The 50,869-nt window shown below is 58.1% G+C and carries 50 protein-coding genes, 1 pseudogene and 1 other annotated feature (1 of these 52 running past the window's edge); of the genes and pseudogenes, 30 read left to right on the forward strand and 21 right to left on the reverse strand.

Annotated features, from left to right (window positions below):
- From mnmE to rpmH, 5 genes are all read right to left on the reverse strand, one after another.
- Positions 1-860 carry the 5' portion of a tRNA uridine-5-carboxymethylaminomethyl(34) synthesis GTPase MnmE gene (gene mnmE / locus ACOTXI_RS20140; protein WP_058653718.1) on the reverse strand. 505 nt of this gene lie to the left of the window's left edge, so 860 of the gene's 1,365 nt are visible here — the first part of the coding sequence; it begins with the start codon at positions 858-860; its stop codon lies beyond the left edge, outside the window.
- Between the two features lie 72 nt (positions 861-932).
- A complete protein-coding gene (gene yidC, locus ACOTXI_RS20145) occupies positions 933-2,576 on the reverse strand; it encodes a membrane protein insertase YidC (protein ID WP_008500173.1) in 1,644 nt (547 codons plus the stop codon).
- Between the two features lie 2 nt (positions 2,577-2,578).
- Entirely contained in the window at positions 2,579-2,836 is a 258-nt protein-coding gene (yidD, locus tag ACOTXI_RS20150) for a membrane protein insertion efficiency factor YidD (protein ID WP_001307474.1), read from the reverse strand.
- Complete coding sequence (gene rnpA / locus ACOTXI_RS20155) at positions 2,800-3,159, reverse strand: ribonuclease P protein component (protein ID WP_021242673.1); 360 nt, start codon at positions 3,157-3,159, stop codon at positions 2,800-2,802. Before rnpA ends, yidD begins: the two co-directional genes overlap by 37 nt.
- A gap of 16 nt (positions 3,160-3,175) precedes the next feature.
- A complete protein-coding gene (gene rpmH, locus ACOTXI_RS20160; protein WP_000831330.1) occupies positions 3,176-3,316 on the reverse strand; it encodes a 50S ribosomal protein L34 in 141 nt (46 codons plus the stop codon).
- A 599-nt stretch (positions 3,317-3,915) separates the two neighbouring features.
- Between rpmH and dnaA the strand changes: the two genes are divergently transcribed.
- Genes dnaA through gyrB form a run of 4 tightly spaced genes read left to right on the forward strand, consistent with a single transcriptional unit; the run spans position 3,916 to position 9,928 of the window.
- Positions 3,916-5,310, forward strand: coding sequence for a chromosomal replication initiator protein DnaA (gene dnaA / locus ACOTXI_RS20165; RefSeq protein ID WP_010426558.1), 1,395 nt, complete (start codon positions 3,916-3,918; stop codon positions 5,308-5,310).
- A gap of 4 nt (positions 5,311-5,314) precedes the next feature.
- Entirely contained in the window at positions 5,315-6,415 is a 1,101-nt protein-coding gene (gene dnaN / locus ACOTXI_RS20170; RefSeq protein WP_008500170.1) for a DNA polymerase III subunit beta, read from the forward strand.
- The gene (gene recF, locus ACOTXI_RS20175) at positions 6,415-7,488 is read left to right on the forward strand and encodes a DNA replication/repair protein RecF (protein WP_008500169.1); all 1,074 of its coding nucleotides are present in this window, start codon (positions 6,415-6,417) and stop codon (positions 7,486-7,488) included. The genes dnaN and recF overlap by 1 nt, the downstream gene beginning before the upstream one ends.
- Before the next feature lie 28 nt (positions 7,489-7,516).
- Positions 7,517-9,928 (forward strand): DNA topoisomerase (ATP-hydrolyzing) subunit B, encoded by a 2,412-nt coding sequence (gene gyrB, locus ACOTXI_RS20180; protein WP_008500168.1) that lies wholly within the window; start codon positions 7,517-7,519, stop codon positions 9,926-9,928.
- Between the two features lie 34 nt (positions 9,929-9,962).
- Here gyrB and ACOTXI_RS20185 read toward each other — a convergent pair whose 3' ends face one another.
- The gene (locus tag ACOTXI_RS20185) at positions 9,963-10,898 is read right to left on the reverse strand and encodes a LysR family transcriptional regulator (RefSeq protein ID WP_058653716.1); all 936 of its coding nucleotides are present in this window, start codon (positions 10,896-10,898) and stop codon (positions 9,963-9,965) included.
- Positions 10,899-11,007: 109 nt separating this feature from the next.
- Here ACOTXI_RS20185 and ACOTXI_RS20190 point away from each other — a divergent pair, with 109 nt between their 5' ends.
- The 3 genes from ACOTXI_RS20190 (at position 11,008) to ACOTXI_RS20200 (ending at position 14,240) form a co-directional block, all read left to right on the forward strand.
- On the forward strand, positions 11,008-12,033 hold the full coding sequence (locus ACOTXI_RS20190; RefSeq protein WP_008500166.1) for a zinc-dependent alcohol dehydrogenase family protein: 1,026 nt from the start codon (positions 11,008-11,010) through the stop codon (positions 12,031-12,033).
- A 114-nt stretch (positions 12,034-12,147) separates the two neighbouring features.
- A complete protein-coding gene (yidA, locus tag ACOTXI_RS20195) occupies positions 12,148-12,960 on the forward strand; it encodes a sugar-phosphatase (protein ID WP_008500165.1) in 813 nt (270 codons plus the stop codon).
- Positions 12,961-13,010: 50 nt separating this feature from the next.
- Positions 13,011-14,240, forward strand: a complete 1,230-nt coding sequence (locus ACOTXI_RS20200; RefSeq protein ID WP_058653715.1) for a DUF3748 domain-containing protein — start codon at positions 13,011-13,013, stop codon at positions 14,238-14,240.
- On the opposite strand, the gene ACOTXI_RS20205 is transcribed toward ACOTXI_RS20200, so the two are convergent.
- On the reverse strand, positions 14,237-14,569 hold the full coding sequence (locus ACOTXI_RS20205) for a YceK/YidQ family lipoprotein (protein WP_021242679.1): 333 nt from the start codon (positions 14,567-14,569) through the stop codon (positions 14,237-14,239). The two genes, ACOTXI_RS20200 and ACOTXI_RS20205, sit on opposite strands and share 4 nt — an antisense overlap.
- 249 nt (positions 14,570-14,818) lie before the next feature.
- Positions 14,819-14,890, forward strand: a sequence feature (ROSE (Repression Of Heat Shock gene Expression) occurs in the 5'-region of heat shock genes and acts as an RNA thermometer to modulate expression.).
- On the opposite strand from ACOTXI_RS20205, the gene ibpA reads away from it, so the two are divergent.
- From ibpA to ACOTXI_RS20220, 3 genes are all read left to right on the forward strand, one after another.
- A complete protein-coding gene (gene ibpA, locus ACOTXI_RS20210; protein ID WP_008500162.1) occupies positions 14,884-15,294 on the forward strand; it encodes a small heat shock chaperone IbpA in 411 nt (136 codons plus the stop codon). It overlaps the preceding feature by 7 nt.
- Positions 15,295-15,430: 136 nt before the next feature.
- On the forward strand, positions 15,431-15,859 hold the full coding sequence (gene ibpB / locus ACOTXI_RS20215; RefSeq protein ID WP_008500161.1) for a small heat shock chaperone IbpB: 429 nt from the start codon (positions 15,431-15,433) through the stop codon (positions 15,857-15,859).
- A 172-nt stretch (positions 15,860-16,031) separates the two neighbouring features.
- A complete protein-coding gene (locus tag ACOTXI_RS20220) occupies positions 16,032-17,693 on the forward strand; it encodes a putative transporter (RefSeq protein ID WP_103786829.1) in 1,662 nt (553 codons plus the stop codon).
- Here the strand turns inward: ACOTXI_RS20220 and ACOTXI_RS20225 are convergent.
- Complete coding sequence (locus tag ACOTXI_RS20225; protein ID WP_008500159.1) at positions 17,661-18,407, reverse strand: GntR family transcriptional regulator; 747 nt, start codon at positions 18,405-18,407, stop codon at positions 17,661-17,663. The genes ACOTXI_RS20220 and ACOTXI_RS20225 overlap by 33 nt on opposite strands.
- 221 nt (positions 18,408-18,628) lie before the next feature.
- On the opposite strand from ACOTXI_RS20225, the gene ACOTXI_RS20230 reads away from it, so the two are divergent.
- The 4 genes from ACOTXI_RS20230 (at position 18,629) to ACOTXI_RS20245 (ending at position 22,347) form a co-directional block, all read left to right on the forward strand.
- Complete coding sequence (locus tag ACOTXI_RS20230) at positions 18,629-20,251, forward strand: alpha-glucoside-specific PTS transporter subunit IIBC (RefSeq protein ID WP_039267110.1); 1,623 nt, start codon at positions 18,629-18,631, stop codon at positions 20,249-20,251.
- Positions 20,248-21,570 (forward strand): 6-phospho-alpha-glucosidase, encoded by a 1,323-nt coding sequence (locus ACOTXI_RS20235; RefSeq protein ID WP_045336451.1) that lies wholly within the window; start codon positions 20,248-20,250, stop codon positions 21,568-21,570. Before ACOTXI_RS20230 ends, ACOTXI_RS20235 begins: the two co-directional genes overlap by 4 nt.
- Positions 21,571-21,662: 92 nt before the next feature.
- Positions 21,663-22,010: a YidH family protein gene (locus ACOTXI_RS20240; RefSeq protein WP_024907384.1), complete on the forward strand. Its 348-nt coding sequence runs from the start codon at positions 21,663-21,665 to the stop codon at positions 22,008-22,010.
- A complete protein-coding gene (locus ACOTXI_RS20245) occupies positions 22,000-22,347 on the forward strand; it encodes a DUF202 domain-containing protein (protein WP_021242685.1) in 348 nt (115 codons plus the stop codon). Before ACOTXI_RS20240 ends, ACOTXI_RS20245 begins: the two co-directional genes overlap by 11 nt.
- An 83-nt stretch (positions 22,348-22,430) precedes the next feature.
- Here ACOTXI_RS20245 and dsdA read toward each other — a convergent pair whose 3' ends face one another.
- Together dsdA and dsdX are read right to left on the reverse strand one after the other, a co-directional pair.
- Positions 22,431-23,717 carry a D-serine ammonia-lyase gene (gene dsdA / locus ACOTXI_RS20250; protein ID WP_021242686.1) on the reverse strand — a complete coding sequence of 429 codons (1,287 nt, stop codon included), beginning with the start codon at positions 23,715-23,717 and terminating at the stop codon, positions 22,431-22,433.
- 17 nt (positions 23,718-23,734) lie between these two features.
- Entirely contained in the window at positions 23,735-25,072 is a 1,338-nt protein-coding gene (dsdX, locus tag ACOTXI_RS20255) for a D-serine transporter DsdX (RefSeq protein ID WP_058653713.1), read from the reverse strand.
- A 204-nt stretch (positions 25,073-25,276) separates the two neighbouring features.
- On the opposite strand from dsdX, the gene dsdC reads away from it, so the two are divergent.
- Complete coding sequence (gene dsdC, locus ACOTXI_RS20260) at positions 25,277-26,203, forward strand: DNA-binding transcriptional regulator DsdC (RefSeq protein WP_045895415.1); 927 nt, start codon at positions 25,277-25,279, stop codon at positions 26,201-26,203.
- An 84-nt stretch (positions 26,204-26,287) separates the two neighbouring features.
- Entirely contained in the window at positions 26,288-27,376 is a 1,089-nt protein-coding gene (locus tag ACOTXI_RS20265; RefSeq protein ID WP_058653712.1) for a cellulase family glycosylhydrolase, read from the forward strand.
- On the opposite strand, the gene emrD is transcribed toward ACOTXI_RS20265, so the two are convergent.
- From emrD to tisB, 4 genes are all read right to left on the reverse strand, one after another.
- Positions 27,279-28,463, reverse strand: a complete 1,185-nt coding sequence (gene emrD / locus ACOTXI_RS20270) for a multidrug efflux MFS transporter EmrD (protein ID WP_023293703.1) — start codon at positions 28,461-28,463, stop codon at positions 27,279-27,281. The genes ACOTXI_RS20265 and emrD overlap by 98 nt on opposite strands.
- Positions 28,464-28,638: 175 nt before the next feature.
- Positions 28,639-29,472 carry an EamA family transporter gene (locus tag ACOTXI_RS20275; protein WP_045414798.1) on the reverse strand — a complete coding sequence of 278 codons (834 nt, stop codon included), beginning with the start codon at positions 29,470-29,472 and terminating at the stop codon, positions 28,639-28,641.
- 62 nt (positions 29,473-29,534) lie between these two features.
- Positions 29,535-29,981 (reverse strand): GNAT family N-acetyltransferase, encoded by a 447-nt coding sequence (locus ACOTXI_RS20280; RefSeq protein ID WP_058653711.1) that lies wholly within the window; start codon positions 29,979-29,981, stop codon positions 29,535-29,537.
- A 64-nt stretch (positions 29,982-30,045) separates the two neighbouring features.
- Positions 30,046-30,135 (reverse strand): type I toxin-antitoxin system toxin TisB, encoded by a 90-nt coding sequence (gene tisB, locus ACOTXI_RS20285; protein WP_008500146.1) that lies wholly within the window; start codon positions 30,133-30,135, stop codon positions 30,046-30,048.
- A gap of 521 nt (positions 30,136-30,656) precedes the next feature.
- Between tisB and ivbL the strand changes: the two genes are divergently transcribed.
- From ivbL to nepI, 9 genes are all read left to right on the forward strand, one after another.
- A complete protein-coding gene (gene ivbL / locus ACOTXI_RS20290) occupies positions 30,657-30,755 on the forward strand; it encodes an ilvB operon leader peptide IvbL (RefSeq protein WP_057979964.1) in 99 nt (32 codons plus the stop codon).
- Between the two features lie 106 nt (positions 30,756-30,861).
- Positions 30,862-32,550, forward strand: coding sequence for an acetolactate synthase large subunit (ilvB, locus tag ACOTXI_RS20295; protein WP_045353349.1), 1,689 nt, complete (start codon positions 30,862-30,864; stop codon positions 32,548-32,550).
- A 3-nt stretch (positions 32,551-32,553) separates the two neighbouring features.
- On the forward strand, positions 32,554-32,841 hold the full coding sequence (gene ilvN, locus ACOTXI_RS20300; protein ID WP_008500144.1) for an acetolactate synthase small subunit: 288 nt from the start codon (positions 32,554-32,556) through the stop codon (positions 32,839-32,841).
- A gap of 82 nt (positions 32,842-32,923) precedes the next feature.
- Positions 32,924-33,517 (forward strand): transcriptional regulator UhpA, encoded by a 594-nt coding sequence (gene uhpA, locus ACOTXI_RS20305; RefSeq protein ID WP_008500143.1) that lies wholly within the window; start codon positions 32,924-32,926, stop codon positions 33,515-33,517.
- Positions 33,514-35,019: a signal transduction histidine-protein kinase/phosphatase UhpB gene (gene uhpB, locus ACOTXI_RS20310; protein WP_087855322.1), complete on the forward strand. Its 1,506-nt coding sequence runs from the start codon at positions 33,514-33,516 to the stop codon at positions 35,017-35,019. The genes uhpA and uhpB overlap by 4 nt, the downstream gene beginning before the upstream one ends.
- Complete coding sequence (locus ACOTXI_RS20315; protein WP_058653709.1) at positions 35,012-36,331, forward strand: MFS transporter; 1,320 nt, start codon at positions 35,012-35,014, stop codon at positions 36,329-36,331. Before uhpB ends, ACOTXI_RS20315 begins: the two co-directional genes overlap by 8 nt.
- A gap of 132 nt (positions 36,332-36,463) precedes the next feature.
- A complete protein-coding gene (gene uhpT, locus ACOTXI_RS20320; protein ID WP_058653708.1) occupies positions 36,464-37,855 on the forward strand; it encodes a hexose-6-phosphate:phosphate antiporter in 1,392 nt (463 codons plus the stop codon).
- Between the two features lie 173 nt (positions 37,856-38,028).
- A complete protein-coding gene (locus tag ACOTXI_RS20325) occupies positions 38,029-38,481 on the forward strand; it encodes a DUF1198 domain-containing protein (RefSeq protein WP_021242696.1) in 453 nt (150 codons plus the stop codon).
- A gap of 102 nt (positions 38,482-38,583) precedes the next feature.
- Positions 38,584-39,774, forward strand: coding sequence for a purine ribonucleoside efflux pump NepI (nepI, locus tag ACOTXI_RS20330; protein WP_021242697.1), 1,191 nt, complete (start codon positions 38,584-38,586; stop codon positions 39,772-39,774).
- 48 nt (positions 39,775-39,822) lie between these two features.
- Here nepI and ACOTXI_RS20335 read toward each other — a convergent pair whose 3' ends face one another.
- The 6 genes from ACOTXI_RS20335 to ACOTXI_RS20360 form a co-directional block, all read right to left on the reverse strand.
- Positions 39,823-40,728, reverse strand: coding sequence for an EamA family transporter (locus ACOTXI_RS20335; RefSeq protein ID WP_032654354.1), 906 nt, complete (start codon positions 40,726-40,728; stop codon positions 39,823-39,825).
- A 134-nt stretch (positions 40,729-40,862) separates the two neighbouring features.
- Positions 40,863-42,242 (reverse strand): carbohydrate porin, encoded by a 1,380-nt coding sequence (locus ACOTXI_RS20340; RefSeq protein ID WP_058653707.1) that lies wholly within the window; start codon positions 42,240-42,242, stop codon positions 40,863-40,865.
- Between the two features lie 138 nt (positions 42,243-42,380).
- Positions 42,381-42,683 carry a PTS lactose/cellobiose transporter subunit IIA gene (locus ACOTXI_RS20345; protein WP_029741865.1) on the reverse strand — a complete coding sequence of 101 codons (303 nt, stop codon included), beginning with the start codon at positions 42,681-42,683 and terminating at the stop codon, positions 42,381-42,383.
- A gap of 5 nt (positions 42,684-42,688) precedes the next feature.
- Positions 42,689-44,065, reverse strand: coding sequence for a glycoside hydrolase family 1 protein (locus tag ACOTXI_RS20350; RefSeq protein ID WP_058653706.1), 1,377 nt, complete (start codon positions 44,063-44,065; stop codon positions 42,689-42,691).
- A gap of 17 nt (positions 44,066-44,082) precedes the next feature.
- A complete protein-coding gene (locus ACOTXI_RS20355; RefSeq protein WP_023326395.1) occupies positions 44,083-45,411 on the reverse strand; it encodes a PTS sugar transporter subunit IIC in 1,329 nt (442 codons plus the stop codon).
- 11 nt (positions 45,412-45,422) lie between these two features.
- Positions 45,423-45,737, reverse strand: a complete 315-nt coding sequence (locus tag ACOTXI_RS20360) for a PTS sugar transporter subunit IIB (RefSeq protein WP_008500132.1) — start codon at positions 45,735-45,737, stop codon at positions 45,423-45,425.
- Between the two features lie 293 nt (positions 45,738-46,030).
- Here ACOTXI_RS20360 and ACOTXI_RS20365 point away from each other — a divergent pair, with 293 nt between their 5' ends.
- Positions 46,031-46,981: a LacI family DNA-binding transcriptional regulator gene (locus ACOTXI_RS20365; protein WP_058653705.1), complete on the forward strand. Its 951-nt coding sequence runs from the start codon at positions 46,031-46,033 to the stop codon at positions 46,979-46,981.
- A 61-nt stretch (positions 46,982-47,042) separates the two neighbouring features.
- Here ACOTXI_RS20365 and ACOTXI_RS20370 read toward each other — a convergent pair whose 3' ends face one another.
- Positions 47,043-47,339: a YicS family protein gene (locus ACOTXI_RS20370; protein ID WP_021242704.1), complete on the reverse strand. Its 297-nt coding sequence runs from the start codon at positions 47,337-47,339 to the stop codon at positions 47,043-47,045.
- 140 nt (positions 47,340-47,479) lie between these two features.
- Between ACOTXI_RS20370 and ACOTXI_RS20375 the strand changes: the two genes are divergently transcribed.
- The 4 genes and pseudogenes from ACOTXI_RS20375 to ACOTXI_RS20390 all read left to right on the forward strand — a co-directional run bounded on the left by ACOTXI_RS20375 (position 47,480) and on the right by ACOTXI_RS20390 (position 50,729).
- Positions 47,480-47,899 carry a GNAT family N-acetyltransferase gene (locus ACOTXI_RS20375; RefSeq protein ID WP_008500129.1) on the forward strand — a complete coding sequence of 140 codons (420 nt, stop codon included), beginning with the start codon at positions 47,480-47,482 and terminating at the stop codon, positions 47,897-47,899.
- A 147-nt stretch (positions 47,900-48,046) separates the two neighbouring features.
- The gene (gene nlpA, locus ACOTXI_RS20380) at positions 48,047-48,847 is read left to right on the forward strand and encodes a lipoprotein NlpA (protein ID WP_008500128.1); all 801 of its coding nucleotides are present in this window, start codon (positions 48,047-48,049) and stop codon (positions 48,845-48,847) included.
- 122 nt (positions 48,848-48,969) lie between these two features.
- The gene (locus ACOTXI_RS20385; RefSeq protein ID WP_008500127.1) at positions 48,970-49,749 is read left to right on the forward strand and encodes an MBL fold metallo-hydrolase; all 780 of its coding nucleotides are present in this window, start codon (positions 48,970-48,972) and stop codon (positions 49,747-49,749) included.
- 26 nt (positions 49,750-49,775) lie between these two features.
- Positions 49,776-50,729, forward strand: a pseudogene (locus tag ACOTXI_RS20390) (GlxA family transcriptional regulator).
- The last annotated feature ends 140 nt before the right edge of the window (positions 50,730-50,869 follow it).

The raw sequence follows: 50,869 nt of genomic DNA on the forward strand, positions 1-50,869 counted from the left end.
TCGATACCGATGCGCTCAACTTCGTCGCTGGCATCGCGCAGACCGGCGGTATCGATGATGTGCAGCGGCATGCCGTCGATGTGGATGTGCTCGCGCAGCACGTCGCGAGTGGTGCCGGCAATGTCGGTTACGATTGCCGCTTCACGGCCCGCCAGGGCGTTCAGCAGGCTCGATTTCCCGGCGTTCGGGCGTCCGGCAATCACCACCTTCATCCCTTCACGCAGCAGGCTGCCCTGGCGCGCTTCTGCACGTACGGCGTCGAGATCGGCCATAACCTGGTTGAGCTGGGCTTCGATTTTGCCGTCAGAGAGGAAGTCGATCTCCTCGTCCGGGAAGTCGATAGCCGCTTCCACGTAGATCCTAAGGTGAGTAAGTGCTTCCACAAGGTGATTCACACGCGCGGAGAATGCGCCCTGCAGCGAGTTCAGAGCAGAGCGGGCCGCCTGTTCAGAACTGGCGTCGATCAGGTCAGCAATGGCCTCAGCCTGCGCCAGGTCGAGCTTGTCGTTGAGGAAGGCACGCTCGGAGAACTCGCCCGGCTTGGCAATGCGCAGGCCCGGCAGGGTCAGGATACGTTTTAACAGCAGGTCGAGGATAACCGGGCCGCCGTGGCCCTGAAGCTCCAGCACGTCTTCACCGGTAAAGGAGTTCGGGCCGGGGAACCACAGCGCAATGCCCTGGTCCAGCGGCGTGCCGTCGGCATCTTTAAACGGCAGGTAATCAGCGTAGCGCGGCTTTGGCAGTTTACCCAGCACCGCTTCGGCCACCTCGCGTGCCTTCAGGCCGGAGATACGCAGAATGCCTACACCACCGCGTCCCGGTGGGGTTGCCTGGGCGACGATAGTGTCGTTATGGCTCATGGTTGCTCTCGTTCAATACAAATAAAAAAGGCGGTCAATCGACCGCCCTTATTTTAGCGTTAACTTATCGGATCAGGACTTTTTCTTTTCGCGGCTATGCAGGCCACGTTTTTCCAGACCACGGTAAATCAGCTGCTGCTGGATGATGGTCACCAGGTTGCTGACGATATAGTACAGCACCAGACCTGACGGGAACCACAGGAAGAACACGGTGAAGATGACCGGCATAAAGGTCATGATCTTCTGCTGCATCGGGTCGGTCACGGTGGTCGGCGACATCTTCTGGATGAAGAACATCGTCACGCCCATCAGGATCGGCAGGATGTAGTATGGGTCCTGTGCGGACAGGTCATGGATCCACAGCGCGAACGGCGCGTGGCGCAGCTCAACGGAACCCATCAGCATGTAGTACAGCGCAAGGAAGATTGGCATCTGAATCAGCAGCGGGAAGCAGCCACCCAGTGGGTTCACTTTCTCTGCTTTGTACAGGGCCATCATTTCCTGGCTCTGACGCTGTTTGTCATCGCCCAGACGCTCACGCATTGCCTGAATCTTCGGCTGCAGCATGCGCATCTTCGCCATGGAGGTGTACTGCGCTTTAGTCAGCGGGTACATGATGCCACGAACGATGAAGGTGATAACGATGATGGAGAAGCCCCAGTTACCCAGGAAGCTGTGGATGAACTTCAGCAGCTTAAACAGCGGCTGAGAGATGAACCACAACCAACCGTAATCCACGGTCAGATCCAGGTGCGGCGCAACAGCGGCCATTTTGTCCTGAATTTCCGGGCCAACCCACAGGGTGCTGGCCAGCTTACCGGTTTGACCCGGCTGTACCAGAACCGGCTGAGATTTGTAGCCGATGGCTGCAAGGCCGTTGCCCAGGTTCGCGGTATAGAAGTTGTTGGTACCGTCGTTATTTGGCACCCACGCCGTCGCGAAATACTGCTGCAGCATCGCCACCCAACCGCCTTTAGCGCTGACGTTCAGGTTTTCGTTATCGGCAATGGTGTCGAATTTGTATTTCTCGTACTTCGCGTCAGGCGTGGAGTACGCCGCGCCACGGAAGGTGTGCAGCGCAAAGTTGCTGCTTCCGGTGTCACGGTGAGACGGCAGATTGATGGACTGCTTCAGCTGGCCAAAGGTCGACAGCTCCAGCGGTTTCGCACTGGCGTTCTGTACGCTGTAGCCCACGTTCACCGCATACTCACCGCGCTTCAGGGTGAAGGTTTTGGTGAAGGTGTTGCCTGCGGCGTCGGTATAGGTCATCGGGATAACGAGTTCGTTCTGGCCATCAGCCAGCACAAAGGTGTCGTTCTCGACGTTATACAGTGGACGCGCACCGTTAGCCGGGTTATCCGGGCCGTCACGACCGGTCAGGCCGCTCTGCGCCTGGTAGATAAACTCAGGCGTGGTTTCCAGTAACTGGAACGGTTCGTTAGACTTCAGCTCTTTCGGGTAGGTCAACAGCAGCGCCTGCTCAACATCACCACCACGGGTGTTGATTGTCAGCTCAAGCACATCGGTCTTAACCGTAATCTGTTTCCCCTGGCCACTGGCCGGTACGCCCTGGTCGGCGGCGCTACCCGCTGCGGTGGTCGTAGTCTGCGTGGTCTGCTGCTGGGGTTGAGGATTTTTATCCTGCTCCCATGCCTGCCAGATCATGAAAGACACGAACAACAAAGCGATGATAAGAAGATTGCGTTGCGAATCCATCGTTAGTGTTCTCTGGTATCAAAGGGTCCTGGGGGGACGGGGTCGTCTCCACCGGGGTGTAAAGGGTGGCATTTTAATACGCGTTTCACCGTCAACCAACTGCCTTTTATCACTCCAAACCTGCGCAATGCCTCAATTCCGTAGCTTGAGCATGTTGGTGTGAAACGGCAGTGCGGCCCGAGTAGCGGACTAATCAGGCGTTGATAGACCCGAATGAGGGCTATCAGGACCCGGGAGCCAGGCGACAGTGGCGGCGCCATAATTTTTCCAACGCTTCCGAGAGAGCACGGTTATCGAGGTCGGCAACCCCTTTCTTCGCCACCACCACGAAATCCATTGAAGGCAGTTCGTGCTGACGTAAACGGAAGCTTTCACGCGTCAGACGTTTAATCCGATTGCGTTCATGCGCACGCTTAACATTTTTCTTGGCGACTGTGAGACCGATGCGGGGATGCCCCAGCGAATTTTGGCGGCCGAGGATGGTGATTTGCGGCGTGCCAGCCCGTTGTGGCTGCTGGAAGACGAAAGTGAAATGAGCGGGAGTTAACAAACGTAACTCCCTGGGAAATGCTAGCTTAACCACTCAGGGGTTAGCTTTATTACTTGGAAACGGTCAGACGAGCGCGGCCTTTAGCACGACGACGTGCCAGAACCTGACGACCATTTTTAGTAGCCATACGAGCACGGAAGCCGTGAGAACGGTTGCGCTTCAGTACAGACGGTTGAAAAGTGCGTTTCATGGCGATTTCTACCTAAACTTGAATAAATTCACTGACTTTTGCGTATACCCGAACGAGTTTCGAACGACTAACGCCTCAGCGTGGGTGATTAAAGAGGCCGGATTGTAATAATTGTACACTCCGGAGTCAATTCTCTTTCCTTATTTCCCGCGTATTTCCGCACGTTTTCGCGTGGAAAATGAGCAACGGACGACGCAGGAAGATGAGCATCACGCGCCGGGTCGAGGATTATACGGGCTCACCGATAAAGCGCAAGGATCGTCCCGGATCTTCGTTAGATCATTTAAGCAATAAATTGGCTGTGCTCATTAATTTTTCCAATATGCGGGCTAAATCGTGGGGCACTCGCGCCAGGATCGTTTACACTTAACCGGTTTCTGATCTTCCTGTGGATAAATCGGGAAGAATCTGTGAGAAACAGAAGATCTCTGGCTCAGTTTAGGCTATGATCCGCGGTCCCGATCGGGATCCCAGGATCCTGGTCAGGATAAATTGCAGATAGCAATTCGCACGTCCCCCTTTACACAGGGTCATGCCGATGTGCGCCAACAATCATGAATATTCAATAGTTTTCTTTTATTGTTCGAGTGGAGTCCGCCGTGTCACTTTCGCTTTGGCAGCAGTGTCTTGCCCGATTGCAGGATGAGTTACCAGCCACAGAATTCAGTATGTGGATCCGCCCGTTGCAGGCGGAACTGAGCGATAACACGCTGGCTTTGTACGCGCCAAACCGTTTTGTGCTCGATTGGGTAAGGGACAAGTACCTTAATAACATCAATGGACTGCTGAACGATTTCTGCGGGTCAGATGCCCCACAGCTGCGCTTTGAAGTGGGCACAAAGCCGGTCACCCAAACCGTACGTGAAACCGTGAATGTGGCTGCGCCTGCTCAGGCCGCACCCGCGCCGGCTCCTCGCGTCGCTCCTGCTCGTCAGGGTTGGGATAATGTTCCTGCACCGGCTGAGCCAACCTACCGCTCTAACGTAAACGTCAAACACACGTTCGATAACTTCGTTGAAGGTAAGTCGAACCAGCTGGCGCGCGCGGCGGCTCGCCAGGTTGCTGATAACCCCGGCGGGGCCTACAACCCGCTGTTCCTGTATGGCGGCACGGGTCTCGGTAAAACGCACCTGCTGCACGCGGTGGGCAACGGCATTATGGCGCGCAAGCCCAATGCCAAAGTGGTGTATATGCACTCCGAACGCTTCGTTCAGGACATGGTAAAAGCCCTGCAAAACAATGCGATCGAAGAGTTTAAACGCTACTACCGTTCCGTTGACGCGCTGCTGATCGATGACATTCAGTTCTTTGCCAATAAAGAACGATCGCAGGAAGAATTTTTCCACACCTTCAATGCCCTGCTGGAAGGCAATCAGCAGATCATTTTGACCTCGGATCGTTATCCAAAAGAGATCAACGGTGTGGAAGATCGTCTGAAATCCCGCTTCGGCTGGGGCCTGACCGTGGCGATCGAGCCACCGGAGCTGGAAACCCGCGTCGCGATCCTGATGAAGAAAGCCGATGAAAATGACATTCGCCTGCCGGGTGAAGTGGCGTTCTTCATTGCCAAGCGTCTGCGCTCCAACGTGCGTGAGCTGGAAGGGGCACTGAACCGCGTTATCGCCAATGCCAACTTTACCGGTCGTGCGATCACCATCGATTTTGTGCGTGAAGCGCTGCGTGATTTGCTGGCATTGCAGGAAAAACTGGTCACTATCGACAATATTCAAAAGACGGTGGCTGAGTACTACAAGATCAAAGTGGCAGATTTACTGTCTAAACGTCGTTCCCGCTCGGTGGCGCGCCCGCGTCAGATGGCGATGGCGCTGGCAAAGGAGTTAACCAACCACAGTCTGCCGGAAATCGGGGATGCGTTTGGTGGCCGTGACCATACGACCGTGCTGCACGCCTGTCGCAAGATTGAGCAGTTACGCGAAGAAAGCCACGACATAAAAGAAGATTTTTCCAATCTAATCAGAACATTATCATCGTGACGCTATGAAATTTACCGTTGAACGTGAACATTTATTAAAACCGCTGCAACAGGTGAGTGGCCCATTAGGCGGCCGCCCAACGCTGCCTATTCTCGGAAACCTGCTGCTTCAGGTCGCGGACGGTACGCTGTCGCTGACCGGTACAGATCTGGAAATGGAAATGATCGCGCGCGTTACGCTGACGCAGCCGCACGACGCGGGCGCGACCACGGTTCCGGCACGTAAATTCTTTGATATCTGCCGCGGGCTGCCGGAAGGCGCTGAAATCGCCGTGCAGCTGGAAGGCGACCGTATGCTGGTGCGCTCTGGCCGCAGCCGTTTCTCGCTCTCCACGCTGCCTGCAGCGGACTTCCCGAACCTGGACGACTGGCAGAGCGAAGTGGAATTCACCCTGCCGCAGGCGACGATGAAGCGTCTGATTGAAGCCACCCAGTTCTCCATGGCGCATCAGGACGTTCGTTACTACTTAAACGGCATGCTGTTCGAAACCGAAGGTGAAGAGCTGCGTACCGTGGCGACCGACGGCCACCGTCTGGCGGTCTGTTCCATGCCGATTGGCGACTCGCTGCCAAACCATTCGGTGATCGTGCCGCGTAAAGGGGTGATTGAGCTGATGCGTATGCTCGACGGTGGCGACACGCCGCTGCGCGTGCAGATCGGCAGCAATAACATCCGCGCTCACGTGGGCGACTTTGTCTTCACATCGAAGCTGGTTGACGGCCGTTTCCCGGATTATCGCCGCGTATTGCCGAAGAACCCGGACAAAACGCTGGAAGCCGGTTGCGACAGCCTCAAGCAGGCCTTTGCCCGTGCCGCGATCCTCTCCAATGAGAAATTCCGCGGCGTGCGCCTGTACGTGAGTGAAAACCAGATCAAAATCACCGCCAACAACCCGGAGCAGGAAGAGGCAGAAGAGATTCTGGACGTCACCTACGCCGGGGCTGAGATGGAAATCGGCTTCAACGTTAGCTACGTGCTGGATGTGCTGAACGCGCTGAAATGCGAGAACGTGCGCATCCTGCTGACCGACTCCGTTTCGAGCGTACAGATTGAAGATGCCGCATCACAGTCGGCTGCCTATGTTGTCATGCCAATGAGACTGTAATGTCGCTCACCCGTCTGTTGATCCGCGACTTTCGCAACATCGAAAGCGCGGATCTCGCTTTATCCCCTGGCTTTAATTTCCTGGTTGGCGCGAACGGTAGCGGCAAAACCAGCGTGCTGGAAGCCATCTATACGCTCGGCCACGGTCGGGCGTTTCGCAGTTTGCAGATTGGTCGCGTGATTCGCCACGAGCAGGAATCTTTTGTTCTGCACGGGCGTTTGCAGGGCGAGGAGCGGGAGACCGCCATCGGCCTGACCAAAGACAAGCAGGGCGACAGCAAGGTGCGCATCGACGGTACCGACGGCCACAAGGTGGCCGAGCTGGCGCTGCTGATGCCGATGCAGCTGATCACGCCCGAGGGGTTTACTTTACTCAACGGCGGCCCCAAATACAGAAGAGCGTTCCTCGACTGGGGATGCTTTCACAACGAAGCCGGATTCTTTAACGCCTGGAGCAACCTGAAGCGTCTGCTCAAGCAGCGTAACGCCGCGTTGCGCCAGGTGACGCGCTACGCCCAGCTGCGTCCGTGGGACATGGAGTTAATCCCTCTTGCGGAACAAATCAGCAACTGGCGTGCCGAATACAGCGCAGGTATTGCCGAAGACATGGCCGACACCTGCAAACAGTTTTTACCCGAGTTCTCTCTCACCTTCTCCTTCCAGCGCGGCTGGGAGAAAGAGACGGACTATGCCGAGGTGTTAGAGAGAAGCTTCGAGCGCGACCGCATGTTGACCTACACCGCGCACGGCCCGCACAAGGCGGATTTCCGCATTCGTGCCGACGGTGCGCCGGTGGAAGACACGTTGTCGCGCGGGCAGCTCAAGCTCCTGATGTGTGCGTTGCGCCTGGCGCAGGGGGAGTTCCTCACCCGCGAGAGCGGGCGACGCTGCCTGTACCTGATAGATGATTTTGCCTCGGAACTTGACGACGCGCGGCGCGGGCTGCTTGCCAGCCGCTTAAAAGCCACGCAGTCGCAGGTTTTCGTCAGCGCCATTAGCGCTGAACACGTTATGGACATGTCGGACGAAAATTCGAAGATGTTTACCGTGGAAAAGGGTAAAATAACGGATTAACCCAAGTTGAAATGAGCGAGAAACGTTGATGTCGAATTCTTATGACTCCTCCAGTATCAAAGTCCTGAAAGGGCTGGATGCGGTGCGTAAGCGCCCGGGTATGTATATCGGCGACACGGATGACGGCACCGGTCTGCACCACATGGTATTCGAGGTGGTAGATAACGCTATCGACGAAGCGCTCGCGGGTCACTGTAAAGACATCGTGGTTACCATCCATGCGGATAACTCCGTCTCCGTCACCGATGACGGCCGTGGCATCCCAACCGGTATTCACCCGGAAGAGGGCGTCTCCGCGGCGGAAGTGATCATGACCGTCCTGCACGCAGGCGGTAAGTTCGACGATAACTCCTATAAAGTTTCCGGCGGCCTGCACGGCGTAGGTGTTTCGGTAGTAAACGCCCTGTCGCAGAAGCTGGAGCTGGTTATCCAGCGCGAAGGCAAAATTCACCGTCAGCTTTACACGCACGGCGTGCCGCAGGCACCGCTGGCCGTTACTGGCGAAACCGACAAAACCGGTACCATGGTGCGTTTCTGGCCGAGCCTCGAAACCTTCACCAACGTCACCGAGTTCGAGTACGACATCCTGGCGAAACGCCTGCGTGAACTGTCGTTCCTGAACTCCGGCGTCTCGATTCGCCTGCGCGACAAACGCGACAACAAAGAAGACCACTTCCACTACGAAGGCGGTATCAAGGCGTTTGTTGAGTATCTGAACAAGAACAAAACGCCTATCCACCCGAATATCTTCTATTTCTCCACCGAAAAAGACGGTATCGGCGTGGAAGTGGCGCTGCAGTGGAACGACGGTTTCCAGGAAAACATCTACTGCTTTACCAACAACATTCCACAGCGTGACGGTGGTACCCACCTTGCAGGCTTCCGTGCGGCGATGACCCGTACCCTGAACGCCTACATGGACAAAGAAGGCTACAGCAAGAAAGCGAAAGTCAGCGCCACCGGTGACGATGCCCGTGAAGGCCTGATTGCCGTGGTTTCCGTGAAGGTGCCGGATCCGAAGTTCTCCTCACAGACCAAAGACAAGCTGGTCTCTTCTGAGGTGAAATCGGCGGTTGAGCAGCAGATGAACGAACTGCTGAGCGAATACCTGCTGGAAAACCCGTCCGACGCGAAAATCGTGGTGGGCAAAATTATTGATGCGGCGCGTGCCCGTGAAGCGGCGCGTAAAGCCCGTGAAATGACCCGTCGTAAAGGCGCGCTGGACTTAGCCGGCCTGCCGGGCAAGCTGGCTGACTGCCAGGAACGCGACCCGGCGCTGTCCGAACTGTACCTCGTGGAAGGGGACTCCGCGGGCGGTTCTGCGAAGCAGGGCCGTAACCGTAAGAACCAGGCGATTCTGCCGCTGAAGGGTAAAATCCTCAACGTTGAGAAAGCCCGTTTCGACAAGATGCTCTCTTCTCAGGAAGTGGCGACACTCATCACCGCGCTGGGCTGCGGCATTGGCCGTGACGAGTACAACCCGGATAAGCTGCGCTACCACAGCATCATCATCATGACCGATGCGGACGTCGACGGCTCGCACATTCGTACGCTGCTGTTGACCTTCTTCTATCGTCAGATGCCTGAAATCGTTGAGCGTGGCCACGTCTACATTGCCCAGCCGCCGCTGTACAAAGTGAAGAAAGGCAAGCAGGAACAGTACATCAAAGATGACGAAGCGATGGATCAGTACCAAATCGCGATCGCGCTTGATGGTGCGACCCTGCACGCGAACTCGCACGCCCCTGCACTGGCCGGTGAACCGCTGGAGCGTCTGGTGTCCGAGTTCAACGCTACGCAGAAAATGATTACGCGTATGGAACGCCGTTATCCGAAAACGCTGCTGAAGGAGCTGGTTTATCAGCCAACCCTGACCGAAGCCGATCTGAGCAGCGAGCAGACCGTCACCCGCTGGGTGAACGCTCTGGTGACCGATCTGAACGAAAAAGAGCAGCACGGCAGCCAGTGGAAATGCGATGTTCAGCAGAACGCTGACGGGCAGTTCGAGCCGATCGTTCGCGTGCGTACCCACGGCGTCGACACCGACTACCCGCTGGAGCACGAGTTTGTCACCGGTCCGGAATACCGTCGTATCTGCACGCTCGGCGAGAAGCTGCGCGGCCTGATCGAAGACGATGCGTTCATCGAACGTGGCGAACGTCGTCAGCCGGTAGCCAGCTTCGAGCAGGCGCTGGACTGGCTGGTGAAAGAGTCCCGTCGCGGCCTCGCGATCCAGCGCTATAAAGGTCTGGGCGAAATGAACCCGGAGCAGCTGTGGGAAACCACCATGGATCCGGAAAGCCGTCGCATGCTGCGCGTGACCGTTAAGGACGCGATTGCTGCAGACCAGCTGTTCACCACCCTGATGGGCGATGCGGTTGAACCACGTCGTGCCTTCATCGAAGAGAACGCCCTGAAAGCGGCAAATATCGATATTTAATCGACGTGATACCGCACAATAACTGGCCGCGCGTTTAGCGCGGCTTTTTTATGGGCGCGGGCATATCCTGCGACAGCACTGACGGTAAGCGACTGGCGAGCGTATCGACGGCAATCCTCACCCTCAGCGGCAGGTGCGGCGTTTGCTGCCAGACGGCATGAACGTCAAAATGGACATCCGGCGCCTGCTTCAGGAGCGGGACGAGCTTTCCCTGATGAATTTCTTTAATGGCCATCCAGCAGGGGAGCCAGGCAATCCCGTGCCCGGCCAGCGCCGCGTCGCAGATGGCCTGCAAATCATCCATATTGAGCGATGAACGGGGAGTAAAGGTGTGCGAGGTCCCTTCGTTATTCATCAGTTGCCAGGGTAACACTCTGCCTGCGCGCAGATAGTTAATCGCCGTATGATGGGGTAAGTCAGCCACGCTTTGCGGCTGGCCTTTGTTCTGCAGATAATCCGGCGCAGCGCACAGCACCATGCGGTGTTCGCCCAGCTTTCTGGCGACCAGCATGCTGCTGTCCTGCAGCGTGCCGTTACGCACCGCCATATCAAACCCTTCCTCCACCAGATCCACCACGCGGTCGCTGAACGACATTTCAAGCTCAAGCCCGGGGTGTTCCTGCGCCAGTTCAATCAACAGCGGCGCGACGCACTGGCGGCCAAACAGTACCGGCATGGCAACGCGCAGGCGGCCGCTGACCTGCTGTTTCCCCGTTTCAAGCAGCGACTCTGCGCCCCGAATTTCCTCCAGCGCACGCAGGCACCGTTCATAAAAAAGGGCGCCGTTATCGGTCAGGCTCTGGCTCCGGGTGGTGCGCTGAAACAGCCGTACCCCCAGTCGCTCCTCGAGACGAGCGATGCTTTTTCCTACCGCCGAGCGTGACAAATGCAGACGAATGGCGGCCTGTGCAAAGCTTCCCGCCTCTACGGCAGCCACAAAAACAGGGATATCCTTCAGCGTGTCGGTCATGAATTGTATCTTTTTTGGCGTCAATATAGAGAAAACTTATCGCCACTGGCGACCATGCGTCAACGGTAGACTGTCAGTATTAAAGATTACTTGATGGCCGGAGAAAAAAATGACCGAGACAATGCAACGCTGGACGATGAGCGCCCTCGGGCGCGAGAGCCTCACGCTTATTCAGGAGCCCATTCCCCAACCCGGTCCGGGTGAAGTGCGCGTAAGGGTGAATGCCGTCGCGCTCAACTATCGCGACAAAATGGTGATTGAAGGCACGATGCCGATTCCGCTTTCCTTCCCGTTTACCCCGGCGTCTGACATGGCGGGCGTCGTCGACAGCATTGGTGAAGGCGTCACGCGTTTCCAGCCCGGTGCCCGCGTTATCTCAACCTTCTTTCCGGAGTGGATCGACGGTAAGCCGCAGGCGGACGCGCGCAATTTGCCCTATAGAACGTCCGGTGGATACTTCCAGGGAATGCTGGCCGAGTATGTGATTGTGAAGGAAGACGCGCTGGCGGCATCGCCGGAAACCCTGGATGACGCAGAGGCCAGCACCTTACCCTGCGCGGGGCTTACCGCCTGGTTCGCACTGGTGGAACGCGGTCAGCTGCGCGCCGGGCAATCGGTGCTGGTACAGGGAACGGGCGGCGTGGCGATTTTCGCCCTGCAAATCGCAAAAGCGCACGGCGCAGAGGTCATTGTTACGTCCGGGAGCGATGAAAAGCTGGCGCTGGCCAAAAAGCTGGGGGCCAGCCAGGGCATCAACCGCCTGAAAGGCGACTGGGCTGAAGAGGCGCTGGCGCTGACGCAGGATCGCGGTATCGACCATATTATCGAAACCGTGGGGGGTGAGAACCTGAAGCACTCCCTGCGCGCCGTTGCCGTTCATGGACGTATCTCGGTCATTGGCGTGCTGGCCGGGTCTGACATTTCGCTCTCTGCTGGCGAACTGTTGCTGAAATCTCCCGTCATTCAGGGGATCGGCGTGGGGCACCGCCGGGCGCTGGAGGATTTCGTCCGCGCCGTGGATGTCACCGGGTTGAAACCCGTGATTGAGCATCGCTACCGTTTTAACGAGCTTAAACAGGCTCTTGAGCATCTGGATCGCGGTGCGTTTGGTAAAATCGTTCTCACCCGCGAGTAGGTCTTTGTTCCTCGGGATAGGCGTAAAAGGGGGCTTTTGTTGCGCAAGGTAGCTCTATTTTTGTGTGCTTAATCGCGTTAGCATGAGGCAGCACTCATTTATCCCGGGGAACTCATGGCTATCAAACTTATTGCAATCGATATGGACGGCACGCTGTTGCTGCCAGACCACACTATCTCTCCAGCCGTTAAGAACGCGATCGCCGCGGCACGCGCAAAGGGCGTGAATGTGGTCCTCACCACGGGGCGTCCGTATGCGGGCGTGCACAGCTACCTGAAAGAGCTGCACATGAATCAGCCCGGCGACTACTGCATTACCTATAACGGCGCGCTGGTGCAGAAAGCCGCAGATGGCAGTACGGTTGCGCAAACCGCGCTAAGCTACGATGACTACCGGTTCCTGGAAAAACTGTCCCGCGAGGTGGGTTCCCACTTCCACGCTCTCGATCGCAATACGCTTTACACCGCCAACCGTGATATCAGCTACTACACGGTACATGAATCCTACGTGGCGACCATTCCGCTGGTGTTCTGCGAAGCCGAGAAGATGGATCCGGCCACCCAGTTCCTGAAAGTGATGATGATCGACGAGCCGGAGATCCTGGATAAAGCGATTGCGCGCATTCCGGCCGAGGTGAAAGAGAAATACACCGTGCTGAAAAGTGCGCCGTACTTCCTTGAAATCCTCGATAAACGCGTCAATAAAGGCACCGGCGTGAAATCGCTGGCCGACGCGCTGGGCATCAAACCGGACGAAATCATGGCGCTGGGCGATCAGGAAAACGACATCGCGATGATTGAATTCGCGGGCATGGGCGTAGCGATGGATAACGCTATTCCGTCGGTGAAAGAAGTGGCTAATTTTGTCACCAAATCCAACCTCGAAGACGGCGTGGCTTACGCCATTGAGAAGTTTGTGCTGAACTAAACACCCGCTTGCGATACCCTGATGCGAAAACCGCGCATCAGGGTATCCTCATGAAACAAATCACCTTCGCTTCCCGCAACCACCAGCTTACTAACATCAATACCTGGACGCCGGACAGCCAGTGGCTGGTCTATGACGTGCGCCCGTCAGGTGCATCGTTCACCGGTGAAACCATCGAGCGGGTTAATGTTGTTACGAGCGAGGTCGAGGTGATTTATCGCGCCACTGACGGTGCGCACGTTGGCGTGGTGACCGTTCATCCCGCGCAGGAGAAATACGTCTTTATCCACGGCCCGAAAAACCCGGATGCGGACTGGCACTACGATTTTCATCATCGCCAGGGGGTAATTGCGCATCACGGGCAGATGAGCAACCTGGACGCAATGGATATCACTTCACCGTTCACCCCGGGCGCGCTGCGCGGCGGCAGCCACGTCCATGTCTTCAGCCCGAACGGCCAGCTTGTCAGCTTTACCTATAACGACCACGTGCTGCACGTGCGCGATGCGAAGCTTGATTTACGCAACGTCGGCGTGGCGGCGCCTTATGGCCCGGTGAATCCGCCGGGAAACCATCCTCGTGAATACCCGGGGACTTACTGGAGCGTGCTGGTCAGCCGCACGACGCCCAACCCGCAGCCGGGCAGCGACGAGATTAACCGCGCCTACGAAGAGGGCTGGGTGGGCAACGACAGACTGGCGTTTATCGGCGATACCCTGTCTGCAACGGGCGAGAAAGTGCCTGAACTGTTTATTGTTAACCTGCCAGAAGATGAACAGAGCTGGAAACGGGCGGGCGATGCGCCGCTTCAGGGCACCGCAGAGACCCTGCCAGCCCCGCCTGCTGGGGTGAAGCAGCGTCGTTTGACCTTTACGCATCAAAGGGCCTATCCGGGCCTGGTGAACGTGCCGCGTCACTGGGTTCGCAGCAACCCGGAGGGGACACAGATCGCGTTTCTGATGCGCGACGATAACGGCATTGTGCAGCTGTGGCTGATCTCACCTGATGGCGGCGAGCCGCGCCAGCTGACGCGTAACGGGAGCGATATTCAGTCTGCGTTTAACTGGCATCCGGCGGGTGATCGGCTTGGGTTTGTGCTCGAAAACCGGATCGCCTGCTGTGACGCGCAGACCGGAGCGGTGACGTTTTTGACGTCCGATCACGGCAATCCGCCGTCTGCGGATGCCGTCGTATTTTCCCCGGACGGGCGCTTTATTGCGTGGATGGAAGAGACGGACGGTTTCCGTCAGCTCTGGTTAGCGGAAACCGCGCAGAACTAGCGCGGCGGCATCTCTGCGGGCGGAATGACGGCGTTTGTCGCCAGATTTTCCTGCTCGCTTTTCTCTACCCGTGAGCGCACGGAGTCGTCCTTACGGAATAAATCCCACGGCAGCAGAAGCGTGTCCGCCACAGCCGTAAACGGCATATCCAGGATAACCAGGGATTTGGTGCCCCAGTTTGTATCGTCATCGGAGATCATCGCCGCGCTGGCGCGCGTCCCCGGATATGTTCCTTCTTTACCGCCGGTGTGAGACATCACGCTCGAACACCCGCAAAGTAAAACTACCCCGCTGAACGTCGTCAGCTTTATCAGAACATTTTTCATCATCACTCAGTCATCGTTAATGGCACTGCATAGACCTGCAACTCAGGGTTATAGCGAGCCTTATCCAAAATGGATAGCCCGATAACCCCGCACTGTGGCAGCCATCGCAATTTAACCCTTTGTGCTGTTGTCCCAGTCTATGCGAGATGCAGGAAAGTGCAAAAAAAAGTGCAGTTGTCATGCTTGAAAAGCCCGGTTGCAGACCCATTTTAAGAATACGACCCGATAACGAACTCGCCTGATGGGTGTTCGGGGGGCGTAAAGGCCTGTCCATGGTGGAAGGCTTACTTTTCTCGCTGATTTCAGGAGTTTTATTTATGCGTAACTTCGATCTTTCTCCGCTGTACCGTTCTGCAATTGGTTTTGACCGCCTGTTTAACCATTTAGAAAATAACCAAAGCCAGAGCAACGGCTACCCTCCATACAATGTTGAGCTGGTTGACGAAAACCACTACCGCATCGCCATTGCCGTCGCCGGTTTTGCAGAAAACGAACTGGAGATCACCGCGCAGGACAACCTGCTGGTGGTGAAAGGTTCCCATACGGCCGAGCAGAAAGAACGTACCTACCTTTACCAGGGCATCGCTGAGCGCAACTTTGAACGCAAGTTCCAGTTAGCTGAGAACATTCATGTGAAAGGTGCAAACCTGGTCAACGGCCTGCTGTTTATCGAACTGGAACGTGTGATTCCGGAAGAGAAAAAACCGCGTCGTATCGAAATTAACTAATTATGCGGGTCGCGCGAGCGGCCCACCCAGACCTGCTTGCCGTAACGGGAGCATATGCGAATCCATCAGGATTTGCAGGAACAACTGCGCACAAAATTAAACTGTGCCGAACTCGCTTCTCAGAAGGAGATTTAGTATGCGTAACTACGATTTATCCCCCTTACTTCGTCAGTGGATTGGTTTTGACAAACTGGCTAATGCCCTGCAAAACACCGCCGAGCAACAGACGTTTCCGCCGTACAACATCGAAAAAAGCGACGATAACCACTATCGCATCACCCTGGCGCTGGCTGGCTTCCGTCAGGAGGATCTGGATATTCAGCTCGAAGGCACGCGTCTGACCGTGAAAGGTACGCCGGAGAAACAAGAGACCGAGACCAAATGGCTACATCAAGGGCTGGTTAATCAGCCGTTTAGCCTGAGCTTTACCCTGGCAGACCATATGGACGTCTCCGGCGCAACGTTTACCAACGGGCTGCTGCATATTGACCTGACCCGTAACGTACCGGAAGCCATCGCGCCGCAGCGTATCGCCATTAGCGACCGGCCGGCGTTGAATAGTTAACAAGCCCGCCGAACCTGTAGGTCGGGTAAGGCGCAGCCGCCACCCGACACTGCTCACAGACCGCACAAGGCCCTGCCCCGGCAGGGCTTTTTTGTGCGCCATCGCCCATACAACCGCCCACGGCTCTGAGAGAATCCTTAGCATAAGTAAGGTTATGCCAAGGAAGTGGATCATGAGTGATATCGCGTTAACCGTCAGCGTGTTGGCCCTGGTCGCTGTTGTTGGCCTGTGGATAGGGAATATCAAAATCCGCGGCGTCGGGTTTGGGATTGGCGGGGTGCTGTTTGGCGGCATTTTTGTTGGCCACTTTGCCGACCAGCTCGGGCTGGTGCTGAGCGCCGAAATGCTCCACTTTACCCAGGAGTTCGGCCTGATCCTGTTCGTTTATACCATCGGGATTCAGGTGGGGCCGGGTTTTTTCGCCTCACTTCGGGTCTCCGGATTGCGGCTCAACCTGTTTGCTCTCGGCATTGTGGTGATGGGCGGGCTGGTCACCGCCATTCTGCATAAAATCTTTGCTATCCCGCTGCCCGTGGTGTTGGGCATTTTCTCCGGGGCCGTCACCAACACGCCCGCGCTCGGCGCGGGGCAGCAAATCCTGCGCGATTTGGGCATCGAATCCGGCATCGTCGACCAGATGGGGATGAGCTACGCCATGGCCTATCCGTTTGGTATTTGCGGCATTCTGCTCTCCATGTGGCTGGTCCGCGTCCTGTTTCGCATTAATGTCGATAAAGAGGCGAAGGACCACGAAACCACGCTCACCAACGGCCATATGCCGATCAAAACCATCAACATTCGGGTCGATAACCCCAACCTGAACAATATGGCGATTCAGGACGTGCCGATCCTGAACAGCGCCAATATTATCTGCTCCCGCCTTAAGCGCGACGATATGCTGATGGTGCCTGCCCCCGGCACCATTATTCAGCAAGGCGATCTGCTGCACCTGGTGGGCCAGCCTGGAGATTTGAACAATGCCCGTCTGGTGATTGGTCAGGAAGTGGATACCTCGCTCTCCACGCGCGGCACCGATATGCGGGTGGAACGCGTTGTGGTGACTAACGAGCACGTCCTTGGCAAAAAAATACGCGATCTGCAGGTAAAAGAGCGTTATAACGTCGTGATCTCCCGCCTTAACCGTGCGGGTGTCGAGCTGGTCGCCAGCCCGGAGGCCAGCCTGCAGTTCGGGGATATCCTCAACCTGGTTGGGCGCCCGTCTTCCATCGACGCCGTCGCGGATATGGTGGGTAACGCCCAGCAGAAACTGCAGCAGGTGCAGATGCTACCGGTATTCATCGGTATCGGGCTTGGCGTGCTGCTCGGCTCCATCCCGCTGTACGTGCCGGGCTTCCCGGTGGCGCTCAAGCTGGGCCTGGCGGGCGGGCCGCTGATTATGGCGCTGATTCTCGGGCGTATCGGCTGCATTGGTAAGCTCTACTGGTTTATGCCGCCAAGCGCTAACCTGGCGCTGCGCGAGCTGGGCATCGTGCTGTTCCTGGCGGTGGTCGGGCTGAAGTCCGGCGGGGATTTCGTCGACACCCTGGTCAAGGGTGAAGGGATGAGCTGGGTCGGCTACGGCATCTTTATCACGGCGATCCCGCTGCTGACGGTGGGCATACTGGCGCGGATGTTCGCCAAAATGAACTACCTGACGCTGTGCGGCATGCTGGCGGGCTCCATGACCGATCCGCCCGCGCTGGCCTTTGCCAATAACCTGCACACCACCAGCGGCGCGGCCGCGCTCTCCTATGCCACCGTCTACCCGCTGGTGATGTTCCTGCGCATCATCACCCCGCAGCTACTGGCGGTGCTGTTCTGGGGGATGAGCTAGTAAATCTTCCGGGTGGATGCGCCGCAGATGGTAGTCCACCTGGTAATCACTGGTATTTCGGAACATCACGGAATAGTTGAGGAACTCGCCGCTGTCGCTGTAGGAAAGGGAGGTGATACGCAACAGCGGTGTCTGTTCCGGCAGGTTCATATAACCCGCCAGCTGCTTATCGGCCAGCACCGGCGTCAGGCTCTCGTAGTTGCCGCTGATGGTGATCCCGCACTCCTTCTCGATGTAATCAAACTTTGACCCTTCAAGATGCGCCAGCGACAGATTGCGAAACAGCTTCACCGGCATAAAGCTGTCCTCCAGCATCAGCGGTTTTCCGTCCACGTAGCGCACCCGCCGGGAAAAGTAGATCCGCTCATCCACCTGAATTCGCAGCTGGCTGGCGATGGCGGGCGGGGCGGGCATCACTTCGAACTGTAAGACCTTGCTCTGCACCTCTTTTCCCTGCTGACGCAGCACCTCCACCAGCCCGGTCAGGTTGGTGGTTTCGTGGTGAACGTCTTTGCGTGACACAAACGTTCCGCTGCCGTGCCGCCGTTCAACCAGCCCCCAGCTCACCAGCAGATCCAGCGCCTTGCGGATGGTCATTCGCGCCACGCCAAACTCCTGCGCTAGCGCTTTCTCGCCCGGTAGCGGACTGCCGATGTTGTAGTCCGATGAATTCAGCCGTAGCCGCAATCGATCGGCAATCGATTTGTAGATCACCAGTAGACCTCTCTGCCCTTATCAGGGCGTGGATGGCGTCCTGACATGTCCATATTTACCGTAAAAAGTAGACCTGATTGGTCAAAATAAAACCATGAATGCGATCACGAATCGCAGCGGCACGCCATGTTCGCGCATCAGTAAGTTCTTATGCTCACCTCAGGCCAGCAAAAAACCATAAAGGCCTCTACCCCTACAGGTTGTTTCATGAGGATTTAAAAATGCTCAGTCAAATACAACGTTTTGGCGGTGCCATGTTTACCCCGGTGTTGCTGTTTCCGTTCGCCGGGATCGTGGTGGGAATCGCCATCATGCTTCGCAACCCGCTGTTTGTCGGCGAAGCCTTAACGGCCCCCGATCATCTTTTCGCGCAGATTGTTCACATCATTGAAGAGGGCGGCTGGGCGGTGTTCCGCAATATGCCGCTGATTTTTGCCGTCGGCCTGCCGATTGGCCTGGCGAAGCAGGCCCAGGGCCGCGCCTGTCTGGCGGTGCTGATTAGCTTCCTGACCTGGAACTACTTCATCAACGCGATGGGGATGACCTGGGGCCACTTCTTCGGCGTCGACTTCTCCGCCGAACCGACAGCGGGAAGCGGGCTGGCGATGATTGCCGGGATTAAAACGCTCGATACCAGCATCATCGGCGCCATCGTGATTTCAGGCATCGTTACCGCCATCCACAACCGCTATTTTGACAAGCCGCTGCCGGTGTTTCTGGGGATTTTCCAGGGCAGCTCGTTTGTCGTTATCCTCGCGTTCTTTGTCATGATCCCCTGCGCCTGGCTGACGCTGCTGGGCTGGCCGAAAGTGCAGATGGGCATCGAGTCCCTGCAGGCGTTCCTGCGTTCTGCCGGTGCGCTGGGCGTATGGGTCTATACCTTCCTGGAACGCATTCTGATCCCAACCGGATTGCACCACTTCGTCTACGGTCCGTTCATTTTTGGCCCGGCGGCGGTGGAAGGCGGGATTCAGGTCTACTGGGCGCAGCACCTGCAGGAATTCAGCCAGAGCACCCTGCCGCTGAAAACCCTCTTCCCGGAGGGCGGGTTCGCGCTGCACGGCAACTCCAAAGTGTTTGGCTCGGTCGGGATTGCGCTGGCGATCTGGTATACCGCGTCGCCGGAAAACCGCGTCAAGGTCGCGGGGCTGCTGGTCCCGGCCACGCTTACCGCCGTGCTGGTAGGCATTACCGAACCGCTCGAATTCACCTTCCTGTTTATCTCGCCGCTGCTGTTTGCCGTTCACGCCGTGCTGGCGGCCACCATGGCAACGGTGATGTACACCTTCGGCGTGGTCGGGAACATGGGCGGCGGCCTGCTGGACCAGTTCCTGCCGCAAAACTGGATCCCGATGTTCCACAACCACGCCTCGACGGTGTTCACCCAGATCGGCATTGGCGTCTGCTTTACCGGAGTTTACTTCGTGGTCTTCAAAACGCTGATTGCGCGTCTGAACCTGAAAACCCCGGGCCGGGAAGAGAGCGAAATCAAGCTCTACAGCAAGGCCGACTATAAGGCGGCACGCGGGCAAACCACCGCTCCGGCCGCGGCCAGCCAGCAGGTCGGGCAGGCAGCCGGGTTCCTGCAGGCGCTGGGCGGCGCGGCCAACATCGACAGCATCAACAACTGCGCCACCCGCCTGCGCATCGCCCTGGTCGATATGGCGAAAACGCAAAGCGATGACGTCTTCAAAGCCCTCGGCGCCCACGGCGTGGTGCGACGCGGCAACGGCATTCAGGTGATTGTCGGTCTGCACGTTCCTCAGGTGCGCGACCAGCTGGAATCGCTGATGAAAACATCCTTAACGAATGAACAAACCACCCTGACAGAGGCTATATCATGAAAAAATTCTCAGTTGTCATTGCAGGCGGCGGCAGCACCTTTACGCCTGGTATCGTCCTGATGCTGTTAGCCAACCGTGACCGTTTCCCGCTGCGCGCCCTGAAGTTCTATGACAACGACGGCGCGCGTCAGGAAACCATCGCCGAAGCGTGCAAAATCATCCTTAAGGAGCAGGCCCCGGAGATTGAATTCAGCTACACCACCGATCCGAAAGCGGCGTTTAGCGATGTCGATTTCGTGATGGCGCATATCCGCGTGGGCAAATACCCGATGCGAGAAAAGGATGAAAAAATCCCGCTGCGCCACGGCGTGCTGGGCCAGGAAACCTGCGGCCCGGGCGGGATCGCCTACGGCATGCGCTCTATCGGCGGCGTGCTGGAGCTGGTGGATTACATGGAGCAGTACTCTCCGAACGCGTGGATGCTGAACTACTCCAACCCGGCGGCGATTGTTGCGGAAGCCACGCGCCGCCTGCGTCCGAACGCCAAAATCCTCAACATCTGCGACATGCCAATCGGCATTGAAGGGCGCATGGCGCAGATTGTCGGCCTGAAAGACCGTAAAGAGATGCGCGTGCGCTACTATGGCCTGAACCATTTCGGCTGGTGGACGTCGATTGAAGACCTGAAAGGCAACGATCTGATGCCGAAGCTGCGCGAATACGTGGCGAAAAACGGCTATGTTCCCCCTTCTGACGATGCCCATACCGAAGCGAGCTGGAACGATACCTTCGCCAAAGCCAAAGACGTGCAGGCGCTGGATCCGGACACCATGCCGAACACCTATCTGAAGTATTACCTGTTCCCGGACTACGTGGTCGCGCATTCCAACCCGGAACGCACCCGCGCCAATGAGGTCATGGACCACCGTGAGAAGCATGTATTCAGTTCATGCCGGGCGATTATCGAGGCGGGCAAATCCTCCGCCGGTGAGCTGGAAATCGACGAACACGCGTCGTACATCGTCGATCTGGCGACCGCGATTGCCTTTAATACCCAGGAACGCATGCTGCTGATTGTGCCCAACAACGGGGCCATCCATAACTTTGATGCCGACGCGATGGTGGAAATTCCTTGCCTGGTGGGCCATAACGGACCGGAGCCGCTCACGGTGGGCGATATTCCACACTTCCAGAAAGGGCTGATGAGCCAGCAGGTGGCGGTGGAAAAACTGGTGGTGGATGCCTGGGAGCAGCGTTCGTACCAGAAACTCTGGCAGGCGATTACCCTGTCGAAAACCGTGCCGAGCGCGTCCGTCGCAAAAGCGATTCTGGATGACCTGATCGAGGCCAACAAGGATTACTGGCCAGCGCTGCACTGATCGTCCTGACCGGCATCGCCCGATGCCGGTCTCCTTGTCCTTGTCGATTTACGCTATGCTGAAGCCTGCCCGTTGCACGACAAGGAACCTTCATGAAAATTTCCCGCCTCGGCGAAGCGCCGGACTACCGCTTCTCGCTGGCTAATGAACGCACGTTTTTAGCGTGGATCCGCACCGCGCTGGGGTTCCTTGCCGCCGGGGTGGGGCTCGACCAGCTCGCGCCTGATTTCGCCACGCCGCTGATTCGTGAAGTGCTGGCGCTGCTGCTGTGCCTGTTTGCGGGCGTGCTGGCAATTTACGGCTATCTGCGCTGGCTGCGCAATGAGAAGGCGATGCGTCTGAAGCAGGATCTGCCCTATACGCGCGGGTTACTCATCATCAGCGCGATTTTGCTGGCGGTGGCGGGCGTGGTGATGGTGCTGGTGTTCTATGGCGGATAGTCGCAAAGCGCGACGCGAAGCGGACCCCGGCCTGCAGCCGGAGCGGACGTCACTCGCCTGGCTGCGCACGCTGCTGGGGTATGGCGCGCTGATCGCCCTGGCGATTAAGCACAACTGGCACCGCACCGGGGTGCCGTTCTGGATCTCGCTTGTTGTGCTGGCGCTGGTGGCAATCGTTTTATGGCGCTATACCCGCAGCCGTAACCTGATGGACGTAGCGCAGGACGACTTTGTGCAGCCGAAGGCGGTGCGGGATAAGTTCCTCATCGCCCTGGCCGTGCTGTCGCTGTCTTTACTCTTCGCAGTGACTCACATTCAGCAAATTGTGAGCTTTTAAAGCCCGGTGGCGGCTACGCCTTACCGGGCCTACAACTGCCGCGAACCGTAGGCCGGGTAAGGCGCAGCCGCCACCCGGCAGAATTACTGCCCTTTAGCCAGATACTTCGCCATCTCGTCTTCCGGCACCATGCCGCCGCCGGTCGCCCACACCAGGTGGGTAACGCTGGCATCTGAAGGCACGCGCAGCGGTCCGGCCATGCCCGCCAGCGCGGACGGTTCCAGACGAATGCCTTCCTCCTGCGCCAGCCAGCCGAGCATGTCGTACATGCTCTGATCGGAAAGCGTATAAAACCCGTCGAGCAGGCGCTCCATCGCGCGGCCCACGAAGCCGGAGGCGCGTCCTACCGCCAGCCCGTCCGCCGCCGTCACGTTATCAATGCCCAGGTCCTGCACCGCGATCTCATCGTGCAGGCCGGTGTAAACGCCCAGCAGCATGCACGGGGAGTGCGTGGGCTCCGCGAAGAAGCAGTGGACGTTGTCACCAAAGGCCAGCTTCAGGCCAAACGCCACGCCGCCGGGACCGCCGCCGACGCCGCACGGCAGGTAGACGTACAGCGGATGATCGGCATCCACCACGCGGCCCTGAGCGGCAAACTGTGCTTTCAGACGCTCGCCCGCCACCGCGTAGCCCAGGAACAGGGTGCGGGAGTTTTCATCGTCAATGAAGAAGCAGTTCGGATCGCTTTCCGCCGCTTTGCGTCCTTGCTCCACCGCCACGCCGTAATCCTGCTCATATTCCACGACGATGACGCCGTGGCTGCGCAGTTTGGCTTTCTTCCACTCGCGGGCGTCGGCGGACATATGCACCGTCACCTTAAAGCCGATGCGGGCGCTCATGATGCCGATGGACATCCCCAGGTTGCCGGTTGAGCCTACCGCAATGCTGTACTGGCTGAAGAAGTCCTTAAAGCGCGGCTCCAGCAGGATACTGTAGTCGTCTTCAACGCTCAGCAACCCGGCGTCCAGCGCCAGTTTTTCCGCGTGGGTCAGCACCTCATAGATACCGCCGCGCGCTTTAATCGAGCCGGAGATCGGCAAATGGCTGTCTTTTTTCAGCAGCAGCGTGCCGGGAATGGATTTGCCAGATTCTTTCTCCAGCCGCGCCCGCATTGCCGGGATGGCGACCAGTTCGGATTCAATAATCCCGCCCGTTGCGGCCGTCTCCGGGAAGGCTTTCGCCAGATATGGCGCGAAGCGGTTGAGGCGCGCATGGGCATCGTCCACGTCGGCTTTGGTCAGCCCGACATAGGGCAGCCCTTCTTCAAGCGTGGTCGTGTTCGGGTTAAGCCAGGTGGTTTCTTTCAGGGCAATCAGATCCTCAACCAGAGGAAACTGTGCGGTTAAAGTGGTGATAGTTGCGTTTTCCATAATACGTCTCTTCGCGCTCAGATAATGAAAGAAAGCAGGAATGTGCCGCCAAGTGCAAGCACCGAGGCGATAAACGTCGCCGTCGTATAGTATTTGAAGGTCTCATTCAGGGTCGCGCCGCAGTATTGCTTCACCAGCCAGAAGAGGGAATCGGTCACGATCGTGCAGCCAATGGCGCCGGAACCGATGGCAATGGTGATGATCTCCGGGCTGACGTTCGGGTAGAGCGGCAGCATCGGCGCGACGATGGCCGTGGCGCCCATCATCGCGACCGTGGCGGAGCCTACGGCGGCATGCAGCACCAGCGCCACCAGCCAGGCGAGCAGGATAGGGTGCATGTGCAGGTTCGAGAGAATTTGCGCCAGCGAGTCCGCCAGTCCGCTGGTTTTCAGGATGGCGTTGAACGCGCCGCCCGCGCCGATAATCAGCAAAATGTTGGCGATAGAGCCAAAGCCGTGCTCGGTGTGCGTCAGCATCGCGCCCATGCCCATATGCTGGCGGATGCCCAGCAGGTAGTAGGCGACAAACACGGCGATAAACATGGCGGTGATCGGGTTGCCGATAAACTCCAGCAGCGTATACAGCGTGCCGTCTTTTGCCATATTCAGTTCGGCGATGGTCTTCACCAGCATCAGGGCAATCGGCAGCAGCACCGTAAACAGCGTGGCGCCCAGCGACGGCAGGGTGTGCTCTTCACGCACCTTCAGGTCTGAAAATTCTGCCGGAACCGGTTTAAACGGCAGACGATTGCCGAGCAGCTTCAGGAACAGCGGGCCGCCGACCAGAGAGGCCATCAGGCCCACCAGCAGGCCGTAGACGATTACCGTCCCAACGTCCGCCCCTAATTTATTGGTCACAAACAGCGCGGCCGGATGCGGCGGCACCACGCAGTGCACCGCCATCAGCGCGGTACAAAGCGGAATAGCCAGCTTAAGCAGCGACGTGTGGGTCTTTTTGGCGATGGAAAACGCCAGCGGGATCAGCAGGACCACGCCCACTTCCACGAACAGCGTAATGCCGCAGATCAGGCCCACCAGCACCATAATCACGTCTGCTGACAGCCAGCGGCAGCGCGGCAGGGCGATCCCGATGCGCTCTGCCGCGCCGGAAACCTCCATCATCTTGCCGAGAATGGTCCCAAGACCAATCACGGCCGCCAGGAAGCCCAGCGTGCCGCCAATCCCGCTCTCAATGGCGTTTACCATATCCAGCGGGCTCATTCCCATCATTGCGCCGACGAAAAAGCTCGCCAGTAGCAGCGCGAGGAACGGGTGAAACTTCAGCTTAACGATGGTTAAAACAATCAACACAATGCTGACCAGCAGCGTTGCCACAACCCAGACCTGAGATCCCATATCTCACCTCACCCTTATGTCATCTGGGGGTATTGGACGAAAAAGCGGCGTGGGCTGACAAACGATATAAATTGGCGTTCAGGTGAGCCAGATTGAATCAACTGAGTGACTGCGCTCTAAAAAACGCACTTAATCCGCATTAGGTTCACATAAATTCACCCTTAAACAGTATGCTGAGCGCAGAAACCACGCGTGAGAATTGTGATGACCGATGCAAATGAAGCCAGAAACCGGCTGCTCAACGGCTGGCAGCTGTCGAAAATGTACACCTTTGAAGTGGCGGCTCGACATGAATCCTTCGCGCTGGCGGCGGAGGAGCTGTCGCTCAGCCCCAGCGCGGTGAGCCACCGCATCAACCTGCTGGAAGAGGAGCTGGGTATTCAGCTGTTTGTCCGTTCGCACCGTAAAGTCGAGCTGACGCAGGAGGGAAAGCGCGTTTACTGGACGCTAAAATCGTCCCTCGACACCCTGAATCAGGAGATCCTGGACATCAAAAACCAGGCGCTGTCCGGCACGCTGACGGTCTACTCCCGGCCGTCGATCGCTCAGTGCTGGCTGGTGCCGATGCTGGGGGATTTTACCCGCCGCTATCCGTCAATATCGCTCACCGTCCTGACCGGCAATGATTACGTCAATATGCAGCGAACGGGCGTCGATCTGGCGCTCTATTTCGACGATACGCCGCCAAACCATCTGTCTCATCACTTCCTGATGGACGAAGAAATTTTGCCCGTCTGCTCGCCGCAGTATGCCCGCGAGCATGAGCTGCTGAAAAACCCCGATAACCTTAGCCACTGCACGCTGCTGCACGACCGTCAGGCCTGGAGCAATGATTCCGGTACGGATGAGTGGCTGAGCTGGGCGCAGCATTTTGGGGTAAATATGCCGCCATCGTCGGGCATTGGCTTCGATCGGTCGGATTTGGCGATTATTGCGGCCATCAACCATGTCGGCATCGCGATGGGGAGAAAGCGGCTGGTGCAAAAACGGCTTGAACGGGGCGAACTGATCGCCCCGTTTGGTGACAAGACCCTGAAATGCCATCAGCACTACTATGTCTCGACGCTTTCTGGCCGTCAGTGGCCGAAAATAGACGCCTTTATCGGCTGGCTGAGAGAACTGGCAGGTTGAAGAATTATTACGCTTTCGCGCTACACCAAATGTGAAAAAGCATGCTAAATACAGGTAATGCTTTCGATTTATCCAGGGTAAACCGTGTTAAAGCCTCTTATAGCGACCGCGTTACTGATCTCTTCCGGCTGGGCCATTGCCGCTGAGCCGCCGCTGACGGCTGCCCGTTATGCGCAGCAGCTTGGCGTCGGGATGGATGTGGACTGGGCGCGCACCGAGCGCGGCATACGCGAATTCGATCCGCTGGTGGTCCGCGATTTTCGGGCTAAAGGCATTACCCACGTGCGCATCCGCGTGGCCGACGAGCCGACGGAAGCGCGGCTGATCCACCTGCGTAAGCTGGTAGAAGCCTGTGAGCAGTATGGCGTAATCCCGATAGTCGCTTATCAGGCTGATGAATATAAAAACGACCCGAAAGCCGATAACGAGAAAGAGACGGTCAACTGGTGGATTGCCGTGGCGCACTATTTCGGTCAAAGCTACCCGCTGCTGGGTTTTGATCTCATTTATGAGCCTGCCGACAAGCTTAACCACAATCTGGCGTCGCTAAACCGCGTCTATGAAAAAACCGTTAAAGCGATCCACGACATCGACCCGCAGCGCATGATCTTCATTGCGCCACGCCTGCGTGCCGCGCCGGAGGAGTTATCCAGCCTGAAGCTGCCCGCGCACAGCCAAACCTATCTGCTGGCGGAGTGGCATATTTTCCCGTGGGGGCCGCTGAAGAATGGCGGTAAATACCCGTGGACGTCCGGCACGGCGGCAGAGAAAGCGGCAATCCGTAACCGCATCAATGCCGCGCTGCACTGGCAGCAAAAAACCGGGCACGTTAGCTGGGTCGGGGGCTGGGGCGTGGGGGAGTCAAGCCGCTTTACGCCAACCGCCTCGCAAGTCGCATTCGCCACCTTTATGGCCTGCGAGCTGCAAAAGGCCAAAATCCCGTATGCGCTTAACGCGGATTTCCAGTTTTACGACGGGGAAGAGGGCGCCTGGCGGCCTGCGCCAGAGCCGTTACTGCAGGCGATGATCGCCCCTGTCTGTGAAAAGCCCGGCGAGAAGCCGGGCCATCATGCGGTTAAACCGGCTGCTCGTGATGCGGGACACGCGACGCCAGCGGCAGCCAGCACAGTAAAATCAGCAGCCCCATCAGCGTCATCAGCAGGCCCAGACTAGCCTGCCCGGTCTGCGGCATCATCGCCGAGAGCCAGGCCAGCGCGCCGGAACCGATGTTCTGCAAACCGCCCACCAGCGCGCCCGCCGTACCTGCGAGGAACGGGAACGGCTCCATCGCGCCGCTGGTGGCGAGCGGGAACAGCATCCCCGCGCCGAAGAAGAACAGCGCCGCCGGGATGAGCAGCGTCCAGACGGTCATCACGCCAAACAGCCCCGGGATCCACATCATCAGACCCGCCAGCAGACAGCTGATCACCGACTGCCACATCAGGGTGGAGAAGCGTTTGTTTGGTCGCCCGGCAAACCACGCGCCGAAGAACGCCGCCGGGATCGGCAGAATAAACAGAATACTCACCACCATACTGCTCAGGCCCAGCCCCGCGCCCAGCAGCACGCCGGAGCAGGCTTCGAACACCGCGATGCCCGCCAGGCCGCCAATCAGCATCAGCAGGTAGCAGGTAAACGCGCCGTTGCCGAACAGCGTTTTATAGCTGGCGATCAGCTTCGTGCGCGGCGCGTCCTGCGGGCGCGTTTCCGGCATCCAGCGCGCCATGCTGAAGGTGACAATGATGCACAGCACCAGCAGGAAGGCGTAGCAGGCGCGCCAGGACCACATCGTGTCCAGCAGGCCGCCGATCAGCGGGGCCAGCAGCGGGCTGACCAGAATCCCCATATTCAACAGACTGTTAGCATGACGGAGCTGGGTGCCCTGATACATATCGCGCGGTAAGGTTCGTGCCATCACCCCGCCAACACCGGTCCCAACGCCCTGCAGGGCGCTGGCGGCAATCAGTACGGTCAGGCTGTGGGTAGTAATGGCAATCACCGTCGCCACCATGAAAATACTCATGCCCACCAGGATCACCGGGCGACGCCCGACGCGGTCGGAGAGCGGGCCGTAGAAGAGCTGCGAAACGCCATAGGTCAGCAGGTAGGCCGCCATTACGCTCTGTACCGCGCCCTCGCGGACGTTCAATTCCTTTGCCATGTCGGCAATCGCCGGAATGTAGATGGTTTGCGCCATCTGACCGACGGCCACCAGTAACACCAGCATCAACAATAAGTTAACGTTCCGTTGCTTTTTCATGTCGCTGAATACTTTTGCCAAAAGAGAAAAATGAAGAATAAGTGACTGCGCATTCCCATAAATGCGCGAGGAATCTACCACAGAGAGATGACAATTTAAGCATTGTCGCGGTGAATGGAAAAACCGGTAAAGGCAGGATTTGTAAACAAGAACGGCAACTAATGTTGCCAGTGCTTTACGCCAGACGCAGCAGAATGGCGCCGCCGGCAATGCCCAGCGCCGCCGCGATGCGCAGGCCCGCAACCTTCTCTTTTAAAAGCAGAAATGCGATCAGCGCGCCAAAGAGTATGGAGGTTTCACGCAGCGCCGCAACCACCGCCAGCGGCGCCTGCGTCATCGCCCACAGCGCCAGACCGTAAGAGCCCATGGTCCCCACCCCGCCAAGCAGCCCCTTTTTCCAGTGCAGACGCAGGTAGCCGGACGCCTCGCGCCGACGCGCGACCATCGCCCAGCTCAGCAGGCAGAAGCCGTTCATAAAGAAGGTCCACAGCGTATAGCCCAGCGCGGTCTCCGAGAGCCGCACGCCGGTGCCGTCCACCAGCGTATATCCCGCAATAAAGCAGGCGTTCAGCAGCGCCAGCCAGATCCCCTTGCGTGACTGCATGCGCCCGTTCATTGCCATCGCCAGAATCGACAGGCAAATTACCCCGATGCCGGACCAGGCGAGCCAGGAGAGACGATCGCCGAGCGCCAGCACGCTGATCAGCGCCACCAGCAGCGGGGCGGTGCCGCGCATCAGCGGGTAGGTCTGGCTCATATCGGAAACCTGATAGGTCTTCGCGACCAGCACGGTGTAGACCACCTGTAAGGCACAGGAGACGATCAAAAACGGCCAGCTTGCGGCAGAGGGCTGTGGAGAGAAGGGGAGCAGCACCAGGGCAATCAGCGTGGCGGAGCCGCTGACGCTGATTGCAGAATAAAGCTTGTCCGTTCCGGCTTTGACGATGGCGTTCCAGCTGGCATGCAGCAGCGCGGCGAAGAGTAAAATGCAGAATACGGTGAGGGTCATGGCGTATCGGGTGATGAGTTGTCACTCAACTGTAACATTCACGTCCTGAAGCTGCCAGCCGGTTACACCGCACAAAAAAGGCGGTGCGTCACCCGCGGTTCGTCCGAGACCAGCGTAAACCCTGCCTGGCGATAAAATCCGTAGGCAGCGTCCGGCGCATGGGTATTGAGGAAATCGAACCAGATGCTGGCATCGACCATCACCACGGTCAAAAGCTGCTTGCCAATCCCCAGCCCGCGGCACTTCTCGCTGACGTAGAGATGGCGAATACGCCCGGCGCGCGGCTGCTGGCTGAACGGATCGCGATTCAGACCGCACACGCCAACCAGCTTGCCGTTGAGAAACGCCCCCAGCAGCTTTTCACCCGGCGCGTTAAAGCGGTTCTCACCCCGCTGCCAGCTCTCTTCCAGCCTGCGCAGCATGTTGAAATTCGATGCGATACTTTCAGCCTTCAGGGCGATGTACCCCGGCTCTTCTGGCGTGACAGGCTCAATTAACAGACGCGACATAGCATTCCCTCGTTATTAAAGAGGGGCGGTTGCCCGCCCCTCTCAGGTGCGACTTGAACCTGAATTACCGAACGAATTTCAGGACAGCATCAAGCAGTTGCAGTACTGCAACAATGAGTTTGAGGATAAGTATCACCATATCCACTACGCTCATACGCGTCTCCTTTTGGTTAAAAGGAGCACGATGCTGGCGTACCTTTCCGCCGCCTGTTGCCAGCACCTGGATTGACGTAACACAGTGTGCTCACTTCAGGGGTTAAGGCACTGACGGCACCACCCGTTTCAGCCAGGACTTCGTTGCGCCGGTAGAACTGCGGCCCCCTCGCTCACTGCGAACACCCTCAGTATAGATAAATACTGTACGTATGAACAGTATTTTGTGGACAAAATCTGGAAGGCGATCCATACTCAAAAACGTCAAAATCCGTGCCGGAATTGCGCGTTCGTCTTCGATCGCGTATACTTTTTGCGTTGACGTAACACAGTGTGTTCTGCGGCGACCAACCGCAAAATCCTGATAAAAACCTCGCTCCGGCGGGGTTTTTTGTTTTCATCCCCCAACAAACGAAACGTGATCCCTGACGCATTTTTGCGCAGATGAAAATATTTCCATTGTCACGCCCGAAAACCTGTGTTTGTATAAATTCCATCAATGATTCCAAACACAGGTCCCCAATGACTTCATCCATCTTCACTTCGACCCTACTAAAAACTGCGCAACCAGCCGCAGTGGTCGTCGTGCGTGTGGTGGTGGTCGTCGGCAATGCGCCGTAGGGACTGGATCAACACACGAATCCAAAACCCCGCCGGCGCAAACCGGGCGGGGTTTTTCGTTTAGGACCCTCCCCGGAAAGTCGGCCCAGAAGAAAAGGACTGGAGCATGGCAAGTTCGGGCACAACATCCACCAAGACGCGTTTTACCGGCGCGCAGCTGATCGTTCATCTGCTGGAGCGACAGGGCATCACCACGGTTGCGGGCATCCCCGGCGGCACGGTGCTGCCGCTGTACGATGCGTTAAGCCAAAGCACGCAGATCCGTCACGTGCTGGCACGCCACGAGCAGGGGGCAGGCTTTATCGCTCAGGGCATGGCGCGCACGCAGGGTAAACCGGCGGTCTGTATGGCCTGCAGCGGCCCGGGCGCAACCAACCTGGTCACCGCCATCGCCGACGCGCGCCTCGACTCCATTCCGCTGATCTGCATTACCGGCCAGGTGCCGTCCTCGATGATCGGTACCGATGCGTTCCAGGAAGTGGATACCTACGGCATCTCTATCCCCATCACCAAACATAACTATTTAGTTCGCGACATCGCAGAACTTCCTCAGGTTATTAGCGATGCGTTCCGCATTGCGCAGTCCGGCCGCCCGGGCCCGGTGTGGATAGACATTCCTAAGGATGTCCAGACCGCAGAGATCGAGATCGACGTTCTGCCGGAGCCGGGCGAGCGTGCCCCCGCGCCGGAGTTCAGCGCTGAGAGCGTGCGCGACGCCGCCGCCATGATTAACGCCGCCAAACGCCCGGTGCTCTATCTGGGCGGCGGGGCGATTAACGCTGCGGATGAAATCCGCCAGTTTGCGGAAAAAGCCAACCTGCCGACCACCATGACCCTGATGGCGCTGGGTATGCTGCCAAAAGCGCACCCGCTGTCCCTGGGGATGCTGGGCATGCACGGCGCGCGCAGCACCAACTACATCCTGCAAGAGGCGGATTTGCTGATTGTTATGGGCGCGCGTTTTGATGACCGGGCGATTGGCAAAACCGAGGAGTTCTGCCCGAACGCGAAAATCATTCACGTGGATATCGATCGCGCCGAGCTGGGTAAAATCAAGCAGCCGCACGTGGCGATTCAGGGCGACGTGGCCGAAGTGCTGGCGCAGCTGATCCCGCAAACCGACGCGACCGATCGCGCCGACTGGCGCCAGCTGGTGGCCGAACTGCAGCGCGAGTTCCCGGGTGCGATCCCAACTGAAGGCGACCCGCTGAGCCACTATGGTCTTATCAACGCCGTTGCCGCCTGCGTGGACGACAGCGCGATTATCACCACCGACGTGGGCCAGCACCAGATGTGGACCGCCCAGGCCTACCCGCTGAACCGTCCGCGCCAGTGGCTGACCTCCGGCGGCCTCGGCACCATGGGCTTTGGCCTGCCCGCAGCTGTGGGCGCGGCGCTGGCGAATCCGGACCGCAAGGTCATCTGCTTCTCCGGCGACGGCAGCCTGATGATGAACATTCAGGAGATGGCAACTGCGGCCGAAAACCAGTTAGACGTGAAAATCATCCTGATGAACAACGAGGCGCTGGGGCTGGTGCACCAGCAGCAGAGCCTGTTCTACAAGCAGGGCGTGTTTGCGGCGACCTATCCGGGGATGATTAACTTTATGCAGATTGCCGCCGGCTTTGGCCTGCACACCTGCGATCTGAACGCGGAAGAGGATGCCCACGCGGCGCTGCAGGCGGCGATCTCGCGTCCGGGCCCGGCGCTGATCCACGTGCGTATCGACCCTGAACAAAAAGTGTATCCGATGGTGCCGCCGGGTGCGGCAAATACTGAGATGGTGGGAGAATAAGCCATGCAGAAACAACATGATAACGTCATTCTGGAACTCACCGTCCGCAACCACCCTGGCGTCATGACCCACGTCTGCGGGCTGTTTGCCCGCCGGGCGTTTAACGTGGAAGGCATTCTCTGTCTGCCTATTCAGGGCAGCGAGCACAGCCGCATCTGGCTACTGGTCAACGATGACCAGCGTCTGGAGCAGATGATGGCGCAAATCGACAAGCTGGAGGACGTCACCAACGTGGCGCGCAACCAGTCCGATCCCACCATGTTTAACAAAATTGCGGTGTTCTTCGAATAGATCGCTTAAGGTAAGCGTCTTTCGCTCTTGTAGGCCGGATAAGCGCAGCGCCATCCGGCTTTTTCAGACCGCAGGAACACACATGACCACCATCGCCCTTATCGACGACCACCTTATCGTCCGCTCTGGCTTTGCCCAGCTTCTCAACCTCGAACCGGATTTCCAGGTCGTGGCCGAGTTTGGCTCCGGCCGCGAGGCGCTGGCGGGCCTGCCGGGGCGCGGGGTGCAGGTCTGTATCTGCGACATTTCGATGCCGGATCTCTCCGGGCTGGAGCTGTTAAGCCAGCTGCCGAAAGGAATGGCGACCATTATGCTCTCGGTCCACGACAGCCCGGCGCTGGTCGAGCAGGCACTCAACGCGGGCGCACGCGGCTTCCTCTCTAAACGCTGCAGCCCGGACGAGCTGATTGCCGCCGTGCGCACCGTCTCCACCGGCGGTTGCTACCTGACGCCGGAAATCGCCATCAAGCTGGCGGCTGGACGACAGGATCCGCTCACCCGGCGCGAGCGTCAGGTGGCTGAGAAGCTCGCGCAGGGGATGTCGGTAAAAGAGATTGCCGCCGAGCTGGATCTGTCGCCGAAGACCGTGCACGTCCATCGCGCCAACCTGATGGAAAAACTCAACGTCAGCAACGACGTCGAGCTGGCGCGCTGCATGTTCGACAGCTGGCAATGAGTCCCGTCTTTTCGCGGCTGATCGCCGTCGTTGCCAGCTTTTTCATCTTCTCCGCCGCGTGGTTCTGCCTGTGGAGCATCAGCCTGCATCTGGTGGAACGTCCTGAGCTGGCGGTGCTGCTGTTTCCCTTCGGCCTGCGTCTGGGGTTAATGCTCCAGTGCCCGCGCGGCTACTGGCCCGTGTTGCTGGGCGCAGAGTGGCTGCTGCTGGTCTGGCTGGCGCAGGAAGTGGCCCTCGCGCATCTGCCCTTATTGATGACCGGAAGTCTGCTCACGCTTCTCCCCGTTGCGCTCATTTCCCGCTATCGTCACCAGCGCGACTGGCGCACGCTGCTGCGCCAGGGGGCGGCGCTGATTGCCGCCGCGCTGCTGCAGTCCCTGCCGTGGGTTGGCGATAGGGAGATGCTCAACGCTCTGCTGCTCACCCTCACCGGCGGCCTGACGCTGGCGCCGACCTGTCTGGTTTTCTGGCACTATCTCTCCAGCACCGTCTGGCAGCCGCTTGGTCCGGGGCTGGTGTCCCAACCGGTGAACTGGCGCGCCCGGCATCTCATCTGGTATCTGCTGCTGTTCGTGGTGAGCCTCTGGCTCCAGCTCGGTCTGCCCGCCGAGCTTTCACGCTTCACGCCGTTTTGCCTGGCGCTGCCGATTATTGCCCTGGCCTGGCACTACGGCTGGCAGGGGGCGCTGATCGCCACCCTGATGAACGCCATCGCGCTGATCGCCAGCCAGACCTGGCACGACCATCCGGTGGATCTGCTGCTCTCGCTGCTGGCCCAGAGCCTGACCGGGCTGCTGCTGGGGGCGGGCATTCAGCGCCTGCGCGAGCTGAATCAGTCCCTGCAGACCGAGCTGGCGCGCAACCGGCGTCTGGCTGAACGCCTGCTGGAGACGGAAGAGAGCGTGCGGCAGGAGGTGGCCCGCGAGCTGCACGATGACATCGGGCAGACCATTACCGCCATCCGCACCCAGGCGGGCATTGTTCAGCGCCTGGCGGCAGAAAACGCAGGCGTGAAGCAGGGCGGGGCGCATATCGAACAGCTTTCACTGGGTGTGTATGACTCGGTGCGACGCCTGCTCGGCAGGCTGCGGCCGCGCCAGCTTGACGACCTGTCGCTGGAGCAGGCGGTACGCTCCCTGATGCGCGAGATGGAGCTGGAAAGCCGCGGCATTGTCAGCCATCTCGACTGGCGAATTAACGAACCTGCGCTGAGCGAAGGCCAGCGCGTGACGCTGTTCCGCGTCTGTCAGGAAGGGCTGAACAATATCGTCAAACACGCCAGCGCCAGCGCGGTCACGATCCAGGGCTGGCAGCAGGACGAGCGCCTGATGCTGGTAATTGAAGACGACGGCTGCGGCCTGCCGCCCGGCTCCGGGCAGCAGGGCTTTGGCCTGGCGGGCATGCGCGAGCGCGTGAAGGCGCTTGGCGGCACGCTGAGCCTCTCCTGCACCCACGGGACGCGCGTCAGCGTCAGCCTGCCGTTAAGGACGCATCATGTTTAAAACCCCAGCCAGCGCAGCCCCGTTAAGCAACAAAGCGGAAATCGACGCCCGCTACCGCTACTGGCGGCGTCATATTCTGATTACCATCTGGCTCGGCTATGCGCTGTTCTACTTTACCCGCAAAAGCTTCAACGCCGCCGCGCCGGAGATCCTCGCCAGCGGCGTGATGACGCGCACCGACATCGGCCTGCTGGCGACGCTGTTCTACATCACCTACGGCCTGTCGAAGTTCTTCTCCGGCATCGTCAGCGATCGCTCCAACGCGCGATATTTCATGGGCGTAGGGCTGATCGCCACCGGCGTGGTGAACATCCTGTTTGGCTTCTCCACCTCGCTGTGGGCCTTTGCCCTACTGTGGGCGCTGAACGCCTTCTTCCAGGGCTGGGGCGCGCCGGTCTGCGCCCGCCTGCTCACGACGTGGTACTCGCGCAACGAGCGCGGCGGCTGGTGGGCGATATGGAACACCGCACATAACGTCGGCGGGGCGCTGATCCCGATGGTGGTGGGGGCCGCGGCGCTGCACTACGGCTGGCGCGTGGGGATGATGATTGCGGGTGGCCTGGCGATTGTCGCCGGGCTGTTCCTCTGCTGGCGCCTGCGTGACAGGCCGCAGACCGTGGGCCTGCCTGCGGTGGGCGACTGGCGGCACGACGAGATGGAGATTGCCCAGCAGCAGGAGGGCGCGGGGCTGACCCGCAGGGAGATCCTCACCAAATACGTGCTGAAAAACCCGTACATCTGGCTGCTGTCGCTTTGCTACGTGCTGGTCTACGTGGTGCGCGCGGCCATCAACGACTGGGGCAATCTGTACATGTCCGAGACGCTCGGCGTGGACCTGGTGACCGCCAACTCGGCGGTGACAATGTTCGAGCTGGGCGGGTTTATCGGCGCGCTGGTGGCGGGCTGGGGCTCGGATAAGCTGTTCAACGGCAACCGCGGCCCGATGAACCTGATTTTTGCCGCCGGGATTTTGCTCTCTGTTGGCTCGCTGTGGCTGATGCCGTTCGCCAGCTACGTCATGCAGGCGGCGTGCTTCTTCACCATCGGCTTCTTCGTGTTTGGCCCGCAGATGCTGATCGGCATGGCGGCGGCGGAGTGCTCCCACAAGGAGGCGGCAGGCGCGGCGACGGGCTTTGTCGGGCTGTTTGCCTATCTTGGCGCATCGCTCTCCGGCTGGCCGCTGGCGCGGGTCATCGACATCTGGCACTGGAGTGGCTTCTTCGCGGTGATCGCCATCGCGGCGGGAATTTCCGCCCTGCTGCTGCTGCCGTTTTTACATGCGCAGGCCCCGCGTGAAGCCAGCGTGATGTGATGCGCCTCACCTTTTCACCCCGAGTGGCGCAAAACTAGGAAATTTTCCCGGTTTTACCTGGACGCTGTCTCAGGCATCTCTCCCGGCTGATTTTTACAATGCTGCAAAAATCAGCTCAGGAGTAAACCAACCATGCTGGCCTTCTTAAACCAGGTGCGCAAGCCGACTCTGGATCTGCCGCTCGACGTGCGGCGCAAGATGTGGTTCAAACCGTTCATGCAGTCCTATCTGGTGGTCTTCATCGGCTACCTGACCATGTATCTGATCCGCAAAAACTTTAACATCGCGCAGAACGACATGATCTCGACCTACGGGCTGAGCATGACGCAGCTGGGGATGATTGGCCTGGGCTTCTCCATCACCTACGGCGTGGGGAAAACCGTTGTCTCGTACTATGCAGACGGCAAAAACACCAAGCAGTTCCTGCCGTTTATGCTGATCCTCTCCGCCATCTGTATGCTCGGCTTCAGCGCCAGCATGGGCGCGGGTTCCGTTAGCCTGTTCCTGATGATCGCCTTCTACGCCCTGAGCGGTTTCTTCCAGAGTACCGGCGGGTCGTGCAGCTACTCCACCATTACCAAATGGACCCCGCGCCGCAAGCGTGGTTCCTACCTCGGCATGTGGAACATCTCCCACAACCTCGGCGGGGCGGGCGCGGCTGGCGTAGCGCTGTTCGGCGCAAACTACCTGTTCGACGGCCACGTCATCGGGATGTTTATCTTCCCGTCGATTATCGCCCTAATCGTCGGCTTTATCGGCCTTCGCTACGGCAGCGACTCCCCAGAATCGTACGGCCTCGGCAAAGCCGAAGAGCTGTTCGGCGAGGAGATCAGCGAAGAGGACAAAGAGACCGAAGAGAACGAGATGACCAAATGGCAGATCTTTGTTGAGTACGTGCTGAAAAACAAAGTGATCTGGCTGCTCTGCTTCTCAAACATCTTCCTCTACGTGGTGCGTATCGGCATTGACCAGTGGTCAACCGTGTATGCTTTCCAGGAGCTGAAGCTTTCTAAAGAAGTAGCAATTCAGGGCTTCACCCTGTTCGAAGTGGGCGCGCTGGTCGGCACGCTGCTGTGGGGCTGGCTCTCCGACCTCGCCAACGGCCGTCGCGCGCTGGTGGCCTGCATCGCGCTGGCGTTGATTATCGCCACCCTCGGCATCTACCAGCACGCCAGCAACCAGTACGTTTACCTGGCATCCCTGTTCGCGCTCGGCTTCCTGGTGTTTGGTCCGCAGCTGCTGATCGGCGTGGCGGCAGTGGGCTTCGTGCCGAAAAAAGCGATCGGCGCTGCCGATGGGATTAAAGGCACCTTCGCCTATCTGATCGGCGACAGCTTTGCCAAGCTGGGTCTGGGGATGATCGCCGACGGCACGCCAATTTTCGGCCTCACCGGCTGGGCGGGAACCTTCGCGGCGCTGGATGCGGCAGCGATCGGCTGTATCGTCCTGATGGCGATGGTCGCGGTGCTGGAAGAACGTAAAATTCGCCGTGAAAATCGCGCGCAGAAATTAAAAGCGGCCTGAGTGTGCAGGTAACTTCTTTGCCCGGTGTGATGCCGGGCTTTTTTATTTGCGCCGACGGCGTTAATACCTGATCCCCCATTCCGCAACGTCTTTTCAGAGCACTATTCTGGTTATGCCCGCTGTTGACGCCGTGCGTTTCCCGCTATGATGAGCGGCTAGTCTAAGGAGAACGCATGGTCTGGATAATGCTGGCAACGCTTGCCGTGGTGTTTGTGGTGGGATTTCGCGTCCTGACCTCAGATTCCCGCCGCGCCATCAAACGTTTAAGCGAGCGTCTTGGCATCACCCCGATGCCGGTTGAGTCGATGATCGATCAGTTCGGTAAAACGCCGGGCAATGAGTTTATCCGCTACCTTGAACGGCCGGACGAGGCGCATCTGCAAAACGCCGCGCAGGTGCTGTTGATCTGGCAGGTCTGCATTGTCGACGGCAGCGAGGAGAACCTGCACGCCTGGCACCGCATGCTGCGTAAAGCCCGCCTTGCCGCACCCATTACCGATGCGCAAATTCGTCTGGCGCTTGGCTTTATGCGCGAGATGGAGCCCGATCCGCAGGAGCTGAACGCCTTCCAGCTACGCTATAACCAGCTCTTCCTGCCGGAAGAGGGCGTGTTTTACCTGCACTGATCCCCTCTAAAAACCACAAAAGTTGTCTAAACGTTAAATTCGTCACACTTTTGATGATAAACTGCGCGACTTTTCCGCACGTTTTTATCTTCAGGTGACGCCATGACAGAACATATCCAGCCCACGACCCGACCGCAGACCAAAGAGGTTTCACGCCCCAACTGGTCGGCGGTTTTCTCCGTGGCGTTCTGCGTCGCCTGCCTGATTACCGTTGAGTTTCTGCCGGTGAGCCTGCTGACGCCAATGGCGCAGGATCTGGGCATTTCCGAAGGCGTGGCGGGGCAGTCCGTTACCGTCACCGCCTTTGTGGCGATGTTTGCCAGCCTGTTTATCACCCAGGTGATTGGCACCATCGACCGCCGCAAGGTGGTCATTCTGTTCAGCGTGCTGCTGACGCTCTCCTGCCTGCTGGTCTCCTTCGCGGAAAGCTTCACCCTGCTGCTGCTCGGTCGCGCCTGCCTGGGGCTGGGGCTCGGCGGCTTCTGGGCGATGTCGGCCTCGCTCACCATGCGCCTGGTGCCCGCGCGGACGGTGCCAAAAGCGCTTTCCGTTATCTTCGGTGCGGTCTCTATCGCGCTGGTGATTGCCGCGCCGCTTGGCAGCTTCCTCGGTGGGATTATCGGCTGGCGTAACGTCTTCAACGCCGCGGCGGTGATGGGCCTGCTCTGCATCATTTGGGTGTGGAAAGCGCTGCCGTCCCTGCCGGGCGAAGCGGCGCACCATAAGCAGAACATGTTCGCGCTGCTCAAGCGCCCCGGCGTGCTGGCGGGGATGACCGCCATCTTTATGGCCTTTGCCGGGCAGTTTGCCTTCTTTACCTATATCCGCCCGGTGTTTATGACCATGGCGGGCTTTGACGTAGACGGCCTGACGCTGGTGCTGCTGAGCTTCGGTATCGCCAGCTTTGTCGGTACCTCGCTGTCGTCCCAGTTCCTGAAACGCTCCCTGAAGGTGGCGCTGGCGGGTGCGCCGCTGGTGCTGGCGGCGAGCGCCACGGTGCTGGTGCTGTGGGGTAGCGATAAGTGGGTCGCGTCTGCCATTGCGATTATCTGGGGCTTTGCCTTTGCGCTGGTGCCGGTGGGCTGGTCGACGTGGATCACCCGCTCGCTTGCCGATCAGGCGGAAAAAGCCGGGTCGATTCAGGTGGCGGTGATCCAGCTGGCGAACACCTGCGGCGCGGCCATTGGCGGCGTGGCGCTCGACCATCTGGGGCTGACGTCACCGCTGGTGATTTCCGGCACGCTGATGCTGCTGACGGCGCTGCTGGTGGCAGGGAAGGTTAAAGCGAAGTAGTGTTTTTCTCCCTCTCCCGTGGGAGAGGGTTGGGGTGAGGGCATCAGGCTACGCCGATGCCTTAACCCTTCTACGCGAATCCATCGAAATCAGCACCACCGACGACACGATCAGCAGCGTCCCCAGCCAGTCCGGCAGGGTGAACGCCACGCCCAGCAACACCACCGACAGCAGCGCGCTGCTCAGCGGCTCGGCGCAGCTCAGGATGCTCGCCTTCGGCCCGCCGATCATCTGTGCGCCTTTCAGATACAGGCTGAACGTCAGCGCGGTGCCAATCACCACCAGGTAGAAAAACGCCAGCAGCAGGCCGCCGTCGATAACGAAGGTGGTGCCACGTCCGGCGTAGAACGGCGTCAGCATTAATCCGGCAATTAACATACTCCAGCCGACAATCGGCAATGTGCCGTAGCGGGCAATCAGCGTTGACGGATAGGTGGTGTAAAACGCGGCGGCAAACGCCGAGGCGATGCCGAAGAACAGGGCGGCAGGCGAGATGGAGAGCGAGGTTGGGTCGCCGTGGGTGACCAGCAGGAACGTCCCGACAAGCGAGGTCACAATCGCGGACAAAACAAACACGCCGGGGCGCTTTTTCCGCGCCAGCGCGAACCACGCCACGATAATCGTTGGCGACAGAAACTGCAGCACGGTGGCCGTCGCGGCGTTGGATTTTTCAATCGTCAGCAGGAAGGTGAGCTGCACGGTGAGCGCGCCGACCAGCGAGAAAAACAGCAGGCTGAGGGCGTCTTTGCGATGCTTGATGACCGAGAAAATCTTGTCGCCGTGAACGAAGGAGAGCGTCAGCAGGATCACGCCGGTAAACAGCAGGCGAACCATGGTCAGGTAAGGCGAAGAAATGTGGCTTTTCTCCATGATGTACTGCGCGCAAACGCCGGAACTGCCCCATAAAACGGCGGCGATCAGGACGTTCAGCATCCCTTTACGTGTGGAACCCATTTTCTCCCCTGTTATGTTGGTTTTTTTGTAGCATAACATGGGATCTTGCCGGGTGGCGCTACGCTTACCCGGCCTACAAAACCTTGTAGGCCCGTGCAAGCGCAGCGCCGCCGGGCGAAACAAACGACGCTCTACTAGAACCACGCCTCCCACATCGCGCCGACGTTGAAGTCGTCGAGCGTCTCGTCTTTGGTGTTGTTCACGCGCGCGGTGCGTGCGTTATCCACCTTGCCGCCGGTCACGTAGAAGCGCAGCATCGGACGGAACTCCGGCCCCATGGCGATAGACATGTTCTGCGACAGGGTCAGCTTCCAGCCCTTGTTGTCGCCGCCGTTGTCGTAATCCACGTGCTGCCAGCCCGCTTCCAGCCAGGTGGAGTGAACGTCGTTCCACCAGTGCATCGGGCGCACGATGGCGTTGTAGTTCTTACGGTTGTCGGTCTTATCACGGCTGTTGTCGTAGTCGTGGAAGGCGAGGATGTACTCCACCTGCGTGGCCTGGGTGAATTTGTACAGCCCTTCGAAGCTGGCGTAGACCGTGGTCAGGTCTTCGGTTTTATTGAACACGCTGTTGTCCGAGTTATCGGAGTAGCGGGCAATCACCTTGTTCACGCCGCTGTCGTTGGTGTGGCTCAGCACCACGCCGCCCTGCCAGGCGTTCAGACGCTCGTCGCTCTCTACCGCTTTTGAATCAAAGCCGTAGTTGGCGTACAGCTCCAGATCCAGCGGACCGAGCTTCATACCGTGGATTTTAGAGGTGGCCGCGTAGTTACCTTTGTCGCCCGTGCCGGACCCGCCGGTACAGGTGATACGCGACGGGTTCGCTTCGTCTTCCATCACTTCCGGGCTACAGGATTCCACTGCCGCCACGGCAGCGACGTCAAACTGCACGCCGCCGATATCGAAGTTCTTCACCCCGGCGCCCTGGCCGTCGTGGTTCATCCAGAAGTAATCGTTGATGCCCTGCTGCGGACGCTGGTGGAAGTCGCGACCGGCCCAGAAATAGGCGTTCGGGTTGGAGGCCATAATGTTGGTCACCCCCGCGTAGGCCTTTTTCAGGTTAACTTCGTCGCCCCAGTGGTCGATCATCACGTTGATGTCCCAGATGGCGCCGTTGTCGCCCTTGAAGGCTTTAGAAAGCTGGAACTCGCCACCGTTGCCTTCGTTACCCAGACGACCGATCGCGGACGCGCCGTTGTAGGAGCCATCCACCGCCACATATTTCTGATCGGCGGCCTGGAAGTGCGCGCCGTAGCGGGCGTAGCCGGTAAATTTAATGCCGAACGGAATCGCCATGTCCGGGGATTGCGCCGCGCTTTGCGGCTCGGTCACCACGTCCGCTTTTTTCGCGACGGCGGCATCCATTTTGGCCTGACGTTCGGCCAGGGCTTTATCCACCGCTTTCGCCACAATGGCGTCGATTTGCTCCTGCGTGAATTCCTGGGCGAGCACGGAAATTGGGCAAAGCGCGGCGATAACCGCCATGGTTAATGGAAGTTTTTTAATCGTATTCATGGTTATCTCAATATAGTTTAATTTTATTCAGACAATAACCATCCCGCTCCGATCTGACAGAATATGTCGCTATCATCAGAACAAGTGGATTTCTAGTTTTAGGTACAGAGGTATTACAGTAATTTATTTCGCCATAGACTATCTCTGATATAAATGAATAATTTCTTCGGATAATTCACGCGCTAATAAGGAGTTCATTAAATGATCCTGCGCGTGCACCATGATTAACGTCATCGGCTGGCGGCCTTCGCCCGCATCCTGCTCGATCAGTTTGGTCTGCATCTTGTGCGCCTGGCGCGCGTAGCCGTCGGCTTCGCGCAGCAGGCTTTTGGCCTCGTCAATGTTGCCCTGACGCGCCGCGTGCAGCGCTTCAAAGCACAGGCTGCGGGACTGCCCGGCATTGACGATAATTTCCATTACGGCTTCTTCTAGTGCGATCATCATCATTACTCTTTATCAAAGCTATTATTTAAGGCGGTGGCGGCAAACCACTCCCCGCTTTTCTTAATGGTGCGCTGCTGCGTCTCCAGATCGAGCTGGATAAATCCGTAGCGATTTTTATACGCGTTACACCACGACCAGTTATCAATAAATGTCCACATATGGTAGCCAAGACAATTACACTCTTCGCTTATGCCTTTATGCAGCCACGTTAAATGCTCAGATATAAAATCAATGCGGTATTGATCGTTAATCTGGCCATTTTCAATAAAACGTTGCTCGTTTTCGACGCCCATGCCGTTTTCAGAAATAAAGCAGCGGGGGTTGCCGTAATGGTCGCGCAGGTTAATCAGAATATCGTAAATACCCGGCGCGTAGATTTCCCAGCCGCGGTAGGGGTTCATCTTGCGGCCCGGCATCTCGTAGCTATCAAAGAACCATTCCGGCATAAACGGCGCCTGCGGGTTCACCGCGCTGTCGCGACACTTCACGCGGCGCGGCTGATAGTAGTTAATGCCGAGCAGGTCGATTTTCCCTTCCGCAATCAGGAAACCGTCTTCCGGCTTGCAGGCGGGCAGCTGGTCGTAAGATTTCAGCAGCGCCACCAGATCCGCCGGGTATTTGCCGCGCAGGACCGGGTCGAGGAAGCTGCGGTTAAACATCAGATCCGCAACGTGCGCCGCCTTCACGTCTGCCGGGTTCTGCGAACGCGGATACGACGGCGTCAGGTTCAGCACGATGCCGATCTCCCCCGCGTAGTGCCCGGCGCGGTAGGCCTGCACCGCCTTCGCATGGGCCAGCACGGTGTGATACGCCACGGTGGCTGCCCGACGAAAATCCACCACGTTCGGATAGTGGAAGTCGTACAGATAACCGCCTTCCACCGGCACGATCGGCTCGTTGAAGGTAAACCAGTGCAGCACGCGGTCGCCGAACAGCTCGAAGCAAATCTGCGCATAGCGGGCGTACGCGTCCACCACGTCACGGTTTTCCCAGCCGCCAATTTCCTGCATCGCCATCGGCATGTCGAAATGGAACAGGGTGATAAACGGCGTGATGCCCTGTTCATTCAGCTCATCAATGACCTGATTATAAAAATCGACCGCGTCCCGGTTCACTTCACCGATACCGTCGGGGATCAGGCGCGCCCAGCTAATCGAGGTACGAAAGCTGTTGTGGTTCAGCTGTTTTAACAGCTGAATGTCCGTTTTCCAGTGCTGATAAAACGTGGAGGTGTGCTGCGGCCCCACGCCGTTGTGAAAACGGTTCGGCTCGCGGGCAAACCAGTAGTCCCACGTGGTTTCACCCTCTCGTGTCCCTTCCGTCTGGAGAGCGGAGCTTGCGCTGCCCCACCAGAAGTTATCGGGAAATGCGTATTTCATGACCCTTCCTCTTTGACTTAATTGCTTGTGGCTTCAGCGGCACCCACGGCTGCAGCCTGGGCTTTCTGCTCTTCGTTTTTAATCAGCGTACGCTCATAGGCGCGCAGGAACGGCAGGTACATCAGCGCCGACATCACCATGCAGACGAGGCACATCACCACCGGGCTCAGCGCCCAGTTCGCCGCCCACGAGGCGCCAATCGGCGCGGGCGTAGTCCACGGAGTTAACGAGACCACCTGTGCCAGCCAGCCGAGCTTGGTTGCGCCGTACGCCAGGCAGGCGTTGACCAGCGGAACGAACACGAACGGGATAAACAGCATTGGGTTCATGATGATCGGCGCGCCGAACAGAATCGGCTCGTTGATGTTAAAGAAGCTTGGCACCACGCCCATTTTGCCGATGGTGCGCAGGTGGGTAACGCGGCTGCGCAGCAGCAGGAAGGCCAGCGGCAGGGTGGAACCGACGCCGCCAATCAGCAGGTAGTGATCCCAGAAACCCTGCAGATAAACGTGCGGCAGCGCCGCGCCTGCGGCCAGTGCCGCCTGGTTTGCCGAGAGGTTCGCCATCCAGAACGGGTTCATGATGCCGGTAACAATCAGCGAGCCGTGGATACCCGCGAACCAGAAGATCTGGCACAGCAGCACGGAGAGCAGAATGGCGGGCAGGGAGTCAGACGCGGACACCAGCGGCTCCAGCAGGTGCATGATCGCCTGCGGGATAATCATCCCGGTCTGCGCTTCAATGAACAGGTTCAGCGGGTGCAGCGTGCCGATCACCACCATCACCGGGATCAGGATCTCAAACGAACGCGCCACGCCGGTGGGCACTTCCTTCGGCAGGCGGATGGTGACGTTGTTCTGCTTCAGCCAGGCGTACACGCGGGTTGAGTAAATGGCGGTGATCAGCGCGGTGAAGATGCCCTGGCCGGAGAGGTACTGGGTTGAGATTTTGCCGTCGGCATACGGCGCGGCGACCAGCAGGAAGGCCATAAAGGCCAGCAGGCCGGACATCACCGGGTCGAGGTTAAACTGACGCCCCAGGCTCGCCCCAATCCCTACCGAGATGAAGAAGGTCATCACGCCCATGCTGAGGTTAAACGGCAGCATCAGCTGTTCGCGGTAGGTTTGGGAGAAATCCAGCCAGCCGCGGGCGAAGCTGTTAGTGGTATCCGCCGAGAACGGCGGGAAGATGAACACCAGCATAAACGAGCCGATGATCATAAACGGCAGCGCGGCGGTAAAGCCGTCGCGGATGGCAATCACGTATTTTTGCTGACCGAGCTTCGCGGCCAGCGGGGTAATTGACTGCTCAATCACCGCAACCATGGATTGATATAACGAACTCATGTGAACACCTTTTAGTGTGCCGCTTCGATGAGCGACAGAGCAAAGTCCAGTACTTTATCGCCACGCTGCATGCCGTAGTCCATCATGTCGATGGGCTGCACCGGAATGCCATGCGTCGCCGCCTTGTCTGAGAGTGTCTGTAACATGTATTTCACTTGCGGTCCGAGAAGTACCACCTGGTATTGCGGAAACTGCGTATCAAATTCGGAAACACCGTACGCATCAATCTTCACCGGCAAACCACGTTCTTTCGCGACATCGACCATTTTGCTGACCAACAGGCTGGTGGACATCCCGGCAGAGCAGCACAGCATAATCTTGAACATCGACAACCATCCTCTAAATGTAAAAAGTTATTGCGAGGATGATTGGACATGATACGGAAACCGGTTTCCATTCATAAAAGACAGAACTGTGACAACCATCAAGATCCAATACTTATGAGGCTAATTAACCGGATGCAGGTCACATAATTTGGCAGTTTTGACATCATTTGGAGTGGAAACGGAAAATCGGTTTCCATGGAAAACGGAAACGGATATACTCCGCTCTGGCTATAATGTGAGCCGAAGCGGTCATGGAATTTGCAGGCGCGAGGTAAGCCTGCCAGGGGAAAGAGATGTCGACAATCAATGATGTATCACGTCTTGCCGGGGTGTCTAAAGCCACGGTATCGCGAGTGTTGAGTGGGTCGCGTGGCGTAAAGGAAGCCAGCCGTCAGGCCGTTCTGAAGGCAGTGGATGAGCTTAACTACCGGCCTAATGTGATTGCCCAGTCGCTGCTGAGCCAGTCGACGGGCTGTATCGGGGTGATTTGCGCGCAGGAAAACATTAACCAGACCACCGGTTATCTCTACGCGCTGGAAAAACAGCTCAGCCAGCATCAAAAACACCTGCTGCTGCGCTTCGCGCACAGTAAAGCGGAAGTGATGCACGCCCTTGAAGAACTCTCTCGCGGGCTTTGCGATGACATCCTGGTGATTGGCGCGCGTTTCCCGCTGGACGTCGACATGGACAACGTCATTCTGGTGGACTGCATGGAGTCTGATAATTCCAACAGCATCCAGTTCGATCACGCCTTTGCCGCCGAAACCGCCTGTAACTACCTGACCAGCCAGGGGCGACGCCAGATTGCCCTGATCCATCCGCACGGCAGCGGTTTTGCTGACCAGGTGCTGCTCGGCTACAAGCACGCGCTGGAGAAAAATTTCCTGCCCTTTAATCGCAACCTTGTGTTCATGGACGCGACCTCGTCGTCCGTTGCGCTACAGGAGCTGCTGAATAACGCCAGCACGCTGAACTTCAACGCGCTGCTGGTGGCGCACGAGCAGGAAGCCCAGCGGGTGATCCCGCAGCTGCAGGCGTTTAATAAATCCGTGCCGGACGACATTATGGTCTTTAGCCTGGCCGGATCGCTGCACCTGCCGGGTATTCCGGTGATCCCGGCGATTGAATATTCTATGGATGCCATGGCGGCGCGTATCGTGAGCTGGCTGACGGAGAAAACGCAGATGCTGGGCTCGTATGTGCTGCGCGGGGATTTGATCATTCCAGACGTGCGTAAGCGTTAAACATGTTGTGTAGGCCGGGTAAGGCGCAGCCGCCACCCGGCGAGAAGCACGTTTCCAGCCCTCAATAATCTTCCATACAATCCACCTGACCAATCGCCGCCCAGTAGGCGTCCAGGTTGTCACGCTTCACGGCGGTAACGGCATTTTTGATCAGCAGCTGATTGGCCTCTGACGACAAAATCATCGCCTGCCAGGCCTTATCGCTCTGCTTTTTCTGTGGCGTACAGGTTTTCTTAATATCTTTCAGGACCTGTTGCTTAATCTGCGCCTCTTTCGCCGGATCGTCCTTTTCCTGAGCGTGGACAAACGCGGCGAACAGCAGACAAACCAGCAGGCAGACAAGGTGTGCAGCTTTCATCAACAACCCCCTTTTGACGTCACAGGCTTCCCATGAAATATATCGTTACATTCAGTGTAGCGACGCCAGCCGAAAGTATGAATTTTCTCCACGTTGCGTGTGTGAGATAGTGAAACGGCACAGATAACAAGGAGAAAAATATGCACCTGAGCATTACTCATGCGGTTACGGCGCAGGAAAAAGAAGAGTTACTCACGGGCCTGAGAGCCTACAATGCGCAGTTTCTGGATCTCTCCACATTCAGCGGGGATATTGGCGTTTACGTGCGGGACGACATCGGCACCATGCTCGGCGGGCTCATTGGGGTGCGCAAAGGCGACTGGCTGAATATCGACTTTCTCTGGGTGAGCGATGCCGTGCGCGGATCCGGCGTGGGCAGCCAGCTCATCAAAACGGCGGAAGATGAAGCCAGACGCAAAGGCTGCAAGCACGCGCTGGTGGATACCGTCAGCTTCCAGGCGCGTCCGTTCTATGAAAAACAGGGGTACCAGCTGCAGATGTCTTTGCAGGATTATCCGTACCCGGGCATGCAGCGACATTACCTGGCGAAAGCCCTTTAAGCTCTGAATCCGCAGGCCGGGTAAGCGCAGCGTCACCCGGCCATACCCGCATATAACCGATCCTTCTTATTGATTCTTTTTCGGTTTTTATTTCCCCGCCTCGTTGTCGATATAGTCACTACAACATTCAGCAAAAGGAACTGTCTTGTGAAACGTCGATTGGGTGCTCTGGTACTGGCTGGCCTGCTGCTGGCAGGGTGCGATCAAAGTGGCAGCGATGCCAAACACATTAAAGTCGGCGTCATCAACGGCGCCGAGCAGGACGTGGCGGAAGTCGCCAAAAAGGTGGCGAAAGAGAAATATGGTCTTGACGTGGAGCTGGTGGGCTTCAGCGGCTCGCTGTTGCCTAACGATGCCACCAACCAGGGGGAACTGGATGCCAACGTCTTCCAGCATCGCCCGTTCCTTGCAGAGGATAACAAGGCGCATGGCTACAAGCTGGTGGCCGTGGCGAACACCTTTGTCTTCCCGATGGCAGGCTATTCCCGCAAAATCAAATCCGTCTCGGATCTGAAGGACGGGGCAACCATTGCCATTCCAAACGACCCGACCAACCTTGGCCGCGCGCTGTTGCTGCTGCAAAAAGAGAAACTCATCACCCTGAAGCCGGATACCGGGCTGCTGCCGACGGCGCTGGATATTACCGCCAACCCTAAACAGCTGAAAATCATGGAGCTCGAAGGGGCGCAGCTGCCGCGCGTGCTGGACGACCCGAAAGTGGATGTCGCCATCATCAGCACCACCTATATTCAGCAAACCGGGCTGTCGCCGGTGCATGACAGCGTCTTTATCGAAGACAAAAACTCGCCGTACGTGAACATCGTGGTGACGCGCGAAGACAACAAAGACGCCGAGAACGTGAAAGAATTTATCCAGTCGTATCAGTCCCCTGAAGTAGCGAAAGCAGCGGAGACGATCTTTAATGGCGGGGCGGTGCCGGGCTGGTAAGGAACCCGCAGAAAGCGCGGTGACGAAAATTGGCCCGATTTCATCGGTAATCGCTCTTTAACCCACAGCATGACGCGCGACGGCTGGCTATCCTCCTTATCACACCAACCGGAGGATAGCCCATGAACATCACCCACATTCGCAACGCCACCCAGCTGATTACCTACGCTGGAAAACGTTTTTTAATCGACCCGATGCTGGCTCCGCAGGGCGCTTATCCGGGCTTCCCCGGCACGGCCCATGCCGAACGCCGTAACCCGACGGTCGAACTCCCCGTAGACGTCAACACGCTGCTGGACATCGACGCGGTGATCGTCACCCATACCCATGACGATCACTGGGATCGCGCCGCGGCGGAGCTGATCGCCAAAGATAAACCGATCTACGTACAAAATGACCGCGACGCCGCGCTGCTGCGCAGCCAGGGGTTTAGCAACCTGACGGTCATGACTGACGCAACCACCTTTGGTGATATCCGGATAGCGAAAACCCACGGCGGTCAGCACGGTACCGATCGCGCATACGCCGTGCCCGAACTGGCGGAGCGGCTGGGCGAGGCCTGTGGCGTGGTGCTGCGTCATCCAGATGAGAAGACGCTCTACCTTGCCGGGGATACCGTCTGGCGTGACGAGGTGGCGGCCGATCTGCAAAAGCACCAGCCGGACGTGGTGGTGCTGAACGCTGGCTATGCCCACGTCATTGGTTTTGGGCCCATTATTATGGGGCAGGAAGATGTGCTTAACGTTCATTTCCTGCTGCCGCAGGCCAACATTGTGGCGAGCCATATGGAGGCCATTAACCACTGCCTGTTGACCCGCAGCGCGCTGCGTGAGTACGTAGAAGCCAACCAGGTGAGTGACGCAGTGAGCATTCCCCAGGATGGCGAAACCGTTATATTCTGAGTGTCTGAAAGGGAAAGGAGAGACAAATGTCGCTAGTCAACGTCGCGATTGTCGCGGTAGACGGGTTCAGCCCGTTCCACTACTCCGTTCCCTGCATTTTGTTTGGCGACTCGGTCTCCGGAGAAAAGCGCTTTAACGTGACGATCTGCGCCGAAACGCCAGGGTTCCTCACCTCAAAAGACGGATTTTCCCTCAACGCCACGCAGGATTTTACCGCCATTGGGCAGGCCGATATTGTTGTCGTTCCCTACTGGCAGCACGTTCCTGAACGCCCGCCCCAGACGCTGCTCGACAGCCTGGTACAGGCGAGAGACCGCGGCGCAGAAATCGTCGGGCTGTGTCTGGGGTCGTTTGTGCTGGCCTGGGCGGGGATCCTCGACGGCAAACGTGCGGCCACCCACTGGGAGTTCGAACGTCAGTTTCAGTCGCTCTTCCCGAACGTTCGGCTGGATATTAATGCCCTTTACGTGGATGACGGCAATATCATCACTTCTGCCGGAACCGCCGCTGCGCTGGACTGCTGCCTGTATATCATTCGTCAGCGCTTTGGCAGCGTGGTTGCTAACCAGATTGCCCGCCGGATGATTGTTCCGCCCCACCGCTAGGGTGGCCAGGCGCAGTTCATCGCCCAGCCGGTGCCTAAAGATACCCGCGACGGACGCATTAACTGCCTGATCGACTACCTGCAGCAGCACATCACCGAACAACATAGTCTGGACTCGCTGGCTGAGGTGGTCTCGATGAGCCGCCGCACCCTGACCCGTCATTTTGTTAACGCTACAGGGATGAGCGTCGCCGACTGGTTGACCGCCGAACGCCTGCGGCGCAGCCAAATCCTGCTGGAAGCCGGAAATATGCCGATTGAACGCGTGGCTGAGCTGGTGGGATTTAATTCCGCCGTCACCTGGCGACAGCAGTTTAAGGCGCGTTTTGGGGTGAGTCCGGCGGAGTGGCGAAAGACGTTTCGGCTTCATGCCTAGTGTATTACGGCTAACTCAAGATTTAAGGGTGAGTTAAGGAAGGTGCGAATAAGCGGGGAAATTCTTCTCGGCTGACTCAGTCATTTCATTTCTTCATGTTTGAGCCGATTTTTTCTCCCGTAAATGCCTTGAATCAGCCT

Source organism: Enterobacter cloacae complex sp. BZL2005 (assembly GCF_049238885.1).
In the GTDB taxonomy this organism is placed as follows: domain Bacteria; phylum Pseudomonadota; class Gammaproteobacteria; order Enterobacterales; family Enterobacteriaceae; genus Enterobacter; species Enterobacter roggenkampii.

Bases quoted from the DNA above. Each gene is read 5' to 3' on its own strand.
- ivbL (WP_057979964.1), top strand. From the start codon at position 30,657: ATGACTTCATCCATCTTCACTTCGACCCTACTAAAAACTGCGCAACCA.
- ACOTXI_RS20350 (WP_058653706.1), bottom strand. From the start codon at position 44,065: ATGAAATACGCATTTCCCGATAACTTCTGGTGGGGCAGCGCAAGCTCC.
- uhpT (WP_058653708.1), top strand. From the start codon at position 36,464: ATGCTGGCCTTCTTAAACCAGGTGCGCAAGCCGACTCTGGATCTGCCG.
- yidA (WP_008500165.1), top strand. From the start codon at position 12,148: ATGGCTATCAAACTTATTGCAATCGATATGGACGGCACGCTGTTGCTG.
- ACOTXI_RS20280 (WP_058653711.1), bottom strand. From the start codon at position 29,981: ATGTCGCGTCTGTTAATTGAGCCTGTCACGCCAGAAGAGCCGGGGTAC.
- ACOTXI_RS20275 (WP_045414798.1), bottom strand. From the start codon at position 29,472: ATGACCCTCACCGTATTCTGCATTTTACTCTTCGCCGCGCTGCTGCAT.
- dsdC (WP_045895415.1), top strand. From the start codon at position 25,277: ATGACCGATGCAAATGAAGCCAGAAACCGGCTGCTCAACGGCTGGCAG.
- emrD (WP_023293703.1), bottom strand. From the start codon at position 28,463: ATGAAAAAGCAACGGAACGTTAACTTATTGTTGATGCTGGTGTTACTG.
- tisB (WP_008500146.1), bottom strand. From the start codon at position 30,135: ATGAGCGTAGTGGATATGGTGATACTTATCCTCAAACTCATTGTTGCA.
- ilvN (WP_008500144.1), top strand. From the start codon at position 32,554: ATGCAGAAACAACATGATAACGTCATTCTGGAACTCACCGTCCGCAAC.
- rpmH (WP_000831330.1), bottom strand. From the start codon at position 3,316: ATGAAACGCACTTTTCAACCGTCTGTACTGAAGCGCAACCGTTCTCAC.
- ACOTXI_RS20325 (WP_021242696.1), top strand. From the start codon at position 38,029: ATGGTCTGGATAATGCTGGCAACGCTTGCCGTGGTGTTTGTGGTGGGA.
- nepI (WP_021242697.1), top strand. From the start codon at position 38,584: ATGACAGAACATATCCAGCCCACGACCCGACCGCAGACCAAAGAGGTT.
- ACOTXI_RS20205 (WP_021242679.1), bottom strand. From the start codon at position 14,569: ATGATGAAAAATGTTCTGATAAAGCTGACGACGTTCAGCGGGGTAGTT.
- ACOTXI_RS20340 (WP_058653707.1), bottom strand. From the start codon at position 42,242: ATGAATACGATTAAAAAACTTCCATTAACCATGGCGGTTATCGCCGCG.
- ACOTXI_RS20375 (WP_008500129.1), top strand. From the start codon at position 47,480: ATGCACCTGAGCATTACTCATGCGGTTACGGCGCAGGAAAAAGAAGAG.
- ACOTXI_RS20315 (WP_058653709.1), top strand. From the start codon at position 35,012: ATGTTTAAAACCCCAGCCAGCGCAGCCCCGTTAAGCAACAAAGCGGAA.
- ACOTXI_RS20200 (WP_058653715.1), top strand. From the start codon at position 13,011: ATGAAACAAATCACCTTCGCTTCCCGCAACCACCAGCTTACTAACATC.
- gyrB (WP_008500168.1), top strand. From the start codon at position 7,517: ATGTCGAATTCTTATGACTCCTCCAGTATCAAAGTCCTGAAAGGGCTG.
- dnaN (WP_008500170.1), top strand. From the start codon at position 5,315: ATGAAATTTACCGTTGAACGTGAACATTTATTAAAACCGCTGCAACAG.
- ACOTXI_RS20385 (WP_008500127.1), top strand. From the start codon at position 48,970: ATGAACATCACCCACATTCGCAACGCCACCCAGCTGATTACCTACGCT.
- ACOTXI_RS20230 (WP_039267110.1), top strand. From the start codon at position 18,629: ATGCTCAGTCAAATACAACGTTTTGGCGGTGCCATGTTTACCCCGGTG.
- recF (WP_008500169.1), top strand. From the start codon at position 6,415: ATGTCGCTCACCCGTCTGTTGATCCGCGACTTTCGCAACATCGAAAGC.
- ACOTXI_RS20335 (WP_032654354.1), bottom strand. From the start codon at position 40,728: ATGGGTTCCACACGTAAAGGGATGCTGAACGTCCTGATCGCCGCCGTT.
- ilvB (WP_045353349.1), top strand. From the start codon at position 30,862: ATGGCAAGTTCGGGCACAACATCCACCAAGACGCGTTTTACCGGCGCG.
- ACOTXI_RS20360 (WP_008500132.1), bottom strand. From the start codon at position 45,737: ATGTTCAAGATTATGCTGTGCTGCTCTGCCGGGATGTCCACCAGCCTG.
- ibpA (WP_008500162.1), top strand. From the start codon at position 14,884: ATGCGTAACTTCGATCTTTCTCCGCTGTACCGTTCTGCAATTGGTTTT.
- uhpB (WP_087855322.1), top strand. From the start codon at position 33,514: ATGAGTCCCGTCTTTTCGCGGCTGATCGCCGTCGTTGCCAGCTTTTTC.
- uhpA (WP_008500143.1), top strand. From the start codon at position 32,924: ATGACCACCATCGCCCTTATCGACGACCACCTTATCGTCCGCTCTGGC.
- ACOTXI_RS20245 (WP_021242685.1), top strand. From the start codon at position 22,000: ATGGCGGATAGTCGCAAAGCGCGACGCGAAGCGGACCCCGGCCTGCAG.
- ACOTXI_RS20235 (WP_045336451.1), top strand. From the start codon at position 20,248: ATGAAAAAATTCTCAGTTGTCATTGCAGGCGGCGGCAGCACCTTTACG.
- yidD (WP_001307474.1), bottom strand. From the start codon at position 2,836: ATGGCGCCGCCACTGTCGCCTGGCTCCCGGGTCCTGATAGCCCTCATT.
- ACOTXI_RS20370 (WP_021242704.1), bottom strand. From the start codon at position 47,339: ATGAAAGCTGCACACCTTGTCTGCCTGCTGGTTTGTCTGCTGTTCGCC.
- ACOTXI_RS20190 (WP_008500166.1), top strand. From the start codon at position 11,008: ATGACCGAGACAATGCAACGCTGGACGATGAGCGCCCTCGGGCGCGAG.
- dsdX (WP_058653713.1), bottom strand. From the start codon at position 25,072: ATGGGATCTCAGGTCTGGGTTGTGGCAACGCTGCTGGTCAGCATTGTG.
- ACOTXI_RS20240 (WP_024907384.1), top strand. From the start codon at position 21,663: ATGAAAATTTCCCGCCTCGGCGAAGCGCCGGACTACCGCTTCTCGCTG.
- ibpB (WP_008500161.1), top strand. From the start codon at position 15,431: ATGCGTAACTACGATTTATCCCCCTTACTTCGTCAGTGGATTGGTTTT.
- ACOTXI_RS20345 (WP_029741865.1), bottom strand. From the start codon at position 42,683: ATGATCGCACTAGAAGAAGCCGTAATGGAAATTATCGTCAATGCCGGG.
- ACOTXI_RS20365 (WP_058653705.1), top strand. From the start codon at position 46,031: ATGTCGACAATCAATGATGTATCACGTCTTGCCGGGGTGTCTAAAGCC.
- dsdA (WP_021242686.1), bottom strand. From the start codon at position 23,717: ATGGAAAACGCAACTATCACCACTTTAACCGCACAGTTTCCTCTGGTT.
- ACOTXI_RS20220 (WP_103786829.1), top strand. From the start codon at position 16,032: ATGAGTGATATCGCGTTAACCGTCAGCGTGTTGGCCCTGGTCGCTGTT.
- ACOTXI_RS20185 (WP_058653716.1), bottom strand. From the start codon at position 10,898: ATGACCGACACGCTGAAGGATATCCCTGTTTTTGTGGCTGCCGTAGAG.
- ACOTXI_RS20355 (WP_023326395.1), bottom strand. From the start codon at position 45,411: ATGAGTTCGTTATATCAATCCATGGTTGCGGTGATTGAGCAGTCAATT.
- yidC (WP_008500173.1), bottom strand. From the start codon at position 2,576: ATGGATTCGCAACGCAATCTTCTTATCATCGCTTTGTTGTTCGTGTCT.